53 protein-coding genes (2 of these 53 running past the window's edge) are annotated in these 56,843 nt (G+C 57.7%); 22 read left to right on the forward strand and 31 right to left on the reverse strand.

Going from position 1 to position 56,843, the window contains the following annotated elements; all coding sequences use genetic code 11:
- Both crp and ACA373_RS18400 read left to right on the forward strand, forming a co-directional pair.
- A protein-coding gene (crp, locus tag ACA373_RS18395) for a cAMP-activated global transcriptional regulator CRP (protein WP_017803012.1) crosses the window boundary here: on the forward strand, positions 1–27 show its final stretch. 606 nt of this gene lie to the left of the window's left edge; only the last 27 of its 633 coding nucleotides appear in the window; its start codon lies off the left edge, out of view; it ends in the stop codon at positions 25–27.
- A 58-nt stretch (positions 28–85) separates the two neighbouring features.
- Positions 86–2,164: a YccS/YhfK family putative transporter gene (locus ACA373_RS18400; RefSeq protein WP_253457687.1), complete on the forward strand. Its 2,079-nt coding sequence runs from the start codon at positions 86–88 to the stop codon at positions 2,162–2,164.
- 94 nt (positions 2,165–2,258) lie between these two features.
- Here ACA373_RS18400 and ACA373_RS18405 read toward each other — a convergent pair whose 3' ends face one another.
- The 4 genes from ACA373_RS18405 to ppiA form a co-directional block, all read right to left on the reverse strand.
- Positions 2,259–3,476, reverse strand: a complete 1,218-nt coding sequence (locus ACA373_RS18405) for an aspartate aminotransferase family protein (protein WP_301730895.1) — start codon at positions 3,474–3,476, stop codon at positions 2,259–2,261.
- Between the two features lie 85 nt (positions 3,477–3,561).
- A complete protein-coding gene (locus ACA373_RS18410; RefSeq protein ID WP_253457682.1) occupies positions 3,562–4,137 on the reverse strand; it encodes an aminodeoxychorismate synthase component II in 576 nt (191 codons plus the stop codon).
- 32 nt (positions 4,138–4,169) lie between these two features.
- Positions 4,170–4,730 carry a putative adenosine monophosphate-protein transferase Fic gene (locus tag ACA373_RS18415; protein WP_370734930.1) on the reverse strand — a complete coding sequence of 187 codons (561 nt, stop codon included), beginning with the start codon at positions 4,728–4,730 and terminating at the stop codon, positions 4,170–4,172.
- 72 nt (positions 4,731–4,802) lie between these two features.
- Complete coding sequence (gene ppiA, locus ACA373_RS18420; RefSeq protein WP_370734931.1) at positions 4,803–5,375, reverse strand: peptidylprolyl isomerase A; 573 nt, start codon at positions 5,373–5,375, stop codon at positions 4,803–4,805.
- Positions 5,376–5,641: 266 nt separating this feature from the next.
- On the opposite strand from ppiA, the gene tsgA reads away from it, so the two are divergent.
- On the forward strand, positions 5,642–6,823 hold the full coding sequence (gene tsgA / locus ACA373_RS18425) for an MFS transporter TsgA (RefSeq protein WP_253457673.1): 1,182 nt from the start codon (positions 5,642–5,644) through the stop codon (positions 6,821–6,823).
- Between the two features lie 30 nt (positions 6,824–6,853).
- Here tsgA and ACA373_RS18430 read toward each other — a convergent pair whose 3' ends face one another.
- Positions 6,854–8,134 (reverse strand): cytosine deaminase, encoded by a 1,281-nt coding sequence (locus ACA373_RS18430; protein WP_370734932.1) that lies wholly within the window; start codon positions 8,132–8,134, stop codon positions 6,854–6,856.
- Positions 8,135–8,353: 219 nt separating this feature from the next.
- Between ACA373_RS18430 and nirB the strand changes: the two genes are divergently transcribed.
- The 3 genes from nirB to cysG are packed head-to-tail and all read left to right on the forward strand — an operon-like array spanning position 8,354 to position 12,630.
- A complete protein-coding gene (gene nirB, locus ACA373_RS18435) occupies positions 8,354–10,885 on the forward strand; it encodes a nitrite reductase large subunit NirB (protein ID WP_370734933.1) in 2,532 nt (843 codons plus the stop codon).
- Positions 10,882–11,208 carry a nitrite reductase small subunit NirD gene (nirD, locus tag ACA373_RS18440; RefSeq protein WP_253457664.1) on the forward strand — a complete coding sequence of 109 codons (327 nt, stop codon included), beginning with the start codon at positions 10,882–10,884 and terminating at the stop codon, positions 11,206–11,208. Before nirB ends, nirD begins: the two co-directional genes overlap by 4 nt.
- 57 nt (positions 11,209–11,265) lie before the next feature.
- Positions 11,266–12,630, forward strand: a complete 1,365-nt coding sequence (gene cysG, locus ACA373_RS18445; protein WP_369896187.1) for a siroheme synthase CysG — start codon at positions 11,266–11,268, stop codon at positions 12,628–12,630.
- 59 nt (positions 12,631–12,689) lie between these two features.
- Here the strand turns inward: cysG and trpS are convergent, their stop codons facing one another.
- The 12 genes from trpS to pilM all read right to left on the reverse strand — a co-directional run bounded on the left by trpS (position 12,690) and on the right by pilM (position 22,616).
- Complete coding sequence (gene trpS / locus ACA373_RS18450; RefSeq protein WP_125289866.1) at positions 12,690–13,691, reverse strand: tryptophan--tRNA ligase; 1,002 nt, start codon at positions 13,689–13,691, stop codon at positions 12,690–12,692.
- A gap of 17 nt (positions 13,692–13,708) precedes the next feature.
- The gene (locus ACA373_RS18455; RefSeq protein WP_253457655.1) at positions 13,709–14,386 is read right to left on the reverse strand and encodes a phosphoglycolate phosphatase; all 678 of its coding nucleotides are present in this window, start codon (positions 14,384–14,386) and stop codon (positions 13,709–13,711) included.
- Positions 14,370–15,056: a ribulose-phosphate 3-epimerase gene (rpe, locus tag ACA373_RS18460; protein ID WP_125289868.1), complete on the reverse strand. Its 687-nt coding sequence runs from the start codon at positions 15,054–15,056 to the stop codon at positions 14,370–14,372. The genes ACA373_RS18455 and rpe overlap by 17 nt, the downstream gene beginning before the upstream one ends.
- A gap of 53 nt (positions 15,057–15,109) precedes the next feature.
- Complete coding sequence (dam, locus tag ACA373_RS18465) at positions 15,110–15,928, reverse strand: adenine-specific DNA-methyltransferase (RefSeq protein WP_301730900.1); 819 nt, start codon at positions 15,926–15,928, stop codon at positions 15,110–15,112.
- A 119-nt stretch (positions 15,929–16,047) separates the two neighbouring features.
- Entirely contained in the window at positions 16,048–17,055 is a 1,008-nt protein-coding gene (locus ACA373_RS18470; RefSeq protein WP_301251834.1) for an SPOR domain-containing protein, read from the reverse strand.
- Positions 17,056–17,117: 62 nt separating this feature from the next.
- Complete coding sequence (gene aroB / locus ACA373_RS18475; RefSeq protein ID WP_253457647.1) at positions 17,118–18,209, reverse strand: 3-dehydroquinate synthase; 1,092 nt, start codon at positions 18,207–18,209, stop codon at positions 17,118–17,120.
- 38 nt (positions 18,210–18,247) lie between these two features.
- On the reverse strand, positions 18,248–18,769 hold the full coding sequence (gene aroK, locus ACA373_RS18480; protein ID WP_034934892.1) for a shikimate kinase AroK: 522 nt from the start codon (positions 18,767–18,769) through the stop codon (positions 18,248–18,250).
- A gap of 389 nt (positions 18,770–19,158) precedes the next feature.
- Positions 19,159–20,421, reverse strand: a complete 1,263-nt coding sequence (hofQ, locus tag ACA373_RS18485) for a DNA uptake porin HofQ (protein WP_370734934.1) — start codon at positions 20,419–20,421, stop codon at positions 19,159–19,161.
- The gene (locus tag ACA373_RS18490) at positions 20,321–20,773 is read right to left on the reverse strand and encodes a hypothetical protein (protein ID WP_370734935.1); all 453 of its coding nucleotides are present in this window, start codon (positions 20,771–20,773) and stop codon (positions 20,321–20,323) included. The genes hofQ and ACA373_RS18490 overlap by 101 nt, the downstream gene beginning before the upstream one ends.
- A complete protein-coding gene (locus ACA373_RS18495) occupies positions 20,763–21,260 on the reverse strand; it encodes a hypothetical protein (protein WP_253457640.1) in 498 nt (165 codons plus the stop codon). The genes ACA373_RS18490 and ACA373_RS18495 overlap by 11 nt, the downstream gene beginning before the upstream one ends.
- Positions 21,253–21,792, reverse strand: a complete 540-nt coding sequence (locus tag ACA373_RS18500) for a PilN domain-containing protein (protein ID WP_253457637.1) — start codon at positions 21,790–21,792, stop codon at positions 21,253–21,255. The genes ACA373_RS18495 and ACA373_RS18500 overlap by 8 nt, the downstream gene beginning before the upstream one ends.
- Positions 21,792–22,616 carry a pilus assembly protein PilM gene (gene pilM, locus ACA373_RS18505; RefSeq protein ID WP_301730904.1) on the reverse strand — a complete coding sequence of 275 codons (825 nt, stop codon included), beginning with the start codon at positions 22,614–22,616 and terminating at the stop codon, positions 21,792–21,794. The genes ACA373_RS18500 and pilM overlap by 1 nt, the downstream gene beginning before the upstream one ends.
- Positions 22,617–22,732: 116 nt before the next feature.
- Here pilM and mrcA point away from each other — a divergent pair, with 116 nt between their 5' ends.
- The gene (mrcA, locus tag ACA373_RS18510; protein ID WP_253457629.1) at positions 22,733–25,279 is read left to right on the forward strand and encodes a peptidoglycan glycosyltransferase/peptidoglycan DD-transpeptidase MrcA; all 2,547 of its coding nucleotides are present in this window, start codon (positions 22,733–22,735) and stop codon (positions 25,277–25,279) included.
- 82 nt (positions 25,280–25,361) lie between these two features.
- On the opposite strand, the gene nudE is transcribed toward mrcA, so the two are convergent.
- A complete protein-coding gene (gene nudE, locus ACA373_RS18515; RefSeq protein ID WP_253457626.1) occupies positions 25,362–25,928 on the reverse strand; it encodes an ADP compounds hydrolase NudE in 567 nt (188 codons plus the stop codon).
- A gap of 406 nt (positions 25,929–26,334) precedes the next feature.
- Between nudE and ACA373_RS18520 the strand changes: the two genes are divergently transcribed.
- From ACA373_RS18520 to pckA, 4 genes are all read left to right on the forward strand, one after another.
- Positions 26,335–28,473 (forward strand): intracellular growth attenuator family protein, encoded by a 2,139-nt coding sequence (locus ACA373_RS18520; protein ID WP_301251841.1) that lies wholly within the window; start codon positions 26,335–26,337, stop codon positions 28,471–28,473.
- Positions 28,474–28,613: 140 nt separating this feature from the next.
- The gene (gene hslR, locus ACA373_RS18525; protein WP_301251843.1) at positions 28,614–29,015 is read left to right on the forward strand and encodes a ribosome-associated heat shock protein Hsp15; all 402 of its coding nucleotides are present in this window, start codon (positions 28,614–28,616) and stop codon (positions 29,013–29,015) included.
- 23 nt (positions 29,016–29,038) lie between these two features.
- The gene (gene hslO, locus ACA373_RS18530) at positions 29,039–29,917 is read left to right on the forward strand and encodes an Hsp33 family molecular chaperone HslO (protein WP_253457617.1); all 879 of its coding nucleotides are present in this window, start codon (positions 29,039–29,041) and stop codon (positions 29,915–29,917) included.
- Positions 29,918–30,203: 286 nt separating this feature from the next.
- A complete protein-coding gene (gene pckA, locus ACA373_RS18535) occupies positions 30,204–31,817 on the forward strand; it encodes a phosphoenolpyruvate carboxykinase (ATP) (protein ID WP_253457614.1) in 1,614 nt (537 codons plus the stop codon).
- Positions 31,818–31,875: 58 nt separating this feature from the next.
- Here pckA and envZ read toward each other — a convergent pair whose 3' ends face one another.
- Together envZ and ompR are read right to left on the reverse strand one after the other, a co-directional pair.
- Positions 31,876–33,225, reverse strand: a complete 1,350-nt coding sequence (gene envZ, locus ACA373_RS18540) for a two-component system sensor histidine kinase EnvZ (protein ID WP_253457611.1) — start codon at positions 33,223–33,225, stop codon at positions 31,876–31,878.
- Entirely contained in the window at positions 33,222–33,941 is a 720-nt protein-coding gene (gene ompR / locus ACA373_RS18545) for a two-component system response regulator OmpR (RefSeq protein WP_001157751.1), read from the reverse strand. The genes envZ and ompR overlap by 4 nt, the downstream gene beginning before the upstream one ends.
- Before the next feature lie 290 nt (positions 33,942–34,231).
- On the opposite strand from ompR, the gene greB reads away from it, so the two are divergent.
- The 5 genes from greB to ACA373_RS18570 all read left to right on the forward strand — a co-directional run bounded on the left by greB (position 34,232) and on the right by ACA373_RS18570 (position 41,694).
- Positions 34,232–34,711 carry a transcription elongation factor GreB gene (greB, locus tag ACA373_RS18550; protein WP_253457608.1) on the forward strand — a complete coding sequence of 160 codons (480 nt, stop codon included), beginning with the start codon at positions 34,232–34,234 and terminating at the stop codon, positions 34,709–34,711.
- Between the two features lie 98 nt (positions 34,712–34,809).
- Positions 34,810–37,125, forward strand: a complete 2,316-nt coding sequence (locus ACA373_RS18555; RefSeq protein ID WP_370734936.1) for a Tex family protein — start codon at positions 34,810–34,812, stop codon at positions 37,123–37,125.
- A gap of 224 nt (positions 37,126–37,349) precedes the next feature.
- Positions 37,350–37,574, forward strand: coding sequence for a FeoA domain-containing protein (locus ACA373_RS18560; RefSeq protein WP_253457602.1), 225 nt, complete (start codon positions 37,350–37,352; stop codon positions 37,572–37,574).
- Positions 37,575–37,588: 14 nt separating this feature from the next.
- A complete protein-coding gene (gene feoB, locus ACA373_RS18565; protein ID WP_370734937.1) occupies positions 37,589–39,889 on the forward strand; it encodes a Fe(2+) transporter permease subunit FeoB in 2,301 nt (766 codons plus the stop codon).
- A gap of 95 nt (positions 39,890–39,984) precedes the next feature.
- Entirely contained in the window at positions 39,985–41,694 is a 1,710-nt protein-coding gene (locus tag ACA373_RS18570; protein WP_370734938.1) for an alpha-amylase family glycosyl hydrolase, read from the forward strand.
- Positions 41,695–41,712: 18 nt separating this feature from the next.
- On the opposite strand, the gene ACA373_RS18575 is transcribed toward ACA373_RS18570, so the two are convergent.
- Positions 41,713–41,982 (reverse strand): DUF1471 domain-containing protein, encoded by a 270-nt coding sequence (locus ACA373_RS18575; RefSeq protein WP_253461199.1) that lies wholly within the window; start codon positions 41,980–41,982, stop codon positions 41,713–41,715.
- A 146-nt stretch (positions 41,983–42,128) separates the two neighbouring features.
- Complete coding sequence (bioH, locus tag ACA373_RS18580; RefSeq protein WP_253457593.1) at positions 42,129–42,905, reverse strand: pimeloyl-ACP methyl ester esterase BioH; 777 nt, start codon at positions 42,903–42,905, stop codon at positions 42,129–42,131.
- Between the two features lie 34 nt (positions 42,906–42,939).
- Between bioH and gntX the strand changes: the two genes are divergently transcribed.
- A complete protein-coding gene (gntX, locus tag ACA373_RS18585) occupies positions 42,940–43,620 on the forward strand; it encodes a DNA utilization protein GntX (protein ID WP_370734939.1) in 681 nt (226 codons plus the stop codon).
- A 59-nt stretch (positions 43,621–43,679) separates the two neighbouring features.
- Complete coding sequence (gene nfuA, locus ACA373_RS18590; RefSeq protein ID WP_125289892.1) at positions 43,680–44,255, forward strand: Fe-S biogenesis protein NfuA; 576 nt, start codon at positions 43,680–43,682, stop codon at positions 44,253–44,255.
- A 32-nt stretch (positions 44,256–44,287) separates the two neighbouring features.
- Here the strand turns inward: nfuA and ACA373_RS18595 are convergent, their stop codons facing one another.
- Positions 44,288–44,452: a hypothetical protein gene (locus ACA373_RS18595; protein WP_370734940.1), complete on the reverse strand. Its 165-nt coding sequence runs from the start codon at positions 44,450–44,452 to the stop codon at positions 44,288–44,290.
- 378 nt (positions 44,453–44,830) lie between these two features.
- Here ACA373_RS18595 and ACA373_RS18600 point away from each other — a divergent pair, with 378 nt between their 5' ends.
- The 3 genes from ACA373_RS18600 (at position 44,831) to ACA373_RS18610 (ending at position 46,014) form a co-directional block, all read left to right on the forward strand.
- Entirely contained in the window at positions 44,831–45,013 is a 183-nt protein-coding gene (locus tag ACA373_RS18600) for a hypothetical protein (protein ID WP_370734941.1), read from the forward strand.
- Between the two features lie 299 nt (positions 45,014–45,312).
- Positions 45,313–45,666: a hypothetical protein gene (locus ACA373_RS18605; protein WP_370734942.1), complete on the forward strand. Its 354-nt coding sequence runs from the start codon at positions 45,313–45,315 to the stop codon at positions 45,664–45,666.
- A gap of 42 nt (positions 45,667–45,708) precedes the next feature.
- Positions 45,709–46,014, forward strand: coding sequence for a helix-turn-helix domain-containing protein (locus tag ACA373_RS18610; RefSeq protein ID WP_301251854.1), 306 nt, complete (start codon positions 45,709–45,711; stop codon positions 46,012–46,014).
- Between the two features lie 170 nt (positions 46,015–46,184).
- Here the strand turns inward: ACA373_RS18610 and malQ are convergent, their stop codons facing one another.
- The 5 genes from malQ to glpE all read right to left on the reverse strand — a co-directional run bounded on the left by malQ (position 46,185) and on the right by glpE (position 52,792).
- A complete protein-coding gene (gene malQ / locus ACA373_RS18615) occupies positions 46,185–48,263 on the reverse strand; it encodes a 4-alpha-glucanotransferase (RefSeq protein ID WP_370734943.1) in 2,079 nt (692 codons plus the stop codon).
- Positions 48,256–50,676 carry a maltodextrin phosphorylase gene (gene malP, locus ACA373_RS18620; RefSeq protein ID WP_370734944.1) on the reverse strand — a complete coding sequence of 807 codons (2,421 nt, stop codon included), beginning with the start codon at positions 50,674–50,676 and terminating at the stop codon, positions 48,256–48,258. The genes malQ and malP overlap by 8 nt, the downstream gene beginning before the upstream one ends.
- A gap of 147 nt (positions 50,677–50,823) precedes the next feature.
- The gene (locus ACA373_RS18625; RefSeq protein WP_253457578.1) at positions 50,824–51,582 is read right to left on the reverse strand and encodes a DeoR/GlpR family transcriptional regulator; all 759 of its coding nucleotides are present in this window, start codon (positions 51,580–51,582) and stop codon (positions 50,824–50,826) included.
- A gap of 19 nt (positions 51,583–51,601) precedes the next feature.
- A complete protein-coding gene (gene glpG / locus ACA373_RS18630) occupies positions 51,602–52,414 on the reverse strand; it encodes a rhomboid family intramembrane serine protease GlpG (RefSeq protein ID WP_253461197.1) in 813 nt (270 codons plus the stop codon).
- Between the two features lie 48 nt (positions 52,415–52,462).
- The gene (gene glpE, locus ACA373_RS18635) at positions 52,463–52,792 is read right to left on the reverse strand and encodes a thiosulfate sulfurtransferase GlpE (RefSeq protein ID WP_253457575.1); all 330 of its coding nucleotides are present in this window, start codon (positions 52,790–52,792) and stop codon (positions 52,463–52,465) included.
- Between the two features lie 226 nt (positions 52,793–53,018).
- Here glpE and glpD point away from each other — a divergent pair, with 226 nt between their 5' ends.
- Positions 53,019–54,527 (forward strand): glycerol-3-phosphate dehydrogenase, encoded by a 1,509-nt coding sequence (glpD, locus tag ACA373_RS18640; RefSeq protein ID WP_370734945.1) that lies wholly within the window; start codon positions 53,019–53,021, stop codon positions 54,525–54,527.
- Between the two features lie 55 nt (positions 54,528–54,582).
- Here glpD and ACA373_RS18645 read toward each other — a convergent pair whose 3' ends face one another.
- The 3 genes from ACA373_RS18645 to glgP form a co-directional block, all read right to left on the reverse strand.
- Positions 54,583–54,948, reverse strand: a complete 366-nt coding sequence (locus tag ACA373_RS18645; RefSeq protein ID WP_370734946.1) for a hypothetical protein — start codon at positions 54,946–54,948, stop codon at positions 54,583–54,585.
- 14 nt (positions 54,949–54,962) lie between these two features.
- Positions 54,963–55,238 carry a hypothetical protein gene (locus tag ACA373_RS18650; RefSeq protein WP_253457568.1) on the reverse strand — a complete coding sequence of 92 codons (276 nt, stop codon included), beginning with the start codon at positions 55,236–55,238 and terminating at the stop codon, positions 54,963–54,965.
- A gap of 342 nt (positions 55,239–55,580) precedes the next feature.
- On the reverse strand, positions 55,581–56,843 hold the 3' portion of the coding sequence (glgP, locus tag ACA373_RS18655) for a glycogen phosphorylase (protein ID WP_253457565.1). Its footprint extends 1,185 nt past the window's final position; 1,263 of the gene's 2,448 nt are visible here — the last part of the coding sequence; its start codon lies beyond the right edge, outside the window — the gene reads right to left on this strand; it ends in the stop codon at positions 55,581–55,583.

Below are 56,843 nucleotides of genomic sequence, written 5' to 3' on the forward strand. Positions count from 1 at the left end.
ACCATCGTGGTCTACGGTACACGCTAAACCGCTCTGATTGCATGGCGCAATGCCTTCGTTGCGCCTTTTCAGCGGGTACAAAGCAATGTGGCGCCGACTCATCTACCATCCCGAAGTTAACTACGCCCTGCGGCAGACGCTGGTGCTTTGCCTGCCCGTCGCCGTCGGCTGGCTGCTGGGCAATTTGCAAAACGGCCTGCTGTTCTCGCTGGTGCCGGCCTGCTGCAATATCGCCGGTCTGGATACGCCCCATAAACGCTTCTTTAAACGTCTGCTGATTGGCGGCGGCCTTTTCGCCTTCAGCAGCTTTCTGGTGCAGTATCTTGGCGACTATGCCGTTCCCCTGCCCATTATCCTGTTTTCCATGGCCATGCTGCTGGGCGTGACCGGCGAAATCAGCCCGCTGCACGGCAGACTGCTGCCCGGCGCGCTGATTGCCGGCATCTTTACCCTGAGCCTGGCCGGTCGGATGCCCATCTGGCAGCCGCCGTCGCTTTATATCCTGGGCACGGTCTGGTACGGCCTCTTTAACTGGTTCTGGTTCTGGCTGTGGAAAGAGCAGCCGATGCGGGAAACGCTCAGCCTGCTTTATCGCGAGCTGGCCGGCTACTGCGAGGCCAAATACAGCCTGCTGACGCAGCTTGCCGACCCGGAAAAAACGCTGCCGCCGCTGCTGGCTCGCCAGCAAAAAGCGGTCGACCTTATCAATACCTGCTATCAGCAAATGCACATGCTGGCCGCCAGCAACGATAATCACCATAAGCGGTTGACCCGCGCTTTTCAGGTTGCGCTGGATTTGCAGGAGCATATCGCCGTCAGCCTGCATCAGCCGGAAGAGGTGCAGAAACTGGTGGAGCAGAGCCATGCCGAGGCGGTGATCCGCTGGAACGCGCAGACCATTGCGGCCAGGCTGCGCGAGCTGGCGGACGATATTCTCTATCACCGTCTGCCGACACGTTTCAGCATGGATAAACAGCTGCAGGCGCTGGAAAAAATTGCCCGCCAGCATCCCGCCAACCCGGTCGGCAACTTTTGCGCCTGGCATTTCAGCCGTATCGCCCGCGTGCTGCGTACCCAGCGTCCGCTTTACCAGCGCGATCTGATGGCGGATCGTCAGAAACGACTGCCGCTGCTATCTGCCATCAGAAGCTATCTGTCGCTGAAATCCGCCGCGCTGCGCACCGCCGCCAGGTTTGCGGTTATGCTCGCTTTCGCCAGCACCCTGGCGCTCTCGTTTAATCTGCCCAAGCCTTACTGGCTGCTGATGACGGTGATGTTTGTCAGCCAGAACGGCTACAGCGCGACCAGGGTACGTATTCAGCACCGTGCGCTGGGCACGCTGGGCGGGCTGGTGGTGGCCGCGCTGACGCTACGCTTTCAGGTGCCGGAATCGGCTGTGCTGCTGGTGATGCTGACGCTGACGCTGGCGGGCTATCTGGTGATCCGCAAATATTACGGCCTGGCGACGATCGGCTTTACCGTGACGGCGGTATATTCGCTTCAGCTGCTGTCGCTGAACGGCGCCGACTTTCTGCTGCCGCGCCTGCTGGATACGCTGATGGGCTGCCTGATCGCCTTTGCCGGGATGATCTGGCTGTGGCCGCAGTGGCAAAGCGGCCTGCTGCGGCAGAATGCGCACGACGCGCTGGAAACCTATCAGGAAGCGCTCCAGAAACTGCTGGGGGACGAAGAGAGTCCGCAGAAGCTTGCCTGGCAGCGTATGCGCGTTAACCAGGCGCACAACGCGCTGTTTAACTCGCTGAACCAGGCGATGCAGGAGCCGGGTTTCGACGCCCGCTACCTGGCCGATATGAAGCTTTGGGTTACGCACAGTCAGTTTATCGTTGAGCATATCAACGCCATGACCATTTTAGCGCGTGAACATACCATGCTGACGCCGCAGCTGGCCGAGCGCTATCTACAGGCGTGCGAAATTGCGCTACAGCGCTGCCAGCAGCGGCTGGAGTATGACGGGCCGAGTTCCACAAACAACGTGCTGGAGACGGATACGCCCTTTCAGCAGGGCGCGACCACGGTGATGGAAAGGCACATAAAGCGCATTCTGGAACATCTTGGCGTGATGCACACTATTTCTTCGTTGGCCTGGAGCAGCCGACCTCATCATGGCCGCTGGCTGTCGCGCCATTTACGGAAATCAGCCTGATGATGCTGAGCAGAAGTTTTTCGGCGCGTGTAAGCGGCCTGGTGCAGACGACGCGCCTGTTTAGCCGGAAGCGCGAGGCTTCCGGCCTGACGAGTTAAGCCAGCAGTTTTTTCACGGCGGTGGCGAAGCGGTTCATGCCCTCTTCGATATCGGTCGGTTCAATGACCAGCGACGGCGCAAAACGGATCACGTCCGTCCCGGCATTGAGGATCATTACGCCTTCGGCGGCGGCGGCGTTCAGAATATCGCGCGCTTTACCGGCATGCTGCGGCTTCAGCGCCGCGCCAATCAGCAGGCCTTTGCCGCGAATGTCGCTGAACAGATCCAGCTGCGCGTCCAGCGCTTTCAGCGCGGCGACAAACTGTTCGCGGCGCGCCTCTACACCGTTCAGCACTTCTTGCGTATTGATGATATCCAGCGCCGCTTCCGCTACCGCGCAGGCCAGCGGGTTGCCGCCATAGGTGGTGCCGTGCACGCCGGGCGCCATCACCGAGGCGATCTCGTTGGTGGTCAGCATGGCGCTGACCGGAAAGCCGCCGCCCAGCGCTTTGGCGGTGGTCAGAATATCGGGCTGGACGCCGTAGTGTTCATACGCAAACAGCTTGCCGCTGCGGCCCATGCCGCTCTGTACCTCATCCAGCACCAGCAGCGCCTGATGCTGGTCGCACAGCTCGCGCAGCCCCTGCATAAACGCCTGAGTAGCCGGCATCACGCCGCCTTCGCCCTGGATAGGTTCCACCACGATGGCGCAGGTATGGTCGTCGATAACCGCTTTTACCGCGTTAAGATCGTTAAACGGCACGTGGACGATGTCCGCCGGTTTAGGGCCAAAGCCGTCGGAATATTTCGGCTGGCCGCCGACGGAAACGGTAAACAGCGTGCGGCCGTGGAAGGCGTTATGAAACGCGATAATTTTGCTTTTAAAAGGCGAATGGCGTTTAGTCGCGTAATAACGAGCCAGCTTAAAGGCCGCCTCGTTGGCTTCCGCGCCGGAGTTAGCGAAGAACACGCGTTCGGCGAAGGTGGCGGTAATCAGCTTGCTGGCCAGGCGCAGCGCGGGTTCGTTGGTGAAGACGTTGCTGGTGTGCCACAGGGTTTCACCCTGCGTTTTCAGCGCTTCCACCAGCGCCGGATGACAGTGGCCCAGCGCGGTAACGGCGATACCGCCGGAAAAGTCGACGTACTCTTTACCCTGCTGATCCCAGACGCGGCTGCCTTTTCCCTTAACCGGCACAAACTGCGCTGGTGCATAAACAGGCAAAATCACTTCATCAAACGTCGAGCGCGTTACCGCTAATTTATCCGCTGCCATTGCCAACCTCATCTTTTTACGTTACAGAGCCACTGAAATTATAATCACAAAATATGCATAAAAAATCACTTTAAGGCAATCAAATTTATTGCCTGAGGAAATTCTTCAGCAGCTGATGCCCCTGCTCGCTGAGGATACTTTCCGGATGAAACTGCACGCCTTCCAGCGGCAAATCACGATGCCGCACGCCCATGATCTCGTCCTTCTCGCCGTCGCGCAGCGACCAGGCCGTCACCTCAAAATCGGCGGGGAGCGAGGCAGCCTCGACGATTAGCGAATGATAGCGCGTTACCCGTAGCGGATGATTCAGGCCGTTAAAAACGCCGCTGTTATTATGCTCAATCAGCGAGGTTTTACCGTGCATTACCTCACGCGCCCGCACAATACGCGCGCCAAAAGCCTGTGCTATCGCCTGATGCCCCAGACAAACGCCAAGCACCGGGATTTTTCCGGCGAAGGCCCGGATAGCCTCCAGCGAGATGCCCGCCTCGTTGGGCGTGCACGGCCCCGGCGAAATCACCAGATGTTCAGGCTTTAGCTCGCTTATTTGCGCCAGCGTCAGCTCGTCGTTACGTCTGACGTGAACATCTGCGCCTGCTTCACAAAAATATTGATAAAGGTTCCAGGTAAAAGAGTCATAATTATCGATCAGCAGCAGCATACAAGCTCCGGGAAAAAAGAAACGCCGCTATTCTACGCGTTTTCGTCCCGCTCGTTGATGACTTTGCCGAAAGCGGCTTCCAGCAGCGATAAGTCGCCCGCCAAGCTTGCCTTAACGGCCGCCTGCCAGCTTTCGCTGTCGATCAGGCTCCATTGAATGTCGCAACCGGCATGGATAATCAGCTGTTCGAAAAAAAGCCGCTGGGCGCGTCCGTTGCCGCGCAGAAAAGGATGCAGCACGGTCAGCTCGCAGTAGTACCAGGCGAGCCTTTCCGCCATGCGATCCAGCGGCAGATCGGCCAGACCGTTCTCTTCTTCCAGCGCCTGCATCAGCGCGTTGCCTTCTTTCTCGATGTATTCAAAGTGGCAGCAGGGCGTGTCGCCGATGGCGATATCGACTTCGCGCAGCTCGCCCGCCTCCTCCAGCACATCCTGAAAAAGCGCGCGGTGCATGGCGCGCAGATGAGGCAGACCCGGATTGCGCGTGCCCAGTTCGGGCAGGGAACCCGTTAATAAAAAGCTCGCCAGGAAGTTGGTCGGCAGACGCTGCTGCCAGAGCGTATTTTTTTGCTTGTCGGTGAGCTTTCTGGACATGAGTTCTCCTTGAAGGGGTAATTGCTGCTAAAAGCTTAGCTGATTATCAGCAGCAATCCCCCGACCGGAGCGTTAAGGCAGGATTTTTGCGGAAAGGATCACGACAGGTTTAACCGGCACGTTCTGGTATGGCCCCATATTCTGGGTCGGCACCTGAGCGATTTTATCCACCACTTCCTGGCCTTTCACCACTTTGCCAAAGACGGCATAGCCAAAGTCACGCTGGCCGTGATCCAGGAAAGCGTTGTCCGCTACATTGAGAAAGAACTGGCTGGTAGCGCTGTCTTTATCGGCGGTGCGGGCCATGGAGATGGTGCCGCGCTTGTTCAGCAGGCCGTTATCCGCTTCGTTTTTAATCGGCGCGGCGGCAGGTTTCTGCTGCATATCGGCGGTAAAGCCGCCGCCCTGCACCATAAAGCCCGGGATCACGCGATGGAAAACGGTGTTGTTGTAGAAGCCATTGTTGACGTAATCAACAAAGTTCTTCGTGGAAATCGGGGCCTTTTGATTATTGAGTTCCAGCTCAATATTGCCAGCAGAGGTGGTCAGCAGCACGTGCGTATCTCCTTTTGCCGCCAGGGCAGAAGCAGAGAGCGTAGATAACGCAAACACGGTGGCGACCGCTGTCAAAGTACGTTTTAACATAAAAGATTCCTTACTTAAGGGCTACAGGCCGAAAGCTGATTGTAAAGAGGCGCTTATCCCTGCGCCAGCGTTTTACCTATTTTTACGCGTGCCGGGCCGACGCAAACGCTTTCGCCAGGCAAAAAACGGTGATATTCATCACGAATATCCTGAAATCGCTGGGGAAACTTGCATTATTTATTTAAGCAGATCACGAATCCAGCTAAACTGCCCGCGCTTAGCGTGAGCGTCCAGCCTCACAATTCTTGACTCCACGGGCCACAACTATGACTAATCGCGATCGAATCGGGCTTACCTGGATCAGCTTTTTCTCCTATGCGCTAACCGGCGCGGTAGTAATCGTCACCGGTATGGTATTGGAGAATATTGCTGACTATTTTCATCTGCCAGTTGCGCAGATGAGCAACACCTTCACCTTCCTGAACGCCGGCATTTTAGTCGCCGTGTTTCTTAACGCCTGGCTGATGGAAATCATTCCTCTGCGCCGACAGCTGATTTTCGGCTTCGTGCTGATGGTGCTCGCCATACTGGGGCTAATGACCAGCCACTCGCTGAGCGTCTTCTCGCTCTGTATGTTCGTGTTGGGCGTGGTCAGCGGCATCACCATGTCGATTGGTACTTTCCTGATCACCCATCTGTACGAAGGCCGTCAGCGCGGTTCGCGCCTGCTGTTTACCGACTCCTTCTTCAGCATGGCGGGCACTATTTTTCCCATTATCGCCGCCGCGCTGCTGGCGCGTTCGCTGCCGTGGTACTGGGTTTATGTCTGTATCGGCGTGATCTACCTGGCTATTTTTGTGCTGGCGCTCTGCTTTGAGTTTCCCGTGTTGGGCAAAAAAGCCGCCGTTCAGAACGTGGAAAAAGAGAAATGGGGCATCGGCGTGCTGTTCCTGTCTGTCGCCGCGCTCTGCTACATCCTCGGCCAGCTTGGCTTTATCGGCTGGGTGCCGCTGTACGCCACAAAAACCATGGGCATGGATCTGACCCAGGCTGGCGCGCTGGTCGGCAACTTCTGGACCGCCTATATGATCGGCATGTGGGCGTTCAGCGCCATTCTGCGCTTCTTCGATCCGCAGCGCATCGTCACCGTACTGGCGCTGCTGGCGACGGCGCTGATGTACTGGTTTATCAGCAGCAGCGACGCCAGCATGCTGAAGTGGATCATGATGAGCCTGGGCTTCTTCTCCAGCGCCATCTACACCACCATCATTACGCTGGGATCGCTCCAGACTAAAGTCTCTTCGCCAAAGCTGGTGAACTTTATTCTGACCTGCGGCACCGTTGGCACCATGCTGACTTTCGTGGTCACCGGCCCGATTGTGGATAAGCACGGCGCTCACGCGGCGCTCTCTACCGCTAACATGCTGTACGCGGTGGTGTTCGTGATGTGCCTGCTGCTGGGCTTCGTCAGCAAACACAAGCTGCACGGGCATATGTCCTCGCACTAACGGGAAAGGCCGGGAAACCGGCCTTTTTTATTAGCGCCGAAAATCCACTTTTTCGCTCTTCGCTAAATAAATTGTGCTCGCCGCAGGCTGCGTTTGTGCAATCACCCTTCCCTGACGGATCGAATAACGCGTCGGCACCTGACGCCGCAGCGCATCAAAACCGTTCTCCGCAGGCAGGATAATCAGGTTGGCGCTGTTGCCGCTCTGAATGCCGTAATCCTGCAGCTGTAGGGTTCTGGCGCTGTTATGCGTAATCAGCTTAATGCCTTCATCCAGCTGGCCATACCCCATCAGCTGACAAACATGCATCCCCATATGCAGCACCTGAAGCATATTGGCGGTGCCGAGCGGATACCAGGGATCGAAAACGTCATCGTGGCCAAAGCAGACGTTGATCTCCGCCTCCAGCATCTCTTTTACCCGCGTTACGCCGCGCCGTTTGGGATAGCTGTCGAAGCGTCCCTGAAGATGGATATTCACCAGCGGATTGGCGACAAAATTAATGCCGGAAAGCTTCAGCAGCCGAAACAGACGCGAGGTATAAGCGCCGTTATAAGAGTGCATCGCCGTGGTATGGCTGGCGGTGACGCGGGCGCCCATTTTCTCGCGCAGCGCCAGCGCGGCGACGGTTTCCACAAAGCGCGACTGTTCGTCGTCGATTTCGTCGCAGTGCACGTCAATCATGCGCTGATACTTCTGCGCCAGCGCGAAAGTTTTATGCAGCGACTCCACGCCATACTCGCGCGTAAATTCAAAATGCGGGATAGCGCCAACCACGTCCGCGCCCAGCCGCAGCGCCTCTTCCAGCAGGGCTTCGCCATCGGGGTACGAGAGAATGCCCTCCTGCGGAAACGCGACGATCTGGATATCGACCCAGGGTGCCATCTCGCTTTTCACTTCCAGCATGGCCCGCAGCGCGGTAAGCGAGGGATCGGACACGTCTACGTGCGTGCGCACATGCTGGATACCGTTGGCGATCTGCCATTTGAGCGTCTGCCGCGCGCGGGTTTTGACATCTTCATGCTCCAACACCGCTTTGCGCTCTGCCCAGCGCTCAATGCCTTCAAACAGCGTACCGGATTCATTCCAGGCCGGTTCGCCTGCGGTCTGGGTGGTATCAAGATGGATATGCGGCTCAATAAAAGGCGGAAAAGCCAGCCCGCCCTCCGCATCCAGCGATCCTTCCGGCGCGGCGCCGTGCGACTGGGGCGAGATCGTGGCGATTTTGCCGTCGCGGATAGCAATCTGCCAGAGTCCCTCACGCCACGGCAATCGCACATGGTGAATGCTTTTTAATGGAATAGCCTGCATAAACACGCTCCTGAACGTCGGTGGTTTTTTTAACCATACCATCCTTTGTGGCGGAGCGAGACGGGAGCAATACCAGTAAAATCCATAACTTACTTAAAAAAGCTTAAAAATCATCACTCTACCCATAAAGGGGTATTTAAAAACTGGCTTGATATACATCAATAACCCTGGAGTTTTGCGCGCTATTGTAGCGGCATTATTTTGTAATGTGAGGCACAAATGCGCACCCGACTCGTTATTATTGGCAACGGCATGGTAGGGCATCGCCTGCTGGAAGAGCTGGCCGAAAAGGCCACGCCGGAGCAGTTCGACATCACGGTTTTTTGCGAAGAGCCTCGCGTGGCTTACGATCGCGTGCATCTCTCCGCTTATTTCACCCATCACAGCGCCGAGGCCCTTTCGCTGGTGGCGGAAGGCTTCTGCGAAAAGCATAAAATAAGCGTGCTAACTGGTGAAAAGGCCTTAACAATCGACCGCCAGGAAAAGGTGGTGTATTCCGACCAGGGCCGCGCGGTGAGTTACGATAAGCTGGTGCTGGCGACCGGCTCTTATCCCTGGGTGCCGCCAATTGCAGGCGCCGACGGGAACAGCTGCTTTGTTTATCGTACGCTGGACGATCTGGACGCAATCGAAGCCTGCGCCCGTAACAGCCGTAGCGGCGCGGTGATCGGCGGCGGTCTGCTGGGGCTGGAGGCCGCCGGCGCGCTGAAAAATCTGGGCATGGAAACGCACGTGGTGGAGTTCGCGCCCGTGCTGATGGCGGAACAGCTCGATCCGCTGGGCGGAAAGCTGCTGCGGAAAAAAATCGAAGGAATGGGCGTTGCCGTTCATACCAGCAAAAATACCCGACAGATTATTGACGGCCCGTCAGGCGGAAAAATCCTGCAGTTTGCGGATGAAAGCCAGCTGGCGGTCGATTTTATCGTGTTTTCCACCGGCATTCGCCCGCAGGATCGTCTCGCCAGAGAAGCCGGCCTTGCCATTGGCCCGCGCGGCGGCGTAGTGATTGACGACAGCTGCCGCACTACGGATGCAGATATTTACGCCATTGGCGAATGCGCCGCCTGGCAGGAACGCGTGTATGGCCTGGTGGCGCCGGGCTACAAAATGGCGCAGGTTACGGCAGACAGCCTGCTGGGTCGGGAGAACGCCTTTACCGGCGCGGATATGAGCGCGAAGCTCAAGCTGCTGGGCGTGGACGTCGGCGGTATCGGCGATGCGCACGGCCGGACGGAAGGCGCGCGCAGCTATCTCTACCTGGATGAAAACAAAGAGGTCTATAAGCGTCTGGTGGTCAGCGCGGACAATAAAAAGCTGCTGGGCGCGGTGCTGGTGGGCGATACCAGCGACTACGGCAATCTGCTGCAGCTGATGCTTAACGGCATCGAACTGCCGGACAACCCCGACACGCTGATCCTGCCCGCCCATGCGGGAAGCAAACCGGCGCTGGGCGTGGATTCGCTGCCGGAAACGGCGCAAATCTGTTCCTGCTTTGACGTCACCAAAGGCGACCTGGTGCTGGCGATCCACAACGGCTGCCATACCGTGGCGGCGCTGAAGGCGGAAACCAAAGCCGGCACCGGCTGCGGCGGCTGCGTGCCGCTGATGACCCAGGTGCTGAACGCCGAGCTGAGCCGCCAGGGCATTGAAGTTAACAGCCACCTTTGCGAACACTTTCACTATTCCCGCCAGGAGCTGTATCACCTGATCCGCGTGGAAGAGATCCAAACCTTTGAGCAGCTGCTTAGCAAATATGGCCAGGGCTATGGCTGCGAGGTCTGTAAACCCACGGTAGCGTCATTACTTGCCTCGTGCTGGAACGATTATGCCCTCCAGCCTTCGCTGGTGCCTTTGCAGGACAGCAACGACAGCTTTCTTGGCAATATTCAGAAAGACGGCACCTACTCCGTGATCCCGCGCTCTGCGGGCGGCGAGATCACCCCAGCCGGGCTGATAGCCATTGGCGAGGTTGCCAGCCGCTACGGCCTTTACACCAAGATCACCGGCTCGCAGCGCATCGGTCTGTTCGGCGCGCAGAAAGACGATCTGCCCGCCATCTGGCAGACGCTGATCGAAGCCGGTTTTGAAACCGGCCACGCCTACGCCAAAGCGCTGCGCATGGCGAAAACCTGCGTGGGCAGCAGCTGGTGCCGCTTCGGCGTCGGCGACTCTGTGGGGCTGGGCGTGGAGCTGGAAAACCGCTACAAGGGCATCCGCACGCCGCACAAGATGAAATTTGGCGTGTCGGGCTGCACCCGTGAATGCTCGGAAGCGCAAAGCAAAGATGTCGGCATCATCGCTACGGAAAAAGGCTGGAACCTTTACGTCTGCGGCAACGGCGGTATGAAGCCGCGCCACGGCGATCTGCTGGCGGCGGATCTGGATCGGGACACGCTTATCCGCTATCTGGATCGCTTTATGCTGTTTTATATCCGCACCGCCGATAAATTGCAGCGCACCTCGCTGTGGCTGGAGAGCCTGGACGGCGGCATCGACTATCTGCGCCAGGTCATTATCCACGACAAGCTGGGCCTCAACGCGCAGCTGGAGGCCGACCTGGCCCGCCTGCGCGAGCGCTTCGTCTGTGAGTGGCAGGCAACCCTTGCGCAACCGGAGCGGCTTGCCCGCTTCCGCCACTTTATCAACAGCGACAGCCGCGACCCGCTGGTGCAGAGCGTGCCGGAGCGTCAGCAGCACCGGCCCGCGCGGCCCGAAGAGCGTATTCCCGTTGTTATGGAGGAACAGCCATGAGCCAGTGGCATAGCGTTTGCCCTTTAGAAAGTATTCAGCCCGCCACCGGCGTTTGTGCGCTGGTGGCGGGAGAACAGGTTGCCCTGTTTCGCCCTCGCGCCGATGAAGCGGTGTTCGCCCTGAGCAATATCGATCCCTTTGCCCAGGCCAGCGTGCTCTCACGTGGCCTGATTGCCGAGCACCAGCAAAGCCTGTGGGTTGCCAGCCCGCTGAAGAAGCAGCGTTTTCGCCTGAGCGACGGCCTCTGTATGGAGGATGAGAGCCGCTCGATCCCCGCCTGGCCCGCCAGAGTCCGCGACGGCATGGTGGAAGTGGCGATATAAGCCCTTCTCTCTTTTTCACGGCCGCGCATTGCGGCCCTTTTTTATTGCGAGCCTCCTGTGAACTGGTTTCCTCTTTTTTGCGACCTGCGCCATAAGACCGTCCTGCTGGTCGGCGGCGGCGCCGTGGCCGAGCGCAAAGCGCGGCTGCTGCTGAAGGCTGGGGCGGATGTCCGCGTCTGCGCCACGCATTTTTCCTCCCCCTTTTACGAATGGCAGCAGGCCGGGAAGCTGACGCTGCGGGAAGCGCGCTTCAGCCCTGAACACCTTGACGGCTGCTGGCTGGCAATAGCGGCGACGGACAGTCATGAGGTCAATCAGCAGGTCAGCGACTACGCCAGCGCCCGGCAGATGTTCTGCAACGTGGTGGACGCGCCTGCCCAGGCCAGCGCCATCATGCCTTCCGTGGTCGATCGTTCGCCGCTGATGATTGCCATTTCCAGCGCTGGCGACGCGCCGGTGATGGCTCGCCTGCTGCGGGAAAAAATCGAAGCGCTGCTGCCGCAGCATTTGGGCAAAGTTGCCGCGTGGGCGGGCGCGTTACGACCACGGGTAAAATCAACCTTCAACGAAGCCGGGCAGCGCAGGCGCTTCTGGGAAAAACTGTTCCACCACGACCGGCTGGCGCAAACGCTCGCCAACGGGGACGATAAGCAGGCGGAAAAGCTGACGGAAGCGCTGTTTAACGAGCCGCTGGCGCAACAGGGCGAAGTGGTGCTGGTCGGCGCCGGGCCAGGCGACGCGGGCCTGCTGACGCTGAAAGGGCTACAGCAGATCCAGCAGGCGGACGTGGTGGTTTACGACAGGCTGGTATCTGAAGAGGTGCTGGAGCTGGTCAGGCGCGATGCGGAAAGGATCTTCGTCGGTAAACGCGCGGGCTATCACTGCGTACCCCAGGAGGCCATCAATCAAATCCTGCTGGAGCAGGCGGGCCAGGGAAAACGCGTGGTGCGGCTGAAAGGCGGCGATCCCTTTATTTTTGGGCGCGGCGCGGAAGAGCTGGAGGCGCTGTCCGGATCGGGCATTCCTTTTTCCGTGGTGCCGGGCATTACCGCCGCGTCGGGCTGCTCGGCCTACAGCGGCATCCCGCTTACCCATCGCGATTATGCGCAGAGCGTGCGGCTGGTGACCGGCCACGTGCAGAAAAACGGTGAGCTGGACTGGCAAAACCTGGCGGCGGAGCGGCAGACGCTGGTGTTCTATATGGGTCTGACGCAGGCGGCGGAGATCCAGCGGCAGCTGCTGGCGCACGGTATGAGCGGCGGGATGCCGGTGGCGCTGGTGGAAAACGGCACCTCGACCCGACAACGCGTTGTGGCAGGGCAGCTGAGCGAGCTGGCCGAGCTGGCCACGCAGGCGCAAAGCCCGTCGTTGATTATCATCGGTCGGGTGGTGGCCTTACGCGAGCCGCTGCGCTGGTTTTAGCCAGCCCATAAAAAACGGCGCCCCGGACTGACTTTCAAGGGCGCCGTTCAGGTTAGCCGTTACGGCTGGGCGACAAAGCCTACGGCTTCGTAGACTTTTTTCAGCGTTTCCTGCGCCTGAGCGCGAGCTTTCACCGCGCCGTCACGCATAACCTGCTCCAGGAAAGCCTCATCATTGCGATAACGATGATAGCGCTCCTGCAGCTCGCTCAGCATCCCGGAAACCGCATCGGCTACCGCGCCTTTCAGGTGCCCATACATCTGGCCTTCAAACTGCTTTTCCAGATCGGGAATGCTGGTGCCGGTCACGCCGGACAGGATATCCAACAGGTTAGAAACGCCCGCTTTGTTTTTTACGTCATAGCGCACGACCGGCGGCTCGTCGCCATCGGTCATGGCGCGCTTGATCTTCTTGACCACCGACTTCGGATCTTCCAGCAGGCCGATCACGTTGTTGCGGTTATCGTCCGACTTGGACATCTTTTTGGTCGGCTCCAGCAGCGACATGACGCGCGCGCCGGATTTCGGAATAAACGGCTCCGGCACCTTAAACACATCGCCATAGAGCGCATTGAAACGCGCGGCCACGTCGCGGCTCAGCTCCAGATGCTGCTTCTGATCTTCGCCAACGGGCACCTGCGTGGTCTGGTAAAGCAGGATATCCGCCGCCATCAGCACCGGATAATCGAACAGGCCCGCGTTGATATTCTCTTCATAGCGTGCGGATTTGTCCTTGAACTGCGTCATGCGGCTCAGCTCGCCGAAATAGGTATAGCAGTTCAGGATCCAGCTCAGCTGCGTGTGCTCCGGCACGTGCGACTGCACGAAGATAGTGCTTTTCTGGGGATCGATGCCGCAGGCCAGATAGAGCGCCAGCGTATCCAGGGTCGCTTTACGCAGCGCAGCCGGATCCTGACGTACCGTAATGGCATGAAGATCGACAATGCAGTAAATGCAGTTGTAGTCGTCCTGCATGCTGACCCACTGACGCAACGCTCCCATATAGTTACCGATGGTCAGTTCGCCGGAAGGCTGCGCGCCGCTAAATACGATGGGTTTCATCTTTTTCGTCCTGGTCGTTACAGCCCTAATGCGGGCAACAAATCGTTAAAATGGTCAAGCACCAGCGTCGGCTGGCTGCTCGCAATCGGCTCGCCGTAGTTATAGCCGTAGGTCAGCCCTACGCAGGGCGTGCCCGCCGCTTTCGCCGCCTGAATATCGTTGCGGGAATCGCCCACGAACAGCAGTTCGCCGGGCAGCAGGCCAAACTTGCCCAGCACCAGAAACAGCGGGGCCGGATGCGGTTTTTTCGCCGTCACGTCGTCGCCGCCGATAATCAGCGAAAAGCAGTCGTCAATGCCGAGCGAGGCCAGCAAAGGCGCGACAAACGGCGTCGGCTTGTTGGTCACGATAGCCATCGGCATCCCGGTGGCCGCCAGTTTTTGCAGGCCTTCTTTCACGCCGGGGAAGAGTTTACTGCCGCTTTCGACAACGACAGCATAATGCTTATCAAGCAGCACCCGCGCGTCGCGCAGCAGATCGCTTTCCGGCGCGTGTCCCAGCGCCCAGGTCAGCGCGCGTTCAATCAGCACGTCCGCGCCGTTGCCAATCCAGGTGGAGACGCGCGCCAGACCCGCCGCCGGAAGGTTGAGCGACTGCAAAGCGGCGTCTACCGCGCTGGTCAGGCCCGGCGCGCTGTCGGTCAGCGTGCCGTCAAGATCGAACGCCAGCGCGCGAATATCAGTGAAATGAGCCATGACGAGATTTCTCCAGTTCCGTGCGCATATCATCAATGACTTTTTTATAGTCAGGCTGATTGAAAATAGCGGATCCGGCCACGAACATATCGGCGCCGGCCGCGGCGATTTCGCCGATGTTTTCTGTCTTCACGCCGCCGTCCACTTCCAGGCGAATATCGTAGCCGCTTTGGTCGATTAGCTTACGGGCCTGGCGCAGCTTGTCCAGCGTGCCGGGAATAAACGACTGACCGCCGAAGCCCGGGTTAACGGACATGATCAGCACCACGTCGATTTTGTCCATAACGTAGTCCAGATAGCTGAGCGACGTGGCCGGGTTAAACACCAGCCCTGCTTTACAGCCATGCTCTCTGATCAGCTGTAGCGTGCGGTCAACATGCTCGGACGCTTCCGGGTGGAAGGTGATATAGCTGGCGCCAGCCTTGGCAAAATCGGGGATCAGGCGATCGACCGGTTTCACCATCAGGTGCACATCGATCGGGGCGGTAATGCCGTAATCACGCAGCGCTTTCAGCACCATCGGCCCCATAGTCAGATTGGGCACGTAGTGATTATCCATGACGTCGAAATGCACGACATCGCCACCGGCAGCCAGCGCTTTGGCCGTGTCTTCGCCCAGGCGAGCAAAGTCTGCAGACAGAATTGACGGAGCGAGCAAAAACTTTTTCATCCATTTCTCCCAATTTAGCGCGCCTGGCGACAGGCACGTAGTGCTGTTGAGGATCAGTCGCTGCTAAACAGCGCCAGCAGCTCGTTGACCTGCAAACGCCCGCTGCCGCTGCGGCTGATCGAGCGACGAGCTTTAATCTGATGCAGCTGCGCGGCCTGATACCACTCGCGGGTCAGCGGCGTATCGTGATTGGAGATCAGTACCGGAATACGGCTTTCACGCGCCAGCTTCTCCGCCAGCTCCGCCAGGTGCTGCTGCTGCGCCAGGCTAAAGCTGTTGGTGTGGTAAGCGGTGAAATTTGCCGTGGCCGACAGCGGCGCATAGGGCGGATCGCAGTAGACCACCGATCCCGGCTCCGCCCGACCCAGCGTATCAGCGTATGATTCGCAGATAAAGGTGGCGTTTTGCGACCGCTCGGAGAACCAGTACAGCTCATCCTGAGGAAAATAGGGTTTGCGGTAGCGGCCAAAAGGTACGTTAAACTCGCCGCTTAAATTGTAGCGGCACAGTCCATTGTAGCAGTGGCGGTTAAGGTACAAAAACAGCACGCTGCGGCGCCAGGCATCAGTAGATCGATTAAACTCCAGCCGGCGAGCGTAGTAGAACTCAGCGTCGTTGCTTTCGGTCGTGAACAGCTGGCTGGCATCCGCCACAAACTCGTCCACGCGATCTCTTACCACGTTGTACAGGTTGATCAAATCTTTGTTGATATCCGCCAGCACGTAGCGCGAGAAATGCGTATTGAGGAATACGGACCCTGCGCCAACGAAGGGTTCAATCAGGCAATCCCCTTCCGGCAGGTGACGCTGGATATCGTTAAGCAGCGGGAACTTGCCGCCCGCCCATTTTAAAAAAGCGCGATTTTTTTTCATGCCGTCGTTTTATTACACTTACTCTTCTGGCTGCGGTTACACCGACAGCATATCTGCGCTTTAAATTACCAGCCCGCATAACGCGGGCTGGCAGAGAACATCGTCAGGCTCAATAGCCGTTAATTTGCTGACTCTTTTTTCACCTGGCTGACAGGTTTCACCCAGGGGTTTTTCGCCTGCACCTCTGACGGCAGCGAAGCTACCGCGCGTTTTGCATCTGCCGGCGTGGCGTAAGCGCCGCTTACCAGTACGTACCAGGGCTGGCCGTTGCGCGTGGTTTTATACACGTGATAGCCGCTCAGGTTCTGCTTTTTCGCCCAGGCGTTAAGCGTATCGGGACGCGAAGCGCTGCTCAGCTGCAACGTATAGTTGCCGCCGGTTACCGCAGCAGGCGCGGCTACCGGCGCGCTGTGGCTCTCTTTCGCGACCGGTTTCGCCGCCGCAGGTTTGTGCGTGGCGGGTCTGGTGTGCTGCTGAGGCGCAGCAGGCTGACGCGTAGCCGAACGTGCAGGCGCAGGCTGAGACGTCTGCGGCGCGGTGACCGGTTTGCCAGCAGTGCCGCCGCCCGCAACGGTCGCCGGTGCCAGCGGCAGCGAGCTGCCCTGCATATCCGTGCTGGCCGCATCCACCTGATTCTGCTGGTTAGAGAGCGCGCTATTGAGATCGCCCGGCAGCTCGACGCGCTGTTGGCCCGCCGGGGTCTGCACGGGCTGCGCTTCGGTCGGCGTGGAGGCGACCGGCGGGGCACTCAGTTCCTGAGGTGCATTACCGGATGCGGCTGAGCCCTCGGCAGGCTGCCCGCCCGCGCCAGAGGCGCTTGCATCAGCGCCAGGCTGCTGCGCGCCGCTCTGTCCGCTCATGGAAGAAGAGCCGGTCAGATCGATATTTTTATCGCTGCCGCCGGAGGTGGCCGGCGTCTGGGCGGCTTTTTTATCGCCGCTGTCCGACGAGTTCAGCGTTGAACCGATGCCAAGCACGATCAGCAGCAGCACCAGCACGCCTACCCCCATCATCAGATGCTGGCGTGATACCGGCACCTTAGGGGCAGAGGACGTTTTTCGCGCTCGCTGTGGACGGCGATCGCTGGTATCAGGCTTTAACTCATCTTCCGGTTTAAAATCGTCCATTTCACCTCCTCCGGTAAAGCAGCCGCGCCGCTTTACGTGTACGCCAGTAGTTAACTAACGGCTCAGGCCGGTTTCTGACAGTCGTTAATCGCTGCCAGCACCGTATCATGCGCAACGCCGCCGCGCACGCAGGCCTGTCCTAAAGCCAGCGGCAGCACCAGACGCAGCTCGCCCGCCAGCACTTTTTTATCACGCAGCATATGCGGCAGATAATCCGTCGCCGCCATGCTCTCCGGGCCGTGCACCGGCAGTCCGGCACGCTGCAGCAGGCTGATGATCCTGTCGGTATCGCCAGCGGAAAACTCGCCCAGCCGCTCTGCGGTACGCGCGGCCATCACCATGCCGGCCGCCACGGCCTCGCCATGCAGCCAGTTACCGTAGCCCATATGCGCTTCGATGGCGTGTCCGTAAGTGTGGCCCAGATTCAGCAACGCGCGCTGCCCCATTTCGCGCTCGTCGGCGGCGACGACCTCGGCTTTCAGCTCGCAGCAGCGGCGAATACAGTAGGCCATCGCCTTGCCGTCCAGCGCCAGCAGCGCATCCAGGTTAGCTTCCAGCCAGCAGAAGAACTCACCGTCGAGGATGATGCCGTATTTGATCACTTCCGCAAGACCTGACGCCAGCTCGCGAGCGGGCAGGCTGCTCAGGCAGTTGATATCGATCACTACCGAAGCCGGCTGATAGAACGCGCCGATCATGTTCTTGCCAAGGGGATGATTAACGGCCGTTTTGCCGCCAACGGAGGAGTCCACCTGCGACAGCAGCGTGGTAGGAACCTGAATAAACCGCACGCCGCGCTGGTAGCTGGCCGCCGCGAAACCGGTCAGATCGCCAATCACGCCGCCGCCCAGGGCAATCAGCGTGGTATCGCGACCGTGCGGTTTTTCCAGCAGCGCGGTAAAGACCCGATCCATCACCGCCAGCGTTTTGTGCTGCTCGCCATCGGGCAGGATCACCTGGTCCACTTCTATACCAGCGCTTTCCAGCCGCTGACGAACAGGTTGAAGATAAAGCGGTGCCAGCGTGTCGTTAGTGACCAGCATTGCCCGCTCGCCCGCCTTAAGCGGCCAAAAAGAAGCCGGATCGTTAAACAGTCCGGCAGCGATGGTAATGGGGTAACTGCGTTCCCCCAGAGTGACGGTAATCTTCTCCATGAAGCACTCCTTTTCGGCCCGCAGGCGGAGCAGAGCCGCTAGCTCTTTTCCAGCATGTTAATGATTTGATTTGCGACGACTTTAGCACTTTGGTCATCGGTACGAATGGTGACGTCAGCAATCTCTTCATACAGCGGATTACGTTCGTCCGCCAACGCTTCCAGCACTTCGCGCGGTGGAGAATCCACCTGCAGCAAAGGACGCTTTTTATCGCGCTGCGTACGAGCCAGCTGTTTTTCGATCGTGGTCTCCAGATAGACCACCACGCCGCGAGCGGAAAGACGGTTGCGTGTTTCGCGAGACTTAACGGAACCGCCGCCGGTCGCCAGGACAATGCCCTGCTTCTCGGTGAGTTCGTTAATGATCTTTTCTTCGCGATCGCGGAAGCCTTCTTCGCCTTCGACGTCGAACACCCAGCCCACATCCGCTCCGGTACGTCGCTCAATTTCTTGATCGGAATCGAAAAATTCCATATTGAGTTGCTGAGCTAACTGACGCCCAATAGTGCTTTTGCCGGCACCCATAGGCCCAACCAGAAAGATATTGCGTTTCTCTGCCATTTTTTCGGTATTACTAAGACAATTCGTTAATGATACCCCGTCCTACAGCGGACAGGACATGAACTGAAACCTCATGAGCGATAGTGCGAGAGTCAGAGGAAAATTATCTCAACACTGAAGGTGTTTTGGCAACCGATTAAATTGACCTTGCCCATTGCGCCCACAGCTGGCGCGTTCAGTCCGCTTCATTTATCACGCCGATGTCACAGCATCGGTTACGCCGGTTGCGCACGATAAAAAACGGGTAAATGCTTTTTCTTAAAGCCAAACCGAGGCCTGTAATTCAAAAATCGCTAAACCTTGTAAGCTAATTCCGCCCTTGCGTCAAACGCATATGGCTGCAATCCGCTAAAAAAGCACTCGCTCGCTCAGTTTGTTACAAAAAAGCTTTACTCGTCACGAATCAGTCTTGGGGTTATGAAGATCACCAGCTCACGTTTTTTTTGGCCGGTAGTCGCATGGCGAAAAAGCGCGCCCAACAGCGGTACAGAGCCAAGAAACGGCACCCGGCTCTGCCCTTTTGCGCGCTGCTGCTGGAAGATGCCGCCCAGCGCCAGCGTTTCACCATCTTTCAGCGTGACCTGGGTCTGGATCTCCTGTTTATCGATGGCGATATATTCGCCCTCGCCGCTGCGTACCGTACTGCCGGGCAGGTTCTGGCTGATATGCAGCTTTAGCATGATGCGGCCGTTCGGCTGCACGTAAGGCGTTACGTCCATGCCTAAGACCGCCTCCCTGAACTCCACGCTGGTTTTACCGTTGCTACCGCTGGAGACCTCATAGGGGATTTCGGTGCCCTGTTTAATACTGGCGGGCTGCTGATGCGAGGTGAACAGTCGGGGACTGGCGATAATCTCCAGTTTGTTTTCCTGCTCCAGCGCGTTCAGCTCCAGATCCAGCATCCTGCCGTTCAGGCGCGCCAGGGTAAAGCCTAAGGCCAGTGCGGGATTAGCCACCGGCAGATCAACGCGCAGCTGGCTGACCCGCAGCGCGCGGGCGATCTGCTCTTCGCCGCCCAGGCCCCAGCGCACGCCCAGCTCGCGCAGGCTCTCTTCGCTGAGGGTAACGATATGCGCGGCGAGTTCGACCTGCTCCAGCGGCGTATCCAATGCCGTGACCCAGCGCTGGATCTCGTTCAGCGCGGCTCGGGTGTCGCGCAGGATCAGGCTGTTGGTGCGTTTATCTACCGTCACGCTGCCGCGCGAACTCAGCAGCTTCGCCTGCGCGCTCTGCAGGCTGCCGTAGACTTTTTCCGCCTCTGCATAGCGCAGCGGCAACGCCAGCGTATCAAGCGGCAGCGCCTTTTCCGCCTCCTCCCGCTCAAGCGTTTGCCGTCGCTGCTGCTCTTCCTGCCAGCCCTGCGGGAAAACCAGCAGCACGTTGCCTTCTTTATTCACCTTCAGCTTCGCCAGGCGGGAAACCAGCGTCAGCGCCTGCTGCCAGCTGACCTCTTTTAAACGGACGGAAAGCCGTCCCTCGACGCCGGGCGCAACCAGCAAATTCAGCTGCTGATAGTCCGCCAGCGCCTGAAGAATTTGCCCGACAGGCGCGTCATCGAACGCCAGGGAAAGCGGCGCCGGGCTGCCCCGCAATGGCGTTGCCAGCCATAGCGGCAGCAGGAGAAGAACTTTCCACAGGCGAATGTGTTTCATAAAGGCTTCCTTGCAAGTTAATCCTTAAAGGCGCGCTGCACGGCGTGGCGGCCGCCAGCGTAATGCCCAGCGCGGTGACGTCCCGCAGCTGCCAGTAAGCGTCCGGCCAGCTCTGCGCAGCCCATAATTTACCGCTGCCGCTACGGGTCACCAGCCAGGCGCGGTAGTTCGCTGGCCGACCGATGATGCCGCGCAGCTGCGGCGGCAGCATGGGTAACAGGGGGTCACAAAACATGTTTTCCGGCGGCGAAAAGGGATCGCGGGCCGCCAGCGCGCTACACCCCAGCAGCAGCGCAGCCACCAGTATTACCGGGCGTTTTAGCCAATCTTTTAAAAAGGCACTAGCGTTCATATTGCACCACCAGATTTAACCGCAGCTGTTCATCCACCCGCTTCAGGCTGAACTGCGCCAGCCTGACGGCGGGTTGCCGCTCGCTCAGATAGCGAAACGCGGACTGCAGCTGCGGCCAGCTAAGCAGCAGGGTTAATTCGCCGCCCTGAGGCGTTGGCTGCCAGCCCTGTAAACGGTTGCCCGCCGCCTCGCTCAGCTGTAGCCACGAGAAAGGCCGCGCCGCCCCAGGCCGTAACGCCAGTTGCAGGCCAGCGATATCCGCTTCGGCTTCGTGCAGCGAGCTTCGCTGTTGCAAATTGTGCAGCAGCAGCCGATAGCGCTTGTGCTCCTGTTGCCGCTGCTGCGCCACCTGTAAAGCCTGCTGCTGAAGAGGCCGCAGCCAGACCTGGCGTACCATCAGCGCGCCCGTGATAAAGCAGAGCACCAGCAACAGCAGCCTTAGCCAGAACGGCAAAGCGAGCCAGCGATGCAGCAGAACGCTACTCATGTTCCTGTTCCGGCAGCGTGGCCTCCAGGCTGAAGCGGATAATGCCCTTTCCGTCGCGGCTGAGCCTGCCGGTGTTGACCTGTTGAAACAGGTGAAACCGCTCTAACTGCTGACGAAACGCCTCAACTTCAGCCAGCCGCAGGCAAAATCCGGTGACGGTCAGACTCTGCGCGGTTTTGCTGATTTCGCTCAGCCAGAGCGCCGCTGGCAGGGTTGCGGCCAGGTCACGCGTAAATGCCTGCCACTCGCGCAGGCGCGCCTGCCTGCCTTCACTGATGGCCAGCGCGCGTCGAAGCGTATCGCGCCGGGCTTCCAGACGAGCCAGGCGAGCGCTGAGCCTGTCGAGCTGGTCGTTGGTTTCTTTCAGCCAGCGCAGGCCGGTCTGCTGCCGCTTGCCGAGCGTCTGCTGCTCCAGCAAGGGCATCGTCAGCGCGAGCAACAGAACCAGTAGCGCCATAAGCAACAGGCCGTCGCGGCGCAGCTGTTGACGCTGCCGCTGCCGACGCCAGGGAAGAAAATTTACCCAGACCATCAGGCGTCCTCCGGCCGCAGCGCCAGCCCGGCGGCCAGCGCAAAAGCGCCGCTGTACGCGGGCAACGGCAGCGACTTAAAAGCGAAAGCCGCCAGCGGCTCCAGCCACAGCGCATCGGCAGGCAGCGCTTCCGGCAAGGCCGAGCTATAGTAAAGCGTGGCCGCATCGGCGAGGTATTTTTCGCGCAGCGCCGCCAGGTTGGCCGCTTCATCAGCGGGACACCACCCCCATGGCGGCTGTAGCCGCGCGCCAAACCAGAGCCAGTGGTCGGGTAAACGGTGCACCAGCACGGCATCCGGGCTGAGCCGCAGGCTTTGCGCCAGCGCAAACAGCGCGGCCGGGGCCAGCTCCAGCACCCGAGGGTTGAGTCCCGCCGTCTTCAGCATCGATAGCCAGTCATGAACCGCGTCCCGACGGGCGGCGGTCAGCCACAGCTGCCCGCTGTCGGCAGCTGCCTGGCGGTAGTCAAGCGCAAGTTTTTCAGGCTCTATCGGAAAAAATCGCTTCGCCGCGGCCGCGATATAGCTGCTACGCTCTGGTTCACGCAGTGAGGTTTGCGGCAGCGCCAGCGCGTGCTGCAACGCCAGCCGGGCGGGAAAGCCGACGCGCAGCGAGATCTGCCGCGGCAGCCGTTTTCGCCACTGTCGCAGCAGGGGAATAAGCGGGTCGGGCCGTTGCACCAGCCCGTTGGTTAACGTATCGTGCGGCAGCGCATGTTGCCACCAGTGGCGCAGTTGCCAGCCGTTACGACGGTATTGAATACCCAGGGCGCAAAGCTGTCCGTTCTGAATATCCAGGCCGACTTGCCATGTCTGAAATGCCATTTCGCGCGGTCTCCCTGCTCAGTAGAAAAATGATGTATCCAGGCCTCTGGCTTGCCTTTATACTACCGCGCGATTGTTTATAAACTGTCCAGGCGACTTAAGATGGAAAATATCAGGTGAAGTTCGTAAAGTATTTTTTGATCCTTGCAGTGTGTTGCATTTTGTTGGGAGCCGGCTCGATTTATGGTCTGTATCAGTACATACAGCCGCAGCTGCCCGACGTCGCCACGCTGAAAGATGTCCGGCTGCAAACGCCCATGCAGGTCTACAGCGCGGATAACGAGCTGATTGCTCAATACGGCGAAAAGCGCCGCATCCCGTTAAAGCTTGGGCAGATCCCGCCCGTCATGGTCAAGGCCTTTATCGCTACCGAAGACAGCCGCTTTTATGAGCATCACGGTATCGATCCTATCGGCATTTTCCGCGCGGTAAGCATTGCGCTGGTTTCCGGCCACGCTTCCCAGGGCGCCAGTACCATCACGCAGCAGCTGGCCCGTAACTTTTTCCTCAGCCCCGAGCGTACGCTGATGCGTAAAATCAAGGAGGCTTTTCTCGCCATTCGCATTGAGCAAATGATGAGCAAAGACGAAATCCTTGAGCTTTACCTGAACAAAATCTATCTGGGCTACCGCGCCTATGGCGTGGGCGCCGCTGCACAGGTCTATTTCGGCAAAAATGTCGATCAACTCTCGCTGGGCGAGATGGCGATGATCGCCGGTCTGCCTAAAGCGCCATCGACCTTTAACCCGCTCTATTCCCCTACTCGCGCGCTGTCTCGTCGCAACGTCGTGCTCAGCCGCATGCTGGATCAGAATTACATTACGCAGGCGCAGTATGACGAAGCGCGCCTTTCGCCGCTGGAAGCGCACTATCACGCGCCGGAAATCGCCTTCTCCGCCCCTTATCTGACCGAGATGGTGCGTCAGGAGATGGTGAAACGCTACGGCGACAACGCGTATAACGACGGCTTTAAAGTCACCACGACCATTACCCGTAAATTACAGCTGGGCGCGCAGAAAGCGTTGCAGGACAACGTGCTGAATTACGATATGCGTCATGGCTACCGCGGCCCGGCCAACGTGCTGTGGAAAGTCGGCCAGACCGCCTGGGGCCGTACGGAGATCCTGAAAACGCTGAAGGCGCTGCCGGTTTACGGCCCGCTCTTCCCGGCGGTGGTAACCGAAGCCAACCGCGAAGAAGCCACGGTACTGATGCGCGACGGCAGCAGCGTGACGCTGAACCTGGCTGGCGTACGCTGGGCGCGGCCTTATAAATCCGATACCGTCCAGGGCCGCACGCCGACTTCCGTGACCGAAGTGGTGCAGCCGGGCCAGCAGATTTGGGTTCGCCAGATGGATACCGGCTGGTGGCTGGCGCAGGTGCCGGACGTTAACTCGTCGCTGGTTTCGCTGGATCCGCACAACGGCGCCGTTCGCGCACTGGTAGGCGGTTTCGACTTTAACCTGAGCAAATTTAACCGCGCGACCCAGGCGCTGCGCCAGGTAGGCTCGAACATCAAGCCGTTCCTGTATACCGCAGCGATGGATCGCGGGCTGACGCTGGCCTCTATCCTGAACGACGTGCCGATCTCCCGCTGGGATGCCGGCTCGGGCGCCGACTGGCGGCCAAAAAACTCACCGGCGACCTACGACGGCCCGATCCGCCTGCGTCAGGGGCTGGGTCAGTCCAAGAACGTGGTCATGGTGCGCGCTATGCGTGCGATGGGCGTTGATTACGCCGCGCAGTATCTGCAACGCTTTGGCTTCCCGGCGCAGAATATCGTGCACACCGAATCGCTGGCGCTTGGCTCCGCTTCGTTTACGCCATTGCAGATGGTGCGCGGCTATTCGGTGATGGCCAACGGCGGCTTCCTGGTCGATCCTTTCTTTATCAGCAAGATTGAGGATGAACAGGGCAATACGCTGTTTGAAGCCAGGCCGAAAGTAGCCTGCCCGGAATGCAATCTGCCGGTGATTTACGGCGAGACGCAGAAAGCGGTAGCGCTGAATGAAGACAGCGTGGAAAACCCGACGGTATCGCAGCAGGGCGGCAACGCAGTCGTTCCGCAGCCGCAGCTGGAGCAGGTTTCCCAGCCGCCACAGCAGGATGAACAGTACGCGCCGCACGTGATCAACACGCCGCTCTCTTTCCTGATCAAAAGCGCGATGAACTCCAATATCTTTGGCGAACCGGGCTGGATGGGCACCGGCTGGCGCGCAGGACGCGATCTGAAGCGCAACGATATCGGCGGTAAAACGGGCACCACCAACAGCTCGAAAGACGCCTGGTTCTCAGGCTATGGTCCGGGCGTGGTGACCTCTGTGTGGATCGGCTTTGACGATCACCGCCGCGATTTGGGCCGAACGACCGCTTCCGGCGCGATTAAAGATCAGATTTCAGGCTATGAAGGCGGCGCGAAGAGCGCTCAGCCAGCGTGGGACGACTACATGAAGGTCGCGCTGGATGGCGTACCGGTGCAGCCGCTGACGCCGCCTGAAGGCGTGGTTACCGTCACCATCGATCGCCGTACCGGCAAGCTGGCCAACGGCGGCGGCAATACCCGTCAGGAGTACTTTATCAACGGCACACAGCCGACCGAGTATTCCGTCCATGATGTCGGCACCACGCTGATGGACAACGGCGAAAGCCACGAGCTGTTCTGATGCCGGGCCATGTCGCCCGTGCCTGATGGCCACAAAAAAGCCCGGTTTTTACCGGGCTTTTCTTTGGAATGCTGTCGCGTTTTTAGTAGCTCAGCCGCCCCTGGCGAATCAACCACTCCCGCACCATAAACAGCGCGCTGACGTTGCGCGCCTCGCAAAAATCAGGCTCCTGCAGCAGCGCCATCAGGTTATCCAACGGCCAGCGAACCTGCGGCAGCGGTTCCGGCTCGTCGCCTTCCAGCCGCTCTTCGTAAAGATCTTCCGCCACGATGATATTCATCTTGCTGGAAAAATAGGACGGCGCCATGGTGAGCTTGCCCAGCCATTCCTGCTGACGTGCGCCAAAACCTACCTCTTCCTTCAGCTCGCGGTTGGCGGCTTCCGCAGGCGTTTCGCCCGGATCGATCAGGCCTTTAGGGAACCCCAGCTCATAATTTTCCAGTCCGACGGCATATTCCCGGATAAGAATAAGATGGTTGTCCACAATGGGGACGATCATCACGGCTTCACGTTCAGTGGGTTTCATTCGCTCATAAACGCGCTCAGCACCGTTGCTGAACACTAAATCCACGGCCTCCACGGTAAACAGACGCGACCGCGCGACGGTTTCAACATTCAGGATTTTAGGTTTTTGCAGTTGTCCGGTCATAGTGGCCCCAGGGAAAAGCCAAAAAAATGAGCGTAATAGCTCGCCAGTCGCGGTAAATTTACCGACAGTTACGCTATTGTGCGGCAGTGAAAGAAGGTTGCCAATCAGCGCATGAATTATTTTACACCGTTATAACAAATCCACCCGTAAGTAATTAAAAAGTTTTAAAAAAGTCAATGCGTGTTTTACAAAATAAGAATATACCGATATTGCTACGGCCTATGGCTTGTTACCATCTCGGTCGGGGCTAATCTACTATTATTCTAATTTTATGATTTTGCGCGTTATTTTATTAAACTTCGCGGATTGCCAGCGCTGCCTGAAGCCGTCACAATATCGATATAACTATGATTCAGGCCGGTAATTTCCAGCACAATGGCAGGAGCAGGATGGCAGGGAGAAAAGCATGAGCACAATAGTCATTATATTGGCTGTAATGCTGGCCTGTTCACTCGGAGCGGGTTGTTTTTTCTGGTACGCTATGCGGCATCGCCCGCCGTTGGCGAAACCGCTGCCATTCATTAGTCCGCCTTTTCGCAAGCTGAGCGACGACGAGCGTAAAGCCGTTGAACGCTACATCGGCTCTTTAGCGAAGCACCGCAGCATTCCGCTTCCCGGCGGCAATACACATGCAAACGATAATCTGGCGCTAACCTCGCAAAGCAGCAACGTCTATCCGGTTACCCGCTCTATTACCCGCTACGGCCTTTCCACCGACGATCCGCACAAATGGCGTTACTATCTGGATGCGGTTGAAGTGCATCTGCCGCCGCTGTGGGAACAGTACATCGCCGAAGAAAATTACGTCGAGCTGATCAAAACGCAAACTATTCCGCTGGTGGTTTCGCTCAACGGGCATTCGCTGGTCAACTACGTTTACGAGCCGCCTGCGCTGGGGACGGTAACGCGGCCTGCGGCGCAAAACGCCTCGATCAGAAAAGAAGAAAGCGAAAACATTGAGCTGCTTAGCGTGCGTAAAGAGACGCCTGAAGAGTATATGCTCAGCCGTCCCGACGGCACGCGCGAGGCGGTAGCTATCAGCCTGGGGCTGCTGCTGCTCTTTTTTAGCCTGATTAGCCCGGCGGTAATGATGCCGTGGCTGGTGGTCACCGCGCTGGTCATTATCCTTATCAGCGCCTGGTCGCTCTGGCGGCGGCCAGGCGAGAAAGACCTGCGGGAAATCCACTGCCTGCGCGGCGCGCCCAAACGCTGGGGTCTGTTCGGCGAATCCAACCAGGGCCAGGTCAGCAATATTTCACTCGGCATTATCGATCTGATCTATCCTCCCCACTGGCAGCCTTACGTGGCGCACGATTTAGGCCAGCCTACCGAAGTGGATATCTATCTTAACCGTCAGGTCGTGCGTCAGGGCCGCTTTCTGTCACTACAGGATGAAGTCCGCAATTTCCCTATTCATCGCTGGCGCAAAAACCTGGTGCTGGCTACGGGTTCGCTGCTGGTGCTGGTGCTGCTGGTTTTTCTGGTGCCGCTAAGTATGCCGCTCAAGCTAAGCATCGCCTGGCTGAAAGGCACCGAAAGCGTCCAGGTGCACAGCGTGGGCGATCTGGAAAACGTTGCCTTGCGCATCGGCGACTCCCTTAAAGTCAGCGGTGAAGGCATGTGTTCAGTCCCGGCGACCTATCAGGGCAACCGCAGCTACGCGTTTATGCCTTTCGACTGTTCGGCCGTCTACTGGAATAACGCCGCTCCCCTGCCCCAGCCGCAGTCGGATATTATCGATAAGGCTACCGCCCTGCTGAACACCACCAGCCTGCAGCTGCATCCACAGAACAGCACCGATCCCAAGCTTAATCCGCAGCTCGCCACGGCTATCCAAAAATCAGGCATGATCCTGCTGGATGACTTTTCCGATATCGTGCTGAAAACGCAGGATCTGTGCAGCCAGGAGCAGGACTGCGTCAGGCTGAAAAACGCGCTGGTCAACCTTGGCAACGCTAAAGACTGGGAAACGCTGGTGCGTCGGGCGGACTCTGGCGCGCTGGCCGGCACCAATGTGCTGCTGCGACCGGTCAGCGCCGAAGCGCTGGAAAACCTGGTCAACACCGCCACCTCTTCGTTTTTCTATCGGGAAACAAGACGCGCGGCGGAAGCGCTTAACAGCCCGCCGCCCGGCGGTTTTCTGATCCTCAGCGATGAAGGCCGCCAGCTGGTCAATCAGCAGGCGCCCGGCATCTCCCTGTTCGACTTCAACGCGCCCGACCAGTGGCCGGAATTACAGCGCCTGGCGGGCATGCTGCTGCACACGCCGTTTTCCGCCAGCGGCATCGTGACCAGCATTACCACCGACGCCAACGGCACGCGGCATATCGCGCTGCACAGCGAGCCGGACGCCACCCGACTGGGCCACTATCTCGGCACCACCTTGCTGCTGCTGATCGTTGCCTTAAGCTTTATCTTTAACGGTCTGCTGGCCCTCAGACGTATTCATCTCAATCGCGTGCGCACCACGGCGATTCAGGACTATTACGATAAGTGTTTTAACCCCGCGCTAAGCACGCCGCAGACTATCCGACCGCTGTTCTGAGCCCGTCGGTTTTATGCTATTTTTAAGGTTATCGTCCTCTCTGCGCCATCCCGCATGACGCTCTCCGGCTTAAGCCGGAGAGGCACCTTGATTTCCGACAGGCAACCCATACATAGGGATATTCCCAAACAGGAGCAGCGATGAAAGAGAAATCCGCAGAAGCGGTTCGGCTCGATAAATGGCTGTGGGCCGCTCGCTTCTATAAAACCCGCGCGGTCGCACGTGAGATGATTGAAGGCGGCAAAGTGCACTACAACGGCCAGCGCAGCAAGCCGAGCAAGCTGGTGGAGCTGAACGCCCAGCTAACCTTACGCCAGGGCAATGATGAACGTACGATCATCGTTCTGGCAACGGGTGACCAGCGTCGTCCGGCCGCAGAAGCCCAGCAGATGTATGCCGAAACGGCTGAAAGTATTGAGAAGCGGGAAAAGATAGCGCTGGCGCGAAAAATGAACGCGTTGACTATGCCGCATCCTGACCGTCGCCCTGACAAAAAAGAGCGCCGGGACCTGATGAAATTTAAAAATTCTGGCGACGAATAAGCTTGCCACAACGAGAGAGAATTATGGCTCATCAAGACCAAATGCACCGTTATCTGTTTGAAAATTACGCCGTACGCGGCGAACTGGTGACGGTATCCGACACCTGGCAGCAGATTATCAACGGTCACGATTACCCGCTGCCGGTACAGAAAGTGCTGGGCGAGCTGCTGGTCGCCACCAGCCTGCTGACTGCCACGCTGAAGTTCGACGGCGACATCACCGTGCAGCTTCAGGGCGACGGCCCGCTGAACCTGGCCGTGATCAACGGTAACAATCGTCAGGAAATGCGCGGCGTGGCCCGTGTTAACAGCGAGATCGCGCCGGACAGCAGCCTGAAAGAGATGGTCGGCAACGGCTACCTGGTGATCACCATCACGCCAGCCAAAGGCGAACGCTATCAGGGCGTGGTTGGGCTGGAAGGCGAAACCCTGGCCGAGTGTCTGGAAGACTACTTTATGCGTTCGGAGCAGCTGCCGACCCGCCTGTTTATCCGTACCGGCGAAGCGGAAGGCCAGGCTGGCGCAGGTGGTATTCTGCTGCAGGTTCTGCCCGCGCAGGACGCCAAAACAGAGGACTTCGAGCATCTGGCGACGCTGACCGACACCATTAAAACGGAAGAGCTGCTGGGCCTGCCGGCCAACGAAGTGCTGTGGCGACTGTATCATCAGGAAGAAGTCACGCTCTACGATCCGCAGGACGTGATCTTCCGCTGCACCTGTTCGCATGAACGCTGCGGTGAAGTTCTGCGCAGCCTGCCGGAAGAAGAAGTGAATGAGATCCTGGCCGAAGACGGCAAGATCGATATGCATTGCGACTACTGCGGCAGCCACTATATTTACGATGCTGTAGATATCGCAGCGATCCGCAACGACTCTGCCGCCGGCGACGAGCGCGTGCACTGATAATACTGCGCCGTCGCCAGGCGGCGCATCTCTCTGACCATCCTATGCCTTTTTACCGTAGTCATTCCGCAAAACCCTTACGCAAATGCATACGCTGAGGCGATAATAAGCGTTTCATGTGTCGCCTCTCATTTCTGCCTCCTGTTGCTTTTCCTCAGCCTTTAGCCGTGTAAACTGCGCGCGATCGCAATTTACACTTTATTAAGAATTTGATAACCACTACGGTTAACGGCACGTGATTTCCCTTCATCTGTAATTACAACCGACCCGACAAAGGAGCAGTAACATGCGTGACCTGACCCAGCAGGATCTCGTCGATTATGGCATCACGGACGTGGTTGAGATCCTTTACAACCCGGATTTCGACACGCTGTACAGGGAAGAAACGCGTCCCGAACTGAGCGGATATGAACGCGGTATCGAAACGCAATCCGGCGCGATTGCCGTCGATACCGGCATCTTTACCGGCCGTTCCCCCAAAGATAAATATATCGTGCGTGACGAGACAACTCGCGACACGCTGTGGTGGAACGATCAGGGCAAAGGCAAAAATGACAACCAGCCGCTTTCGCAGGAAATCTGGCAGGATCTGAAAGCCAAAGTCACCAAACAGCTCTCCGGCAAACGTCTTTTTGTTGTGGATGCCTGGTGCGGCGCTAACCCGGATACGCGTCTCAGCGTGCGTTTTATTACCGAAGTGGCCTGGCAGGCGCATTTCGTTAAGAACATGTTTATCCGGCCGGATGAGGCGGCGCTGGCCAGCTTCGAACCTGACTTTGTGGTGATGAACGGCGCGAAATGCACTAACCCCGACTGGCAACAGCAGGGGCTGCATTCCGAAAACTTTGTCGCGTTTAACCTGACCGAGCGCATCCAACTGATTGGCGGCACCTGGTACGGCGGCGAGATGAAGAAAGGGCTGTTCGCCATCATGAACTATCTGCTGCCGCTGAAGGGTATCGCGTCGATGCACTGCTCGGCCAACGTTGGCGAAAAAGGCGATGTGGCGGTGTTTTTCGGCCTCTCCGGCACCGGCAAGACCACGCTGTCGACCGATCCAAACCGCCAGCTGATCGGCGACGATGAGCACGGCTGGGACGATGACGGCGTCTTCAACTTTGAAGGCGGCTGCTACGCCAAAACCATCAAGCTGTCTGAACAGGCGGAGCCGGAAATCTATCACGCTATTCGTCGCGATGCGCTGCTGGAAAACGTGGTGGTACGCGCCGACGGTTCGGTGGACTATGACGACGGCAGCAAGACCGAGAATACCCGCGTCTCCTACCCGATTTACCACATCGACAACATCGTGAAGCCCGTGTCGAAAGCGGGACACGCCCGTAAGGTGATCTTTCTGACGGCGGACGCTTTCGGCGTGCTGCCGCCGGTGTCGCGCCTGACGCCGGATCAGACGCAGTATCACTTTCTGTCGGGCTTTACCGCCAAGCTGGCCGGTACGGAGCGTGGCGTCACCGAACCGACGCCGACCTTTTCCGCCTGCTTTGGCGCGGCGTTCCTGACGCTGCATCCGACGCAATACGCCGAGGTGCTGGTAAAACGCATGGCGGCGGCGGGCGCGGAAGCTTATCTGGTCAATACCGGCTGGAACGGCAGCGGCAAACGTATTTCGCTGAAGGACACACGCGCCATTATCAACGCTATCCTCAGCGATGAGATTGCCGGGGCGGAAACCATCACGCTGCCGATCTTTAACCTGACGGTGCCGCTGGCGCTGCCAGGCGTGGACAGTGCGATCCTCGACCCGCGCAACACTTACGCCGATGCCGCACGGTGGGAAGAGAAAGCGCGCGACCTGGCGCAGCTGTTTATTACTAATTTTGATAAGTATACCGATACGGCCGCCGGTGCGGCGCTGGTATCCGCCGGCCCGCAGCTGTAGGCCAGGCGTGATAAAAAAGGCCGGATGTCTGACATCCGGCCTTTTTCATTGTTGCGGCTTATCCCGTCACGACCGCAGGCGCGGTGCTGGGCGGCAAAGGCAGCCAGGCGCGGATACATAATCCGCCCCGCTCGCTTTCGCCAATTTCCAGCGATCCCTGATGCGCATCGATAATGCGCTGCACGATCGCCAGCCCCAGCCCTGTACCGCTGGTGCTGCGGGCGCTGTCGCCGCGCACAAAAGGCTGAAGCAGGTGCTTAAGCTGCTCGGGCTTGATCCCCGGCCCGTCATCCTCTACCTGGAACCAGGCGCGCTGTAGCTCGCTGCCGCTGCTGACCTTGATCCAGCCGTTGCCATAGCGAGCGGCATTAACCACCAGATTGGCGACCGCGCGCTTGATCGACAACGGATTGATATCCAGCATCAGTTCCGTGGGCATTACCGCGTTCTCGATTTCCCGCTCGTAGCCGCTTTCCGCCGCCACGACCTCGCCCACCACGCTATTGAGATCCGCACGCTCGGTCTGCATCTCCTGCCCGGTACGCAGGTAGTCGATAAACTGCTCGATAATGGCGTTGCATTCTTCAATATCTTTGTTGATCGATTCCGCCAGGTAGCCGTCTTCCTGCGACATCATTTCAGTGGCCAGGCGAATACGCGTCAAAGGCGTGCGCAAATCGTGGCTGACGCCTGCCATCAACAGCGTGCGGTCGTCGGCCAGCTGCTTCACGCCTGCCGCCATCTGATTAAACGCCCGCGTCACCGATCGCACTTCAGACGCGCCGTATTCCCGCAGCGGCGGCGGAATAATGCCCTTGCCCACCTGAAGCGCGGCGTGCTCCAGCTCCACCAGCGGTCGGTTCTGGATGCGGATAAACAGCCATGCGCCGCCTATCGCCAGCAGCATAATCGCCAGCGTGTAGCGGAACAGCGGCGAGAAGTCGCCCTGATGAATTTCGGTCAGCGGCACCCGCACCCAGATATCGGGCGAAAGCCAGGTTTTCAGCCAGACAACCGGCGAATTTTTGTTTACTTCGACGCGTACGTCGGTTGGGCCGCCGAGCTGCTGCGCCATCTGCTGGCTGAGAAACTCGTAGTGTTGCGCCCAGCGTAATCCGCTCTCTTCCGCCGCCGCATTGGTATACAGCGAAATACCCAGCTCGCGATAGATTTCCCGGCGAAACGCTGGCGGCACTTCAAGCTGCGTGCCGTCCTCCAGCTGCAGCCTGTCGGTCATCAGCATTCGCACCTCATACGCCAGCACCTTATTAAACTGCTGCAGGCTGGGCAGAATGGCGAAATTCAGCACCACCAGATAGGTCGTCACCAGGCTGACAAACAGCAGGGTGACGATCAGCAGCAGCGTGCGGGCAAAGGAACTGCGGGGAGAGAAGCGGAGTCGCCTCATGCTTTACTGCCGTCCGGTACAAAGACGTAGCCTAAACCCCACACGGTCTGGATATAGCGCGGATGGGCCGGATCTTCTTCCACCATGCGGCGCAGACGGGAAATCTGCACGTCGATAGAACGCTCCATCGCGCTGTATTCGCGGCCGCGCGCCAGATTCATCAGCTTGTCGCGGGAAAGTGGCTCGCGCGGGTGGCTCACCAGCGCCTTCAGCACGGCGAATTCTCCGCTGGTCAGCGGCATCGGCTCGTCTTCGCGGAACATTTCGCGCGTGCCCAGGTTCAGCTTAAACTTGCCGAAAGCGATAACTGCTTCTTCCTGCGAAGGCGCGCCCGGCAGCTCGTTGGCCTGACGACGCAGCACGGCGCGGATACGGGCCAGCAGTTCGCGTGGGTTAAACGGTTTGGGAATATAGTCGTCGGCACCGATTTCCAGCCCTACGATACGGTCCACTTCTTCCCCTTTCGCCGTGACCATAATGATCGGCATCGGGTTGCTCTGGCTACGCAGACGGCGGCAGATAGAAAGACCGTCTTCGCCCGGCAGCATCAGGTCCAGCACCATCAGGTGGAAGGATTCGCGGGTCAGCAGACGATCCATTTGTTCAGCGTTCGCGACGCTGCGCACCTGGAAACCCTGCTCGGTCAGATAACGTTCTAACAGCGCGCGCAAACGCATATCGTCATCCACGACCAGGATTTTGTAGTTTTCTTGCATTTCGATACTCCAAAGGCGCTATTGCCTGCGCCGGTATTCTTAAAAAAGATGCCTGAATGTAACAGTCAATAATGGTTTATATTCTAGCCGAAATTGTTACAAAGCATATTAAACAGCAGCTTATCTTTAATTTATCCGCGAAACTACCCCTTCAGCCGCCCTCTTTTTGCACTGAAAGATCAGGACAAACAATCAGTAACGGCGGGCCAGAAAAAACGTGAAGGTATTTGCATCGCCGGCCGGGCCGCAACAAAATAATGCGCGCACTCCCGAGAAAGAGAAGGACGACAATGAAAACCAAACTGATCACCCGCGAAGGTTACGACAAGCTGAAAGCCGAGTTGGACTATCTCTGGCGCGAAGAGCGTCCGGAAGTGACAAAAAAAGTGACCTGGGCCGCCAGCCTGGGCGACCGCAGCGAAAACGCCGACTACCAGTACAACAAGAAACGCCTGCGTGAAATTGACCGCCGCGTGCGCTACCTGACCAAGTGTCTGGAGCAGCTGCGCATCGTGGACTATTCGCCGCAGCAGGAAGGCAAAGTGTTCTTTGGTGCCTGGGTCGAAGTGGAAAACGACGACGGGGAACTCAAGCGCTTTCGCATCGTCGGCTACGACGAGATCTTCGGCCGCAAAGACTACATTTCTATCGACTCGCCTATGGCGCGCGCGCTGCTGAAAAAAGAGGTAGGCGATCTGGCCGTGGTGCAGACGCCCGTTGGCGAGGCGGGCTGGTACGTCAACGACATCACCTACGTTAAACAATCCTAATCCTGCGGATCTGCGGCCTCCTTAAGGCCATACGCTGGCAATTGCCGTCGGCAATCCGTAGACTTGCCGCAGTTTCTCAAGCCATAAAGTAACCGACAATGAAAGATTCGCTGAGCCGCATAATTGCAAGTGAGCTGCAGGCACGGGCAGAACAGGTTGATGCCGCTGTCCGTCTGCTGGATGAAGGAAACACCGTGCCGTTTATCGCACGCTACCGTAAGGAAGCGACCGGCGGCCTGGACGATACCCAGCTGCGCCAGCTGGAAGCGCGCCTGGGCTACCTGCGCGAGCTGGAAGAGCGCCGTCAGTCGATCCTGAAATCCATTGGCGACCAGGGCAAGCTGACCGACGAGCTGGCCGAGGCTATCGGCAGCACGCTGAGCAAAACCGAGCTGGAAGACCTTTACCTGCCCTACAAGCCGAAACGCCGCACGCGTGGACAGATTGCTATCGAAGCGGGCCTGGCGCCGCTGGCCGACGCCCTGTGGCAGGATCCCTCCCACGAGCCGGAGCAGTTTGCCGCAGGCTTTGTCGATGCCGATAAAGGCGTGGCCGACACCAAAGCCGCGCTGGACGGCGCGCGCTATATCCTGATGGAGCGCTTTGCGGAAGACGCCGCGCTGCTGGCGAAAGTGCGTGACTACCTGTGGAAAAACGCCCATCTGGTATCGCGAGTGGTGGAAGGCAAGCAGGAAGAAGGCGCCAAGTTCCGCGACTATTTCGATCATCACGAACCGCTGTCTACCGTGCCTTCGCATCGCGCGCTGGCCATGTTCCGTGGCCGCAACGAGGGCGTACTCCAGCTTGCACTGAACGCCGATCCGCAGTTTGACGAGCCGCCGCGCGAAAGCCAGGGCGAACAGATCATCGCCAATCATCTCAACCTGCGCCTGAACAACGCCCCGGCGGACAGCTGGCGCAAAGCGGTGGTGAGCTGGACATGGCGCATTAAAGTGATGCTGCATCTTGAAACCGAGCTGATGGGCACGGTACGCGAACGCGCGGAAGACGAGGCGATTAACGTGTTCGCCCGTAATCTGCACGATCTGCTGATGGCCGCGCCTGCGGGTATGCGCGCCACGATGGGTCTGGATCCGGGCCTGCGCACCGGCGTGAAGGTCGCTGTGGTGGACGCCACCGGCAAGCTGGTCGCCACCGATACGGTTTATCCGCATACCGGCCAGGCCGCCAAAGCCGCCGCTGCGGTCGCCGCGCTTTGCACAAAGCATCAGGTTGAGCTGGTGGCGATCGGCAACGGCACCGCCTCGCGCGAAACCGAACGTTTTTATCTGGATGTGCAAAAGCAGTTCCCCCAGGTTAAAGGCCAGAAGGTCATCGTCAGCGAAGCGGGCGCCTCCGTCTATTCCGCTTCCGAGCTGGCCGCGCTGGAGTTTCCGGATCTGGACGTTTCGCTGCGCGGCGCCGTTTCCATTGCCCGTCGCCTGCAGGATCCGCTGTCCGAGCTGGTGAAAATCGATCCGAAATCGATCGGCGTCGGCCAGTATCAGCACGACGTCAGCCAAAGCCAGCTGGCGAAAAAGCTGGATGCGGTGGTGGAAGACTGCGTTAACGGCGTGGGCGTGGATCTGAACACCGCTTCCGTGCCGCTGCTGACCCGCGTCGCCGGCCTGAGCAAGATGATTGCGCAGAATATCGTTAACTGGCGCGACGAGAACGGCCGCTTCCGCAATCGCCAGCAGCTGCTGAAGGTCGCCCGCCTGGGGCCGAAAGCCTTTGAACAGTGCGCGGGCTTCCTGCGTATCAGCCAGGGCGATAACCCGCTGGATGCCTCAACCGTTCACCCGGAAACCTATCCGGTCGTCGAGCGCATCCTGGCCGCCACCGAGCAGGCGCTGAGCGATTTGATGGGCAACTCAACCGCGCTGCGCGATCTGCGCGCCGTGGATTTCACCGACGAGAAGTTTGGCGTGCCGACGGTCAGTGACATCCTCAAAGAGCTGGAGAAACCGGGCCGCGATCCGCGTCCCGAGTTCAAAACCGCCCAGTTTGCGGAAGGCGTGGAAACCCTGAATGACCTGCTGCCGGGCATGGTGCTGGAGGGTGCCGTCACCAACGTCACCAACTTCGGCGCTTTTGTCGATATCGGCGTGCATCAGGATGGCCTGGTGCATATCTCTTCGCTGGCCGACAAGTTCGTCGACGATCCGCATAAGGTGGTGAAAGCGGGCGATATCGTCAAAGTCAAAGTGATGGAGGTCGATCTCCAGCGCAAGCGTATCGCCTTAACCATGCGTCTTGACGAGCAGCCGGGCGAAACCAACGCTCGCCGCAGCGCCGGTCGCGACGCCGGTCGCCCTGCGCAGAATAAAGCGCGTCCGCGTCCTGCCGCACAGCCTGCGGGCAACAGCGCGATGGGTGATGCGCTGGCCGCCGCCTTCGGCAAGAAGTCCTGATCGCGGGCGCTAACGCGCCCGTTCTGCAAAAAGCGTGCGGCTCGCCCGATCCGCACGCTTAACCGGCATTTTTTTTGCGCGCCCTTCGCTTTTTTGTTTCCTGTTTACTTTCCAGATAACTTCCTTCGGCGTAAATTTGTCCTACATCAACTGAAGTAATAATCATTCTCAATATAATCACCCCAGTCAATTATCACGGCAGCGTAGCCTGCCAGGGTGGTGCTATGAAATTTCTTGCCAATCGCTATTACGCAATCAAAGGTTTCTCTCCGGCTATCAGTCCGGGCTTCCGGCAAAAACTGCTGTTGCAGGGGCTTTGTCCCGGTTCTCGCTTTCAGGTTAAGGCCGTGGCGCCGTTCGGCGGCCCCGTCAAAATCGAAAACGGCTATGCCAGCCTGGCGCTGCGCCGCAAAGATCTTTCCCTTATCCAGCTTGACTGCCTGAACTGAAAGCGAGCGACTCTATGAAAACCACGACGATCGGCCTTATCGGCAATCCCAACGCCGGGAAAACGACCCTGTTTAACCAGCTGACCGGCGCCCGCCAGCGCGTCGGCAACTGGGCTGGCGTCACCGTGGAGCGCAAGGAAGGTTCCTTTACCACCGCGCAGCACAAGGTGCAGCTGGTGGATCTGCCTGGCACCTATTCACTGACCACCATGTCGGAGCAAGGCTCGCTGGATGAGCAAATCGCCTGTAGCTATATTCTGAGCGGCGAGGCGGATCTGCTGATCAACGTGGTTGACGCCAGCAACCTGGCCCGCAATCTGTACCTGACGCTACAGCTGCGCGAGCTGGGCGTACCCTGCATTGTCGCGCTGAACATGCTGGATATTGCGGAAAGTCAGCATATCCATATCGATGTGGCGCAGCTGGAAAAAGCGCTGGGCTGCCCTGTACTGCCGCTGGTGTCCACACGCGGCACGGGCATCGATCGGCTGAAGGCGGCGATTGACGACTTTGACGGTCGGGCCAGGGTATTGACCGTCGATTATCCCGAAGAAACGGAGCGCCACGTCGCCACGCTCCAGGCCGCCATGCCGGTTCAGCTGCCGCTTTCGCGTCGGCGCTGGCTGGCCCTGCAGATGCTGGAAGGCGACGTCTGGTGCCGTATTCAGGCCGGTGAGCGCGCCGCAGCGCTGGCGGCACAAATCGGCCCGGAAGCGCCGCTTGCCATCAGCCAGGCTCGCTATGCCGCGATTGAAAAGCTGTGCCAGCGCGCCAGGGGAAAACAGACGGCCATTCCGCCTCGTCTCTTCGGGCTGCTTGACGCGCTGGTGCTGCATCGCTGGCTGGGTATCCCCATTTTCCTGGCGGTGATTTACCTGATGTTCTTTCTCGCCATCAACCTGGGCGGCGCGCTGCAACCGCTGTTTGAACAGGGTAGCGCGGCCATCTTTGTCGACGGCATGCAGTGGCTGGGCGCAACGCTGCACTTCCCTGGCATGCTGACGCTGTTCCTGGCGCAGGGCATCGGCGGCGGCATCAATACGGTGATGCCGCTGATCCCGCAGATTGGCCTGATGTATCTGTTTCTCTCTTTTATGGAGGATTCCGGCTATATGGCCCGCGCGGCTTTTGTCGTGGATCGGCTGATGCAGGCGCTGGGGCTGCCCGGCAAATCCTTTGTGCCGCTGATCGTCGGCTTCGGCTGCAACGTGCCTGCGGTGATGGGCACCCGCACGCTTGACGCGCCGCGCGAACGGTTGATTACGCTGCTGATGGCGCCCTTTATGTCATGCGGCGCGCGGCTGGCTATCTTTGCCATTTTCGCCTCGGCTTTCTTCGGCCAGCACGGTGCGCTGGTGGTATTCAGCCTCTATCTGCTGGGGATCCTGGCCGCGATCGTCACTGGCCTGGTGCTGAAGCACACGCTGCTGCGCGGCGAGGCGACGCCTTTTATGATGGAAATGCCTGCCTGGCACGTGCCGCATCTGAAAAGCCTGTGCCTGCAAACCTGGCAGCGGCTGAAAAGCTTTGTGCTGCGCGCCGGCAAGGTCATCGTGATCGTGAGCGTGATTATCGGCGGTCTGAACAGCTTTTCGTTCAGCGGCCAGCCCGTTTCCAGCATCAATGATTCGGCACTGGCGACGGTAAGCCGTCAGCTGACCCCGCTGCTCGCTCCGATTGGCGTCAGCAGCGATAACTGGCAGGCTACGGTCGGGCTGCTCACCGGCGCGATGGCGAAAGAAGTGGTTATCGGCACGCTGAATACGCTTTATACCGCCGAGGCGCTGCACGAAGAAACCTTCGATCCACAGAGCTATAGCCTGCTGGCGGAGCTGAAAGGGGCGGTAACGGAAACCTGGCAAAGCGTGAAGGAAACATTCAGCCTGAGCGTGCTGCTGCATCCGCTTGATGCCAGCAAAGGCGACGGCGATATGGCAAGCGGCGCGATGGGCATGATGCACAGCAAATTTGCCAGCGATACCGCCGCCTATAGCTATCTGATTTTCGTGCTGCTTTACGTGCCTTGCGTGTCGGTGATGGGCGCGGTAGCGCGCGAAAGCAGCACCGGCTGGATGCTGTTCTCAAACTTTTGGGGGCTGAGCCTGGCCTACAGCCTGGCGGCAACGTTTTATCAGCTTGCCACCTTCACCAGCCATCCGCAGTCAAGCTCGATAGTCCTGGTCGCGGTCGCCCTGTTTAATCTGCTGCTGCTGGCGGTGATGAAAAACATCAGGCTGCCGCCAGCCCGGCTGTCGGTCAGAACCCTTGATGCCAATGGCTGCATGGGATGCAGTAAAAAAGGCAGCTGCCACTAAAGCGTCAGCCGCCGCAGGAAGTTGCGATTTCGCTTCCAGGGTCTACATTGAACATTACGTGGCTGTAAACCAATGCGGTGGCTCACTTTATAAAAATGGAAATTATCAATAACTTAATCGATAAGATCTATGAGGGCGCTTTTCCCGCCGATACGCTGAACCAGCTGACGGAAGCCATCAGGCAGACGCAAAAAGAACTCGGCTACCAGCGTAAAGCGCACTGGGACGAAAAAGACGTGGTGCTGATTACCTACGCCGATCAGTTCCGCGAGCGCGAGGCGCCCACGCTGCGCACCTTCTCCCGCTTTTATCAGCAGCATCTCAAGTGCTTTACCCTGGTTCATCTTCTGCCTTTTTTCCCCTACTCCTCCGACGATGGCTTTTCGGTCATTGACTATCATCGGGTCAATACCATCTGCGGCGACTGGTCAGACGTGGCGGAACTGCATCAGCATACGCGGCTGATGTTCGATTTCGTCTGCAACCATATTTCTGCCCACAGCGCCTGGTTTAAGCACTATCTGGCACAGGATCCCGGCTGGGACGATTTCTTTATCAGTATGCCGCCCGGCACGGATCTCAGCGCGGTAACGCGGCCCAGAACCTCGCCGCTGCTGACGCCTTTTACGCTGGCAAACGGCGAAACCCGTTTTATCTGGACCACCTTCAGCGCCGATCAGATCGACCTGAATTTCGCCAGGCCAGAGGTGCTGCTGAGCATGGTCAGGGTGCTGCTCGACTATCTGGCAAAGGGCGCGGACTATGTGCGGCTGGATGCGGTGGGCTATATGTGGAAAACGCCCGGCACCTCGTGCATCCATCTGGAAAAAACGCACCTGCTGGTGAAGCTGTTCCGCGCTATCGCGGAGGAAGTCGCGCCCGGCACGGTGATCATTACCGAAACCAACGTGCCGCATAAAGACAATATCAGCTACTTCGGCAACGGGCGCGATGAAGCGCAGATGGTCTATCAGTTCTCGCTGCCGCCGCTGTTGCTGCACGCTATCCATTATGGTTCCTCACGCGCGCTCAAGCAGTGGGCAGCCTCGCTGGGCGTCGGCAACGGCACCACCACCTGGTTTAACTTTCTGGCCTCGCACGACGGCATCGGCCTGAATCCGCTGCGCGGCATCCTGCCGGAAACCGAAATCGTGTCGCTGGTCAGGGATCTGGCGCTTGAAGGCGCGCTGATCTCCTATAAAAACAATCCTGACGGCACCAGCAGCCCCTATGAGATCAACGTTACCTATATGGATGCGCTGAATAAAAAAGAGGACAGCGACGAGGTGCGCTTCCAGCGCTTTATGCTGGCGCATGCGGTCCTGCTGGCTTTTCCCGGCGTGCCGGCGGTTTATATTCAGAGCATTTTGGGTTCACGTAACGATATGGAAGGGGTAAAAGTAGCGGGCCACAACCGGGCCATTAACCGCGAAAAATACGCTATCGGCGAGATTGAAGCCGCGCTCAGCGATACCCGCTCTTTACGCCATAAGGTGTACCATGGGCTGAGCCAGCTGATTCAGTTAAGAACGCGCCAGCCCGCTTTTCATCCCGATAACCCTGCCGAAGTGCTGGAAAGCGATAACTCACTGTTTATTTTGCGACGTCGATCGGCGCAGACGCATGAAGAGATGCTCTGTATTTATAATCTGAGCGGTAAAGAAGTTAGCTGGACGCTGCCGGACAATCGGCTCTACCGTAATATTGCCGGTAACAGCATTTTTAACAGTAATCATCCGCTGACGCTGCCGCCGTGGCACTTTCTGTGGCTGAAAAACGTGGGAGAGAAACAGCAGGCAGAATGAATTCTGCCTGCCGAAAGCTTACTTATAAACGTCTGCGGTCGCGCTGAATTTACCGTGTTCACGGCCGGCGATAATCAGATAGTATTTGCCGCCCTTCTCATCCGCCAGCTTCGACAGCACCGCTTTGGCATCCATTGGCGAAGTGGTTTCCGCCGTGGTGTGCACCGTGCCGATTTTTTCCAGGTTCATGGTTTTGACTTCTTCTCGGGTCACCTCTTTCGCCGCCAGCGCGGCAAAAGGCAGGGACAGCGCCAGAAAGGCAACGGCCATCGTTTTTAATTTCATCAGAGACACTCCCGGTTAATGTTATTGTCGTCGGCTGCCGGATGAGAATGCTGGGCAGGAATTCAGCCTGCCCACTCAGAGGTAAAGCGGTCAGCAGCCCCTGATAATTATTATCGGTAACCCGCAATTCGCCAGTTTTCTGAACAAAATTAACGCGGCAATTTCAATCCAAAATCAATCAGTTGCTTGCAGAACGCTTCGGCATGGGAAATAAAAGGCGCGTGTGCGGCCTTGTCGATGATAACCGCTTCGCTGTCGGGCCAGCGCGCATCCAGCAGCGGTGCGATTTTACGCGGCACCAGGCCGTCCAGCGCGCCGTAAATACGCAGCAGTGGCACCTGTAATGCCTGCATCGGTTCGCGCAGATCGACGGTGCGCAGAATTTCCAGCCCGCCCTGCAGCACGCTGACTTCCGGAGCAGGCAGTGAGAGCACCACGCTTTTGAGCTGGCGCGCATCCTGCCTGGCCGTTTCCGTGCCCAGCGTTTGCAGCGCCAGGAAGCGCTCGACGGTACGCTGAAAATCCTCGCTCAACTGCTGCTGAAAATTGCTTAGCGTCTCGGGTTTGATGCCCGGCCAGTCGTCCTGCGCGGTAAAACAGGGGGAAGAAGCCACGCTGACCAGCCCGCTGACGCGTTGCGGATGCTGCAACGCCAGCGAACTCGCCACCAGGCCGCCTAACGACCAGCCCAGCCAGACGGCGCGGGCAGGCGCAAAGGGCAGCAGGTTCGCCACCATCTCCTCCACGCCCATCGCCGGAAACCCTTCGCTGCGGCCATAGCCGGGCAGATCCACCAGGTGCAGACGAAAATGCGGGCTGAGTCGCGCAATGATGTTCTGCCAGACGCCCGCGTTCAGTCCCCATCCGTGGAGCATCACAAGATCGCGATCTCCCGTGCCGATTGTCTGCCAGTAAAGCTGAGCCATCTATTACTATCCTGTTTTTGTCATGGAGGACGCTATGCTAACAATGCCCGCCGCCTGTTGGCTATGCCGGATGCCGCTGACGCTGGCCCATCACGGTATATGCAGTTACTGCCAGCGCGCCCTGAAACCGCCCTGCTGCTGTCCGCGCTGTGGCTTATCTACCTTTTATCCCAATGAGGAGTGCGGCCGCTGCCAGCGTCATCCGCCCTCGTGGCAGCGGCTGATTTTCGTCGCCGACTGGCAGCCGCCGCTAAAAGAGCTGGTCAAAAAACTGAAGTTTTCGCAGCAAACAGCACTATCGGTGATGCTGGCGCGCCTGATTTTGCTAACCTGGTTAACGGCCCGTCGTGAAGGCAGGCTCCAGCGTCCCGATCTGCTGCTCTACGTTCCGCTGCATCGCAGCCGCGCCTGGCGGCGTGGTTATAATCAGCTGGACGATATGGCCCGCTATCTGGCGCACTGGCTTGCCATTCCCTGCGCGCCGGGCGGCCTGAGCCGGAAAAAAAGGACACGGGTTCAGCACTTTTTATCGGCCCGCGCCAGACGGCGTAATCTGCGGGGCGCCTTTAAGGTTGAAATCGAGGTGAAAGGACGGCATATCGCTTTACTGGATGACGTCGTCACCACCGGCAGCACCGTTGAAGAAATCGCCCGGCTCCTGCTGCGTGCGGGTGCGGCCAGCGTACAGGTCCTGTGCCTTTGCCGCACCTTGTAGAGCGTCGGCGATGAGCGTAAAATAAACCCACTAATTTAGTCAACTATTGAGCAATCGCCATGATCCGAATTACTGATTCTGCGCAAGAGCACTTCGCAAAACTGCTGTCAAAACAGGAAGAGGGCACCCAGATTCGCGTATTCGTTATCAATCCGGGTACGCCCGGTGCGGAATGCGGCGTTTCTTACTGCCCACCCGATGCGGTAGAAGCCACCGACACCGAGCTGAAGTTCGAGAAGCTCTCCGCCTACGTTGATGAACTGAGCGCGCCCTACCTGGAAGATGCCGAGATTGATTTCGTCACCGATAATCTGGGTTCCCAGCTGACGCTGAAGGCGCCAAACGCCAAAATGCGTAAGGTGAGCGACGACGCGCCGCTGATCGAGCGCGTGGAATATCAGCTCCAGGCCACCATTAACCCACAGCTGGCGAGCCACGGCGGCAAGGTATCGCTGATGGAAATCACCGACGACGGCTTCGCTATCCTGCAGTTCGGCGGCGGCTGTAACGGCTGTTCAATGGTTGATGTGACGCTGAAAGAAGGTATCGAGAAAGAGCTGCTGGCGACCTTCCCCGAGCTGAAAGGCGTGCGCGATCTGACCGAGCACCAGCGTGGCGAACACTCTTTCTACTGAGTGCGCTAAACTACCGCAATGAACCGGGTGAGTCATGGGCCGCCCGGTTTTTTTATACAGCCTCTTTCATGCCTTAAAAAATCAGGACATAAATTCTGATACCGATTGGTTAAATGGCTGCACAGGCCCAACTCTTCTGCTTCTGCTTCTGCTTCTGCTTCTGCTTCTGCTTCTGCTTCTGCTTCTGCTTCTTCCATCAGTATTTATAATATTTCAGGCACCTCATCTTTTATTTTCCAGTTATTTATTACGTTACAGGGTCAATTAACCTTCTTTACTATTACTTACTTTAAAGGCGCCGGAAAAATAATCACCCTTGATTAAAGGAGAACGCAAGAGATATCATTTGTCCGGAATGATAGCCTGACAAGGCCATGCTGAAAGCAAAGAGAGAAAGAACACAACTCAAAGGATTGAATAACATGTCAGAACCGAAAAAAGTTATATTAACCTTCCGAGCCGAAGGTGATAATTTAAAATCAAGCAATTTTTAATCACGAAAAATACACTGGCCTGGTCTATCAGCATCCTGTAGCAACAATAACTCTGGCGTAACGATTGGCCGTGGCTACGATATGGGTGACAAAACCAAAATTGAAGTATCCATCAGCCTGCAAAAAGCAGGTATCGAAAGGGAAAAGGCAGAAGCAATCTCAAAAGGCGCTGGTTTAAAAGGCTGTTCAGCTTACAATTTCGTGATAAAAAACAGAAGTGCAATTAGCGTTATAACAGAAAAAAAAGCAGGTAGAACTTTTTAAAAATACTTATGAAGAATTGAAAAGAGATGTTGAGCGGATTTGTAAGGACAGGTTTACTATTACTAAATATCATCCAGATCCTGGTATATCACCCACGTTGGCATGGAGCAGGATCCCGGAAAAGATAAAAGATATTCTTATAGATTTACGTTACCGTGGGGACTATAACCTGAAAACCAGAAAGCATCTACAACGGCTGGCGTATACAGGCGATATGAAAGGCTTCGGGCGCGTCATTGCAGACGAAACCCTTTGGCATAATGTCCCTAAAGACAGATTCAACAGAAGGGTCAGTTTCTATGAAAATAACTAACAAAATCCTGTTTCTCTCTGTTTTTTCTTTCAATGTAAATGCTGCTTTTACCGAGGCAGAAATAAAACAGCTTGAAGAGATAAATAAAAGCTCGGTGGTAAAAAAAGAACGAGCGAAAGCGGCTCTTGGCGCGACGACAGAAAAAACAATAGCGCACTTTCCAGAGCAGAGCGCCAGTATAACGGCGCTGAAAAAATCGTGGGAAGAGACAATCAAAAAGAAATGTCGGTTACTGACATCCGCATCCAGAAACAGCGATGCAGAAATAGCCGCTGAAAACCTGTGTCTGGCAGAGGAATATGCCAAAGCAGCAACATTCTTTGATGAACTAAATTATTGAGGCGTTCAGCCGACACCTGGCCGAAATGGAGAGGAAAGAAAAATGACTAATTTGAATGATTTCCTGAAAGCTGAATTTTCAGAGGCCGAGCGCACAGAGATTGAACGGATGGCTGACGAGCTGATTCTGGAAACCGGCCTGCAGCTACTGCGGGAAGAACTGGCGCTGTCTCAAAAAATCGTTGCTGAAGCTATGGGCGTGAAACAACCGCGTATCACACAGATTGAACAAAGCGGAGCCGATCGGCGCCTGATTACTATCAAGCGTTATATCGAGGCTATGGGCGGAAAACTCAGCCTGCTAATCGAAATGCCCGGCGAATTGGGCAGCCGTACCCTGCGGGTTTAAGGATGCTGCCGCTGGCACAGGCCGATCGGACGGCATCCGTGCCAGCGCGCGAAGCGCTCTCCGCTCTCTGCACTTGCTTCCCGTCCCTCCGTTGCCGGTTCAGCGCAGCGCCTTCTTCCTTCTATGCTTGCTTCCCGTCCCTCTGCCGCTGGTTCAGCGCGTCCCTGCTTTTACGCTTTCTTCCCAACCCTGCGCCACCGGTCCACATCCTTCAGCAGCAGATTGACCTGCTTGTCGGCAAAGGTTTCTGTCACCGTTTTGCTGAGCTTACGACGCCAGTTGGGATACTGATCCGTGGTGCCCGGCACGTTAACCGGCTTGTCCATATCCAGCAGATCTTCCGGCTGAAGCCCCAGCAGTGCGCTGTCGGTGTCGGCAAGAAAACGGTGCATTCCCCGACTCAGCTGCGGCGTCATTTTCACCAGGGCGGCCTTTTTGCCGCTGTCTTTCGGCACGCAGCCGTAGCGATGCAGCGCCTCCAGCAGCGCCTGTTTCTGCCGCGCTCTGTCTTCATAAAGACCGCGCAGCACCACCTTATCGGGATACAGACCCAGCTTCTCGCCCATCTCCAGATCGACGGCGCTCCAGAAGCCGCGCAGCGTCGGCAGGTCGTGCGTGGTGGCGCTCGCCATGGCCTGACGCGCCCACTTGTCCGGCGCGCGATAGCGATCGGGCTTTTCCTGCTCGAAATAGAGCACTTTCCAGGAGTAGATGCCGCTTTGCCGCAGCTTTGAGACGATCTCGACGGGCACCGTCCCCAAATCTTCCCCAATCACCATACATTGGTTACGCTGGCTTTCCAGCGCCAGGATCGCCATCAGATCGTCAACGGGATAGTAGACATAAGCGCCGTAATTGGCGGTTTCACCGTAGGGGATCCACCACAGGCGCAGCAGCGACATCACGTGGTCGATACGCAGCGCGCCGCAGCTCATCATGTTCGCTCTGAGCAGGTCGATAAAAGGCTGGTAGCCGCGCGCGGTCATGATATGCGGATCCATCGGCGGCAGTCCCCAGTTCTGTCCCAGCGGGCCAAGGATATCCGGCGGCGCGCCTACCGATGCATCCATACAGTACAGTTCGCGATCGCACCAGGTTTCCGCGCCGCCTTCCGCCACGCCCACCGCTAAATCGCGATAAAGTCCAATCGGCATGGCGTGCTGCTGGCTGACCTGCCAACACTCTTCAAACTGTCGGTTCGCCAGCCATTGCAACCACAGCCAGAAACGCACTTCGTCCTCGTTGTCGCGGCAGAATTGCTGTACGGCTTCGCCATGTGCTTCCCGCAGATTTTCCGGCCACACCGGCCAGCCCCAGGCATCTTTATTTTCGCGCCGCATGGCGCCATGCAACGCGTCGAAAGCGGCCTGCCAGTAAAGGCTTTCACCGCCCTTTTCGATAAAGGCGGTAAAATGCGCCTGGCTGGCATCATCCTGCTGACGCTGGCTGAACCGCTGCCAGGCATAGCGCAGGGCCGTCATTTTCAGCTCCCCTACCGTGTCATAATCTACCCATTCGGCCTCTCTGGCCTGCTGCAGGCGACTCTGGATGGCCTTACCGCGCAGCCAGCGCTGGCCTTCTTTGCTTTCCTGAAATTCCGGGACGGCATTAACGTCGATATAAAGAACGTTGAGCCAGCGCCGCGAAGAGGGGCTATATGGGCTGGCGTTTGCCGGGCTGGCAGGATAAAGCGAGTGGACAGGATTGAGGCCGATAAACGACCCGCCGCGCTCGGCAATTTCGGTCAGCATTTGCTTCAGATCGCCAAAATCGCCAATTCCCCAGTTCTGTTCGGAGCGCAGCGTATAAAGCTGGACGCAGGCGCCCCACAGCTTTTCGCCCTGGCGCAGCGGCTCCGGCTCGTAGCAGCGTTTCGGTGCAATGATAATCCGGCACGGCCAGCTCTTTTTCCCCTGACGCAGGGACAGCGTGTGATAGCCATAGGCCAGCGAGGAAGGCAGCGTGAGGGCTTCTCCGGCATTGATCTCGCCCTGATAGTCACGGCCTTTTTCGCTGGTCAGCTGCCACTGGTAGCTGCCCTTGCCGCCGATTTCCAGCGTCATTGTCCGCTTGCGCAGGAAAACCTTGCACGGCGGGATTGGGCCGGGTTTACTGCGGTTGGTTGACATCGCTGCCAGCAGGCGCTGCCGAATGTCGGGGGAAATCTCTTCCTGCTCGCCTTTGGCGTTGATGTATTGGGCGGCGATACCTGCCGCTGCTGCTGCCTGCTCAAATTTCTTTTTATCCATTGCTGCTCCCTGTACGTTTGGCCTGCCAGATGCGCTGCTGATAGTCATGAATAGAACGGTCGGAGCTGAACATGCCGCAACGCGCGGTATTGAGGATGGTCATCCTTGTCCAGGCTTCCTGGTCAAGATAGTGCTGTTCGGCGCGCTTTTGCGCTTCGCAATAGCTGGCGAAGTCGGCCAGCGCCAGCCAGTAATCACCGCCCTCGCCCAGGCTGTTAAGCAGCGGCGCAAAGGCTTGTTTATCGCCATTGCTGAAGAAGCCGTTCTCCAGCTCTTTCAGAATGGCGTTGAGATGCTTATCTTTTTTACGCAGCTTCAGTGGCGCGTAGCCTTTTTTCCGCAGCGCTTTCACTTCGTCTACCGTGTGGCCGAAAATAAAGATGTTCTCTTCGCCTACCTGCTCTGCAATCTCCACGTTGGCGCCGTCAAGCGTGCCGACGGTCAGTGCGCCGTTTAGCGCCAGCTTCATATTGCCGGTGCCGGAAGCCTCATAGCCCGCCGTAGAAATCTGCTCGGAAATATCCGCGGCCGGGATCATCAGTTCCGCAGCGGTAATGCGATAGTCCGGGATAAACACGACCTTCATTTTGTCGCCGATAAGCGGATCGTTATTGATTTTCTCCGCCACTTTGTTGATGGCATAAATGATATTTTTTGCCAGGTAATAGCCCGGCGCGGCTTTAGCACCGAACAGAAAGACGCGCGGCACCCACGCCATATCGGGATCTTCACGCAGCCTTTTGTAGCAGGAGAGAATATGCAGCAGCCCAAGATGCTGACGCTTGTATTCGTGCAGTCGCTTGATTTGCACATCGAACAGCGCTTCGGGACTGACTTTGATCCCGGTCACGCGGTGAATATAGTCCGCCAGCCGCACCTTATTATCATATTTGATCTGGCGATAGCGCTGGCGGAAAGCCGCATCGTCGGCGAACGCTTCCAGCCCTTGTAACGCCTCCAGATGGTTGACCCACTCCACTTTCAGCGTGTCGTCGAGCAGCGTCGCCAGCTGTGGATTGCATTGCTTAAGCCAGCGGCGCGGCGTAATGCCGTTGGTGACGTTATGGAATTTGGTTGGCCAGAGCCGGTGGTATTCCGGGAAGAGATCCTTAACCACCAGCGCCGAATGCAGCGCCGCCACGCCGTTCACCGCAAAACAGCTGACCACGCACAGGTTCGCCATGCGCAGCTGGTTGTCATGCAGCAGCGCCAGCTTTGCCCAAACCGCCTCGTCGCCCGGCCAGACTTTATCGACCTGCTTTTTAAAGCGCCTGTCGATCTCTTTGATAATCATAAAGTGGCGCGGCAGCAGCGCCCGCACCAGCCGCTGATCCCAACATTCCAGCGCTTCCGGCATCAGCGTGTGGTTGGTATAGGCGAAAGTTTTACTGACGATGCCCCAGGCGTCGTCCCACGCCAGCTGGTGCTCGTCCAGCAGCACGCGCAGCATCTCCGGAATGGCAATAGTGGGATGGGTATCGTTAAGCTGGATCACTTCGTAGTCAGGCAGTTCGGCAATATGGCGTCCGGCAAGATGATGGCGGCGCAGAATATCCGCCACCGAGCAGGCGCACTGAAAATATTGCTGCATCAGACGCAGGCGCTTGCCTTCCTGATGGTTGTCGTTGGGATAAAGCACCTTGGTCAGCTTTGCCGCCTCGATGCCCTGCTGCTCCGCCTGAAGAAATTTGCCGTCGTTAAACAGCGTCAAATCGAAAGGATGCGCGTGGCTGGCCTGCCAGAGCCGCAGCGGCTGCGTTACGCCGTTGCGGTAGCCGACCACCGGCAGATCCCAGGCCTCGCCGCGCAGCATAAAAGCGGGCTGCCAGTCGACGCTGCCCTCGTTGTTTTTGGTGACTTTCCCGCCGAAACCGACGTTAACATCCAGCGCGCTATTGTGGCGAAACCACGGATAACGCTCGCGATGCCAGTCGTCCGGCGCCTCGATCTGGCGGCCATCGTCAAAGGACTGGCGAAACAGGCCGTACTGGTAGTTCAGCCCGTAGCCGGTGGCGGACTGCCCGACCGTCGCCATTGAATCCAGATAACAGGCGGCCAGCCGTCCCAGCCCGCCGTTGCCCAGAGCCGGATCGACCTCTTCCTCCAGCAGCTCGCTCAGGCTGCACTGGTGAGCGGCCAGCGCCGCTTTTACCTCGTCATACCATCCCAGGTTCAGCAGCGTGTTGCCGGTCAGCCTGCCAATCAGAAATTCCATGGAAATATAGTTTACGTGGCGCTGCTGCTTTGCCGGCTTTGCGGGCGCGGCAGCGGCCAACATCTCGGCCAGCGCGCCGCTGAGCGCCTGCCACCACTGGTGAGACGTCATTTCATCTGCTGAAGAAAGGCCGGTGCGCTGCCACTGGCGGGCCAACGCCGCCTCGAAACGAGCCTGATTAAATTTCTGCTGCGACATACCGCTTCCTTTTAAAAGAGTAAGAGGAACACTGGCGGAACACATACAGTTAAGACCTGAACAGTAAAAAATGCTCATGCAGGCTGATGATAAAATTAAAAAAGCCATCGACAGGGCGTCGATGGCTGGTTCGCTATCAGGCAGGGTTTAGCACAGTTCCAGATGAACCTCGTGCTGCTCGATGGTTTTCAACACGCCGGGCGGCGGCACCTCATCCGTAAAGAGATAGTCAATCAGGCTCATATTGCCCAGGTTGACCATCGCGTTGCGGCCAAATTTTGAATGGTCGGCCACCAGCATCACGCAGCGCGAGTTTTCGATAATCGCCCGCTTGGTGCGCACCTCGTGATAGTCGAAGTCCAGCAGCGAGCCGTCCATATCAATACCGCTGATGCCCAGGATGCCGTAGTCCAGACGAAACTGAGAAATATAATCCAGCGTCGCCTCGCCCATGATGCCACCGTCACGCGTGCGGACTTCGCCGCCCGCCACAATCAGGCTGAAGTCGGGCTTGCTCATCAGCAGCATCGCCACGTTAAGATTGTTGGTGACAATGCGCAGGTTGTTATGGTTCAGCAGCGCGTGCGCAACGGCTTCCGGCGTGGTGCCGATATCAATAAATAACGAAGCGCCGTCCGGGATCTGGCTGGCCACTCGCTGCGCGATGCGCGCTTTTTCCGCCGACCACATCATTTTACGATCCTGCCAGGCGGTATTTTCCGAACTGGAGGGCAGCGCCGCGCCGCCGTGATGACGCTGGATCTTATTCTGCTCCGCCAGCTCGTTCAGATCGCGACGGATGGTTTGCGGGCTGACGGTAAAGTGATCCACCAGCTCCTCGGTACTGACATAGCCCTGACGACGAACCAGATCGATAATGGCGTCGTGTCGTTGCGTCTGCTTCACAAAGCTCTCCTGTTGCCCGTTATTTTTTTCGGGTGTCTACAAAGGCCATTGCCAGGCCTGTCAGCAGCCCGGTAACGTGAGCGGCGTTGGCGATCGACAGGCCGAACCAGCCCATATAGCCAATCACCAGCCAGACGATGGAAAACGCCATCAGGCCGCGCTCAAGGAAGATACCGCTGGCGGGATCCCGCTCTCCGCGCAGCCAGGCGTAGCCCATCAGCGCGTAAACCACGCCGGAAAGGCCGCCAAACAGCACGCCGCTGAACTTCGCCTGCATCCAGCCGCTGAGCAGCGCGGAGATTAGCATAATCACAAACAGCTTACCGCTGCCCAGCCGTTTTTCTATGGCGCCGCCCAGATACCACCACCAGAGCAAATTAAAGAGGATATGCACCAGTGAAAAATGCAGCAGCGCGTGGCTGAACCAGCGCCACAGCTGAAAATGCTGATCGACATCCGGCCAGGAAAGCCAGCTCAGCACGGTGCCGTCGCCGACAATCTGCATCAGGATAAACACGATGATACAGGCCGCCATTACGATCAAAGTCAGCGGCCCGGCGCGTTCACGAAGGTTAGCCATCAGCGAGGAATGACTATAGGTAATGCCGCTGTTGGTGGTGCCAGAGTGCCAGCTTGCCATCTGATAACGCGGATGATTCGGGTCGCGGATAAACTGATTAAGTTCGTTTTCGACCAGCTCCAGCTGGGCATCGTTATCCAGCCACAGCGTGTAGCGGCTGTCCTGCTCAATCCGCAGCGTGACGCCGCGCGTCGCCATATAATCCACAAAAGCCTGCGCCATGCGCTGGCTGGCAAAATCGGTAATGCGCATCATCGCCGGTAAAGTCCCTGTTGCTGAAAAATGGTTTCCTGTCTGCGGTTAGTCCGCGGCGGAATCAACCTGCTGTGGAAAAGCGGCGCGCCAGGCGTCGAAACCGCCATCAATACTGTAGGCCGCTTTGAAGCCCTGCGTCAGCAGATACTGCGCCGCGCCCTTGCTGCTGTTGCCGTGGTAGCACATCACCAGTACCGGCACAGAGAGATCGCTCTGCTGGATAAAGGTGCTGAGCGTGGTGTTAGTCAGGTGGAAAGCGCCGCTGGCGTGTCCGATAGCGTAGCTTTGCGGATCGCGGATATCGACCAGCAGGGCGTTGTCCTGGGTCAGCAAAGCCTGCGCCTGCTGCACGTTGATGCACTCAAATTGTTCCATGATCGATTCTCGAATAATGACAAGCGGCCGCTATTGTATCGCGAACAAAGCCGACAATAACCCAACGAAATGCAGGGCTATACGGCTTTTTCGTGAACAATTCTGTTACCTGCATCACGCATAAATGTTTTTATTCGGTTAAGGCTGGCATCAGTGTCGCTTTGCGATTATTATAATGCTCGAAAACGAACATTTAAGAACTATTCCGAACATCGGAGGAGATGACGTGGAAACCAAAGACTTGATCGTAATCGGCGGCGGTATCAACGGCGCTGGCATTGCAGCAGATGCTGCAGGACGCGGCCTGTCTGTGCTGATGCTGGAAGCGCAAGATTTGGCCTGCGCTACCTCTTCCGCCAGCTCTAAACTGATCCACGGCGGCCTGCGCTACCTGGAACACTACGAATTCCGCCTGGTCAGCGAAGCGCTGGCCGAGCGTGAAGTGCTGCTGAAAATGGCGCCGCATATCGCTTTCCCGATGCGCTTCCGCCTGCCGCACCGCCCGCACCTGCGTCCGGCATGGATGATCCGCGTGGGTCTGTTTATGTACGATCATCTGGGCAAACGCACCAGCCTGCAGGGCAGCAAAGGGTTGCGTTTTGAATCAGACTCGGTGCTGAAGCCGGAAATTACGCGCGGTTTCGAATATTCCGACTGCTGGGTAGACGATGCGCGCCTGGTCGTGCTCAACGCACAGGAAGTGGAAAAGCGCGGCGGCGAAGTCCGTACCCGCACCCGCGTCACTCGCGCCTGGCGTGAGAACGACATGTGGACGGTAGAAGCGGAAGATATCGATACCGGCAAAACCCACACGTGGCAGGCTAAAGGCCTGGTCAACGCGGCTGGCCCCTGGGTGAAGCAGCTGTTTGACGACGGCCTCCAGCTGAAATCACCTTACGGTATTCGCCTGATCAAAGGCAGCCATATCGTGGTGCCGCGCGTGCATACGCAAAAGCAGGCTTATATCCTGCAAAACGAAGACAACCGTATCGTTTTTGTGATCCCGTGGATGGATGAGTTTTCCATTATCGGTACCACCGACGTGGAGTACAAAGGCGATCCGAAAAACGTGCATATCGACGAGAAAGAGACCGAGTATCTGCTGAAAGTGTTTAACAACCACTTTAAGAAGACGCTGAGCAAGGAAGATATCGTCTGGTCTTATTCCGGCGTGCGCCCGCTGTGCGATGACGAATCCGATTCGCCGCAGGCCATCACCCGCGACTACACGCTGGACGTGCGTGACGATAACGGTAAGGCGCCGCTGCTGTCGGTCTTCGGCGGCAAGCTGACCACCTACCGCAAGCTGGCTGAGCATGCGATGGAAAAGCTGTCTAAGTATTATCCGAAAGCCGGCCCGGCCTGGACGCGCAGCTGCGTGCTGCCCGGCGGCGATATCGCCGGCACGCGTGAGGATTACGCCGCCAGCCTGCGTCGCCGCTATCCGTTTATTACCGAAGCGATGGCTCGCCACTATGCCCGTACCTACGGCAGCAACACCGAGCTGTTCCTGAAACCGGCGAAAAGCCTGGACGATCTGGGCGAACGCTTTGGCCACCACTTCTACGAAGCGGAGCTGCGTTATCTGGTCGAGAAGGAATGGGTGCGCGAGCAGGACGATGCGCTGTGGCGCCGTACCAAAATGGGCATGTTCCTGAACGAGCAGGAGCGCGCACGCGTCGGTGAATGGCTGGCCCAGCACGGTAAAAAACCGGTTTTATCGCTGGCCTCATAAGGGCTGACGGCTAAAGCGGTAACACAGAGGGCGGAATTGATTTCCGCCCTTTTTGTCAGAGCGGCTGGTTTATTAACAATCGATAAAGCGCATCAGTGTGATTCTGGCGTGGACTGGCATAATAAAGGACGGCGATATCATCAGTATCGTGATCAAAAAAACACAGATAATCCCGTTTTGCATCGTAGTAGCGTTTAACTTTTATACCGCGATTAGCCATATCGGTATCGTAAGCCCATTCCAGCCTCTCATTGCTAATCTGTTCAAGGCTATTTAGCATCAAATTTTCAACAAATGCCTGGGCCGCTTCTTCGCTTTCAGCATAGGGCATACCCGCGCGTATTGACGCTTCGCGCTTACAAAATTTAATTTCCTGTAGCGACCTAACCGCAGTTTCGGCTAAGTAAACCTCCTTGTTCATAACAGCCTCGCGAATTATCCTTTTATTTCACGCAATTTTTTTAACGCCTCTTCCGGCGTCATCTTGCGTCCCTGAGTAATGTCATTTTTTCCGCGCATTAAAATTTTGCCTAAAGCATTAAGCTCACGCTCTTTAGCGATGGCGGCAAGCTCTGCTTCACGTTCGTCGGCGGGCTGAACGAAGAGTCCGGTCGCGCCATTTTGGGTAATATAGACACCACCTTTAAATTGCTGCGGATCGCCTAATTTCTCCCGTGCCACCTTTTCAGAAAGAGTAATTTTACTCGGCATGTTCGACATCCTTTGCTGATGGTAAAGTGAGCAAATTATATCGCAGCGGGCCGTGAAATGTACAAATTTAAACTCAGGTTGAAGGCTCAGAACGGACCTTTAGCGCTACAGGCGGATCGCCGTGGTCACCCCTCCTTCACCAGCAAGTTACGGATAATGCAATGGCAGCCAGCTCCTGAAATGAAGGTGCTCGTGGCGTTCTGTTTGAGGTATTTATTTGCCTGATACAAAAAATAAAATAGTGCCAAAGCGGGGAGAAACTTCTTCAGGCTGACTCTCGCTGCGCTGTATAAAAACACAGCACAGCGAGTCTTCAGGTAAAGCGTTTAATCACGGCAGAGCTTAGAGGCGGATCGGCTTAATGCCCCAAATCTCATCGGCATATTCCTGGATGGTGCGATCCGACGAGAAGTAGCCCATATTGGCGATATTCAGCAGCGTTTTGCGCGTCCATTCCTCCGGATGGCGGTACAGCTCGTCCACCTTGTCCTGGGTATCCACGTAGCTGCGATAGTCCGCCAGCAGCTGATAGTGGTCGCCCAGATTCACCAGCGAATCATAAATATTACGATAGCGGCCAGGCTCCTGCGGGCTGAAGGTGCCGGTAGCGATCTGCGTCAGCGCCTGATGCAGCTCGGCGTCCTGTTCGTAGTATTTACGCGCGTTATAGCCCTGGGCGCGCAGCTCCTCGACCTGCGGCGTGGTGTTGCCGAAGATAAAGATATTCTCTTCGCCGACGTGCTCCAGCATCTCGACGTTGGCGCCGTCCAGCGTCCCGATGGTCAGCGCGCCGTTCAGGGCAAATTTCATATTGCTGGTGCCGGACGCTTCCGTGCCCGCCAGAGAAATCTGCTCGGAAAGGTCGGCCGCCGGGATAATGACCTGGGCCAGGCTGACGCTGTAGTTGGGGATAAACACGACCTTCAGCTTATTTTTCACCTGCGGATCGTTGTTGATCACCTGCGCGACATCGTTGATCAAATGAATAATATGTTTTGCCATGTAGTAGGCCGACGCGGCCTTACCGGCAAAAATATTCACGCGCGGTACCCAGTCGGCATCCGGATCGGCCTTGATCCGGTTGTAGCGGGTGATCACATGCAGCACGTTCAGCAGCTGACGTTTGTACTCGTGGATACGCTTGATCTGCACGTCGAACAATGCGTGAGGATCGATAACGATATCCATTTTCTGGGCGATATGCGCCGCCAGCCGCTTTTTGTTGGTCAGCTTGGAATCGCTGATCCTTTTCAAAAAGCCAGGATAGTCGATATGCTGCTTCAGCTCGTCAAGCTGGCTTAAGTCGGTACGCCAGTTGCGGCCAATGGTGTCGTCCAATACTTCTGAAAGCGAAGGATTGGCCAGCGCCACCCAGCGACGCGGCGTCACGCCGTTGGTTTTATTGCAGAAGCGGCCAGGAAACAGCGCGGCAAAGTCGGCGAACAGCGACTGTACCATCAGGTTAGAGTGCAGTTCGGACACGCCGTTGACCTTGTGGCTGACCACGACCGCCAGCCAGGCCATCCGTACCTGACGACCGTTGTTCTCATCAATGATCGAGATGCGCGACTGCAGATCCCAGTCATCGGGATAGTAGTCCTGAAT

This window comes from Erwinia sp. STN24, from assembly GCF_041320675.1.
Lineage (GTDB): Bacteria > Pseudomonadota > Gammaproteobacteria > Enterobacterales > Enterobacteriaceae > Erwinia > Erwinia aeris.

Excerpts from the sequence above, each read along its gene's own strand:
- ACA373_RS18490 (WP_370734935.1), bottom strand. The coding sequence starts at position 20,773 with ATGAACGCTAGTGCCTTTTTAAAAGATTGGCTAAAACGCCCGGTAATA.
- nudE (WP_253457626.1), bottom strand. The coding sequence starts at position 25,928 with ATGACCGGACAACTGCAAAAACCTAAAATCCTGAATGTTGAAACCGTC.
- ACA373_RS18600 (WP_370734941.1), top strand. The coding sequence starts at position 44,831 with ATGGGTGACAAAACCAAAATTGAAGTATCCATCAGCCTGCAAAAAGCA.
- pilM (WP_301730904.1), bottom strand. The coding sequence starts at position 22,616 with ATGGCATTTCAGACATGGCAAGTCGGCCTGGATATTCAGAACGGACAG.
- nirD (WP_253457664.1), top strand. The coding sequence starts at position 10,882 with ATGAGCCAGTGGCATAGCGTTTGCCCTTTAGAAAGTATTCAGCCCGCC.
- hslR (WP_301251843.1), top strand. The coding sequence starts at position 28,614 with ATGAAAGAGAAATCCGCAGAAGCGGTTCGGCTCGATAAATGGCTGTGG.
- ACA373_RS18500 (WP_253457637.1), bottom strand. The coding sequence starts at position 21,792 with ATGGTCTGGGTAAATTTTCTTCCCTGGCGTCGGCAGCGGCAGCGTCAA.
- rpe (WP_125289868.1), bottom strand. The coding sequence starts at position 15,056 with ATGAAAAAGTTTTTGCTCGCTCCGTCAATTCTGTCTGCAGACTTTGCT.
- nirB (WP_370734933.1), top strand. The coding sequence starts at position 8,354 with ATGCGCACCCGACTCGTTATTATTGGCAACGGCATGGTAGGGCATCGC.
- bioH (WP_253457593.1), bottom strand. The coding sequence starts at position 42,905 with ATGGCTCAGCTTTACTGGCAGACAATCGGCACGGGAGATCGCGATCTT.
- ACA373_RS18555 (WP_370734936.1), top strand. The coding sequence starts at position 34,810 with ATGAAAGATTCGCTGAGCCGCATAATTGCAAGTGAGCTGCAGGCACGG.
- aroB (WP_253457647.1), bottom strand. The coding sequence starts at position 18,209 with ATGGAGAAGATTACCGTCACTCTGGGGGAACGCAGTTACCCCATTACC.
- hofQ (WP_370734934.1), bottom strand. The coding sequence starts at position 20,421 with ATGAAACACATTCGCCTGTGGAAAGTTCTTCTCCTGCTGCCGCTATGG.
- ACA373_RS18570 (WP_370734938.1), top strand. The coding sequence starts at position 39,985 with ATGGAAATTATCAATAACTTAATCGATAAGATCTATGAGGGCGCTTTT.
- ACA373_RS18410 (WP_253457682.1), bottom strand. The coding sequence starts at position 4,137 with ATGCTGCTGCTGATCGATAATTATGACTCTTTTACCTGGAACCTTTAT.
- greB (WP_253457608.1), top strand. The coding sequence starts at position 34,232 with ATGAAAACCAAACTGATCACCCGCGAAGGTTACGACAAGCTGAAAGCC.
- ACA373_RS18455 (WP_253457655.1), bottom strand. The coding sequence starts at position 14,386 with ATGGCTCATTTCACTGATATTCGCGCGCTGGCGTTCGATCTTGACGGC.
- gntX (WP_370734939.1), top strand. The coding sequence starts at position 42,940 with ATGCTAACAATGCCCGCCGCCTGTTGGCTATGCCGGATGCCGCTGACG.
- ACA373_RS18430 (WP_370734932.1), bottom strand. The coding sequence starts at position 8,134 with ATGCAGGCTATTCCATTAAAAAGCATTCACCATGTGCGATTGCCGTGG.
- ACA373_RS18470 (WP_301251834.1), bottom strand. The coding sequence starts at position 17,055 with ATGGACGATTTTAAACCGGAAGATGAGTTAAAGCCTGATACCAGCGAT.
- ACA373_RS18650 (WP_253457568.1), bottom strand. The coding sequence starts at position 55,238 with ATGCCGAGTAAAATTACTCTTTCTGAAAAGGTGGCACGGGAGAAATTA.
- pckA (WP_253457614.1), top strand. The coding sequence starts at position 30,204 with ATGCGTGACCTGACCCAGCAGGATCTCGTCGATTATGGCATCACGGAC.
- envZ (WP_253457611.1), bottom strand. The coding sequence starts at position 33,225 with ATGAGGCGACTCCGCTTCTCTCCCCGCAGTTCCTTTGCCCGCACGCTG.
- ACA373_RS18560 (WP_253457602.1), top strand. The coding sequence starts at position 37,350 with ATGAAATTTCTTGCCAATCGCTATTACGCAATCAAAGGTTTCTCTCCG.
- ACA373_RS18400 (WP_253457687.1), top strand. The coding sequence starts at position 86 with ATGTGGCGCCGACTCATCTACCATCCCGAAGTTAACTACGCCCTGCGG.
- glpG (WP_253461197.1), bottom strand. The coding sequence starts at position 52,414 with ATGCGCATTACCGATTTTGCCAGCCAGCGCATGGCGCAGGCTTTTGTG.
- hslO (WP_253457617.1), top strand. The coding sequence starts at position 29,039 with ATGGCTCATCAAGACCAAATGCACCGTTATCTGTTTGAAAATTACGCC.
- glpE (WP_253457575.1), bottom strand. The coding sequence starts at position 52,792 with ATGGAACAATTTGAGTGCATCAACGTGCAGCAGGCGCAGGCTTTGCTG.
- ACA373_RS18645 (WP_370734946.1), bottom strand. The coding sequence starts at position 54,948 with ATGAACAAGGAGGTTTACTTAGCCGAAACTGCGGTTAGGTCGCTACAG.
- ppiA (WP_370734931.1), bottom strand. The coding sequence starts at position 5,375 with ATGTTAAAACGTACTTTGACAGCGGTCGCCACCGTGTTTGCGTTATCT.
- dam (WP_301730900.1), bottom strand. The coding sequence starts at position 15,928 with ATGAAAAAAAATCGCGCTTTTTTAAAATGGGCGGGCGGCAAGTTCCCG.
- trpS (WP_125289866.1), bottom strand. The coding sequence starts at position 13,691 with ATGAAACCCATCGTATTTAGCGGCGCGCAGCCTTCCGGCGAACTGACC.
- aroK (WP_034934892.1), bottom strand. The coding sequence starts at position 18,769 with ATGGCAGAGAAACGCAATATCTTTCTGGTTGGGCCTATGGGTGCCGGC.
- ACA373_RS18495 (WP_253457640.1), bottom strand. The coding sequence starts at position 21,260 with ATGAGTAGCGTTCTGCTGCATCGCTGGCTCGCTTTGCCGTTCTGGCTA.
- nfuA (WP_125289892.1), top strand. The coding sequence starts at position 43,680 with ATGATCCGAATTACTGATTCTGCGCAAGAGCACTTCGCAAAACTGCTG.
- ompR (WP_001157751.1), bottom strand. The coding sequence starts at position 33,941 with ATGCAAGAAAACTACAAAATCCTGGTCGTGGATGACGATATGCGTTTG.
- ACA373_RS18605 (WP_370734942.1), top strand. The coding sequence starts at position 45,313 with ATGAAAATAACTAACAAAATCCTGTTTCTCTCTGTTTTTTCTTTCAAT.
- ACA373_RS18595 (WP_370734940.1), bottom strand. The coding sequence starts at position 44,452 with ATGGAAGAAGCAGAAGCAGAAGCAGAAGCAGAAGCAGAAGCAGAAGCA.
- ACA373_RS18405 (WP_301730895.1), bottom strand. The coding sequence starts at position 3,476 with ATGGCAGCGGATAAATTAGCGGTAACGCGCTCGACGTTTGATGAAGTG.
- tsgA (WP_253457673.1), top strand. The coding sequence starts at position 5,642 with ATGACTAATCGCGATCGAATCGGGCTTACCTGGATCAGCTTTTTCTCC.
- ACA373_RS18610 (WP_301251854.1), top strand. The coding sequence starts at position 45,709 with ATGACTAATTTGAATGATTTCCTGAAAGCTGAATTTTCAGAGGCCGAG.
- ACA373_RS18415 (WP_370734930.1), bottom strand. The coding sequence starts at position 4,730 with ATGTCCAGAAAGCTCACCGACAAGCAAAAAAATACGCTCTGGCAGCAG.
- ACA373_RS18520 (WP_301251841.1), top strand. The coding sequence starts at position 26,335 with ATGAGCACAATAGTCATTATATTGGCTGTAATGCTGGCCTGTTCACTC.
- malP (WP_370734944.1), bottom strand. The coding sequence starts at position 50,676 with ATGTCGCAGCAGAAATTTAATCAGGCTCGTTTCGAGGCGGCGTTGGCC.
- malQ (WP_370734943.1), bottom strand. The coding sequence starts at position 48,263 with ATGGATAAAAAGAAATTTGAGCAGGCAGCAGCAGCGGCAGGTATCGCC.
- feoB (WP_370734937.1), top strand. The coding sequence starts at position 37,589 with ATGAAAACCACGACGATCGGCCTTATCGGCAATCCCAACGCCGGGAAA.